At 68.7% G+C, this 51,356-nt stretch carries 55 protein-coding genes and 3 pseudogenes; 31 read left to right on the top strand and 27 right to left on the bottom strand.

What is annotated here, in order from left to right; all coding sequences use genetic code 11:
* The 3 genes and pseudogenes from DI276_RS21200 to DI276_RS21190 all read right to left on the bottom strand — a co-directional run.
* Positions 1–611 (bottom strand): annotated as a pseudogene (locus DI276_RS21200) (xanthine dehydrogenase family protein molybdopterin-binding subunit); the annotation flags it as partial.
* Positions 608–1,585, bottom strand: a complete 978-nt coding sequence (locus DI276_RS21195; RefSeq protein WP_112265867.1) for an FAD binding domain-containing protein — start codon at positions 1,583–1,585, stop codon at positions 608–610. The gene DI276_RS21195 and the pseudogene DI276_RS21200, both read right to left, overlap by 4 nt.
* Positions 1,585–2,163 carry a (2Fe-2S)-binding protein gene (locus DI276_RS21190; RefSeq protein ID WP_112265869.1) on the bottom strand — a complete coding sequence of 193 codons (579 nt, stop codon included), beginning with the start codon at positions 2,161–2,163 and terminating at the stop codon, positions 1,585–1,587. The genes DI276_RS21195 and DI276_RS21190 overlap by 1 nt, the downstream gene beginning before the upstream one ends.
* Positions 2,164–2,368: 205 nt before the next feature.
* Here DI276_RS21190 and DI276_RS21185 point away from each other — a divergent pair, with 205 nt between their 5' ends.
* Both DI276_RS21185 and DI276_RS21180 read left to right on the top strand, forming a co-directional pair.
* Complete coding sequence (locus DI276_RS21185) at positions 2,369–3,970, top strand: helix-turn-helix transcriptional regulator (RefSeq protein ID WP_198680787.1); 1,602 nt, start codon at positions 2,369–2,371, stop codon at positions 3,968–3,970.
* Positions 3,971–4,089: 119 nt separating this feature from the next.
* Entirely contained in the window at positions 4,090–4,386 is a 297-nt protein-coding gene (locus DI276_RS21180; protein WP_112265873.1) for a hypothetical protein, read from the top strand.
* A 2-nt stretch (positions 4,387–4,388) separates the two neighbouring features.
* Here the strand turns inward: DI276_RS21180 and DI276_RS21175 are convergent, their stop codons facing one another.
* Positions 4,389–4,793 carry a hypothetical protein gene (locus DI276_RS21175; protein WP_112265875.1) on the bottom strand — a complete coding sequence of 135 codons (405 nt, stop codon included), beginning with the start codon at positions 4,791–4,793 and terminating at the stop codon, positions 4,389–4,391.
* 76 nt (positions 4,794–4,869) lie between these two features.
* Positions 4,870–5,445, bottom strand: coding sequence for a cholesterol catabolism transcriptional regulator KstR (gene kstR / locus DI276_RS21170; protein ID WP_232836801.1), 576 nt, complete (start codon positions 5,443–5,445; stop codon positions 4,870–4,872).
* Between the two features lie 159 nt (positions 5,446–5,604).
* Between kstR and DI276_RS21165 the strand changes: the two genes are divergently transcribed.
* From DI276_RS21165 to DI276_RS21135, 7 genes are all read left to right on the top strand, one after another.
* Positions 5,605–7,506, top strand: coding sequence for an acyl-CoA dehydrogenase family protein (locus tag DI276_RS21165; RefSeq protein ID WP_112265879.1), 1,902 nt, complete (start codon positions 5,605–5,607; stop codon positions 7,504–7,506).
* A complete protein-coding gene (locus DI276_RS21160; protein ID WP_112265881.1) occupies positions 7,506–8,462 on the top strand; it encodes an acyl-CoA dehydrogenase family protein in 957 nt (318 codons plus the stop codon). The genes DI276_RS21165 and DI276_RS21160 overlap by 1 nt, the downstream gene beginning before the upstream one ends.
* On the top strand, positions 8,452–9,579 hold the full coding sequence (locus tag DI276_RS21155) for an acyl-CoA dehydrogenase family protein (protein WP_112265883.1): 1,128 nt from the start codon (positions 8,452–8,454) through the stop codon (positions 9,577–9,579). The genes DI276_RS21160 and DI276_RS21155 overlap by 11 nt, the downstream gene beginning before the upstream one ends.
* Complete coding sequence (locus tag DI276_RS21150; RefSeq protein WP_112265977.1) at positions 9,579–10,463, top strand: bifunctional MaoC family dehydratase N-terminal/OB-fold nucleic acid binding domain-containing protein; 885 nt, start codon at positions 9,579–9,581, stop codon at positions 10,461–10,463. Before DI276_RS21155 ends, DI276_RS21150 begins: the two co-directional genes overlap by 1 nt.
* A complete protein-coding gene (locus DI276_RS21145; protein ID WP_112265885.1) occupies positions 10,450–10,833 on the top strand; it encodes a MaoC family dehydratase in 384 nt (127 codons plus the stop codon). The genes DI276_RS21150 and DI276_RS21145 overlap by 14 nt, the downstream gene beginning before the upstream one ends.
* On the top strand, positions 10,830–11,990 hold the full coding sequence (locus DI276_RS21140) for a lipid-transfer protein (RefSeq protein ID WP_112265887.1): 1,161 nt from the start codon (positions 10,830–10,832) through the stop codon (positions 11,988–11,990). Before DI276_RS21145 ends, DI276_RS21140 begins: the two co-directional genes overlap by 4 nt.
* 138 nt (positions 11,991–12,128) lie before the next feature.
* Positions 12,129–13,574, top strand: a complete 1,446-nt coding sequence (locus DI276_RS21135) for an arabinofuranosidase catalytic domain-containing protein (protein WP_112265889.1) — start codon at positions 12,129–12,131, stop codon at positions 13,572–13,574.
* A gap of 99 nt (positions 13,575–13,673) precedes the next feature.
* Here the strand turns inward: DI276_RS21135 and DI276_RS52210 are convergent.
* Both DI276_RS52210 and DI276_RS52205 read right to left on the bottom strand, forming a co-directional pair.
* Positions 13,674–14,096, bottom strand: a pseudogene (locus tag DI276_RS52210) (Clp protease N-terminal domain-containing protein); the annotation flags it as partial.
* Positions 14,097–14,204: 108 nt separating this feature from the next.
* Positions 14,205–14,624: pseudogene (locus DI276_RS52205) on the bottom strand (Clp protease N-terminal domain-containing protein); the annotation flags it as partial.
* Positions 14,625–14,690: 66 nt separating this feature from the next.
* On the opposite strand from DI276_RS52205, the gene DI276_RS21125 reads away from it, so the two are divergent.
* Both DI276_RS21125 and DI276_RS21120 read left to right on the top strand, forming a co-directional pair.
* The gene (locus DI276_RS21125) at positions 14,691–15,056 is read left to right on the top strand and encodes an excisionase (protein WP_112265893.1); all 366 of its coding nucleotides are present in this window, start codon (positions 14,691–14,693) and stop codon (positions 15,054–15,056) included.
* Positions 15,053–16,024 carry a DUF1835 domain-containing protein gene (locus tag DI276_RS21120; protein WP_112265895.1) on the top strand — a complete coding sequence of 324 codons (972 nt, stop codon included), beginning with the start codon at positions 15,053–15,055 and terminating at the stop codon, positions 16,022–16,024. The genes DI276_RS21125 and DI276_RS21120 overlap by 4 nt, the downstream gene beginning before the upstream one ends.
* Here DI276_RS21120 and DI276_RS21115 read toward each other — a convergent pair.
* Complete coding sequence (locus DI276_RS21115) at positions 16,003–16,425, bottom strand: ester cyclase (RefSeq protein ID WP_157984848.1); 423 nt, start codon at positions 16,423–16,425, stop codon at positions 16,003–16,005. The genes DI276_RS21120 and DI276_RS21115 overlap by 22 nt on opposite strands.
* Positions 16,426–16,561: 136 nt before the next feature.
* Here DI276_RS21115 and DI276_RS21110 point away from each other — a divergent pair, with 136 nt between their 5' ends.
* Positions 16,562–17,686, top strand: coding sequence for a helix-turn-helix transcriptional regulator (locus DI276_RS21110; RefSeq protein WP_112265899.1), 1,125 nt, complete (start codon positions 16,562–16,564; stop codon positions 17,684–17,686).
* Here the strand turns inward: DI276_RS21110 and DI276_RS21105 are convergent.
* Genes DI276_RS21105 through DI276_RS21085 form a run of 5 tightly spaced genes read right to left on the bottom strand, consistent with a single transcriptional unit; the run spans position 17,669 to position 22,415 of the window.
* Complete coding sequence (locus DI276_RS21105) at positions 17,669–18,499, bottom strand: MaoC/PaaZ C-terminal domain-containing protein (protein ID WP_112265901.1); 831 nt, start codon at positions 18,497–18,499, stop codon at positions 17,669–17,671. The two genes, DI276_RS21110 and DI276_RS21105, sit on opposite strands and share 18 nt — an antisense overlap.
* A gap of 11 nt (positions 18,500–18,510) precedes the next feature.
* Positions 18,511–19,476: a 2Fe-2S iron-sulfur cluster-binding protein gene (locus tag DI276_RS21100; RefSeq protein ID WP_112265903.1), complete on the bottom strand. Its 966-nt coding sequence runs from the start codon at positions 19,474–19,476 to the stop codon at positions 18,511–18,513.
* On the bottom strand, positions 19,469–19,708 hold the full coding sequence (locus DI276_RS21095) for a hypothetical protein (RefSeq protein ID WP_456298521.1): 240 nt from the start codon (positions 19,706–19,708) through the stop codon (positions 19,469–19,471). Before DI276_RS21095 ends, DI276_RS21100 begins: the two co-directional genes overlap by 8 nt.
* Complete coding sequence (locus DI276_RS21090) at positions 19,705–20,847, bottom strand: Rieske 2Fe-2S domain-containing protein (protein ID WP_112265905.1); 1,143 nt, start codon at positions 20,845–20,847, stop codon at positions 19,705–19,707. Before DI276_RS21090 ends, DI276_RS21095 begins: the two co-directional genes overlap by 4 nt.
* A complete protein-coding gene (locus DI276_RS21085; protein ID WP_112265907.1) occupies positions 20,844–22,415 on the bottom strand; it encodes an FAD-dependent oxidoreductase in 1,572 nt (523 codons plus the stop codon). Before DI276_RS21085 ends, DI276_RS21090 begins: the two co-directional genes overlap by 4 nt.
* A gap of 117 nt (positions 22,416–22,532) precedes the next feature.
* Between DI276_RS21085 and DI276_RS21080 the strand changes: the two genes are divergently transcribed.
* From DI276_RS21080 to hsaB, 8 genes are read left to right on the top strand one after another with little or no spacing between them, the layout of a single operon-like run.
* Positions 22,533–23,993, top strand: a complete 1,461-nt coding sequence (locus DI276_RS21080) for an FAD-binding protein (RefSeq protein ID WP_112265909.1) — start codon at positions 22,533–22,535, stop codon at positions 23,991–23,993.
* Complete coding sequence (locus tag DI276_RS21075; RefSeq protein ID WP_112265911.1) at positions 23,987–24,757, top strand: 2-keto-4-pentenoate hydratase; 771 nt, start codon at positions 23,987–23,989, stop codon at positions 24,755–24,757. The genes DI276_RS21080 and DI276_RS21075 overlap by 7 nt, the downstream gene beginning before the upstream one ends.
* Positions 24,758–24,767: 10 nt before the next feature.
* Positions 24,768–25,646, top strand: a complete 879-nt coding sequence (locus DI276_RS21070) for an acetaldehyde dehydrogenase (acetylating) (RefSeq protein WP_112265913.1) — start codon at positions 24,768–24,770, stop codon at positions 25,644–25,646.
* Positions 25,612–26,622: a 4-hydroxy-2-oxovalerate aldolase gene (gene dmpG / locus DI276_RS21065; protein ID WP_112265915.1), complete on the top strand. Its 1,011-nt coding sequence runs from the start codon at positions 25,612–25,614 to the stop codon at positions 26,620–26,622. The genes DI276_RS21070 and dmpG overlap by 35 nt, the downstream gene beginning before the upstream one ends.
* Entirely contained in the window at positions 26,619–27,785 is a 1,167-nt protein-coding gene (gene hsaA / locus DI276_RS21060) for a 3-hydroxy-9,10-secoandrosta-1,3,5(10)-triene-9,17-dione monooxygenase oxygenase subunit (RefSeq protein WP_112265917.1), read from the top strand. The genes dmpG and hsaA overlap by 4 nt, the downstream gene beginning before the upstream one ends.
* Before the next feature lie 11 nt (positions 27,786–27,796).
* A complete protein-coding gene (hsaD, locus tag DI276_RS21055) occupies positions 27,797–28,603 on the top strand; it encodes a 4,5:9,10-diseco-3-hydroxy-5,9,17-trioxoandrosta-1(10),2-diene-4-oate hydrolase (RefSeq protein ID WP_112265919.1) in 807 nt (268 codons plus the stop codon).
* Complete coding sequence (gene hsaC, locus DI276_RS21050) at positions 28,603–29,505, top strand: iron-dependent extradiol dioxygenase HsaC (RefSeq protein ID WP_112265921.1); 903 nt, start codon at positions 28,603–28,605, stop codon at positions 29,503–29,505. The genes hsaD and hsaC overlap by 1 nt, the downstream gene beginning before the upstream one ends.
* Entirely contained in the window at positions 29,469–30,038 is a 570-nt protein-coding gene (gene hsaB, locus DI276_RS21045; protein WP_232836797.1) for a 3-hydroxy-9,10-secoandrosta-1,3,5(10)-triene-9,17-dione monooxygenase reductase subunit, read from the top strand. The genes hsaC and hsaB overlap by 37 nt, the downstream gene beginning before the upstream one ends.
* Here the strand turns inward: hsaB and DI276_RS21040 are convergent.
* The gene (locus DI276_RS21040) at positions 30,024–30,845 is read right to left on the bottom strand and encodes a class I SAM-dependent methyltransferase (protein ID WP_112265923.1); all 822 of its coding nucleotides are present in this window, start codon (positions 30,843–30,845) and stop codon (positions 30,024–30,026) included. The genes hsaB and DI276_RS21040 overlap by 15 nt on opposite strands.
* Before the next feature lie 42 nt (positions 30,846–30,887).
* Here DI276_RS21040 and DI276_RS21035 point away from each other — a divergent pair, with 42 nt between their 5' ends.
* Positions 30,888–31,277, top strand: coding sequence for a helix-turn-helix domain-containing protein (locus DI276_RS21035; RefSeq protein ID WP_112265925.1), 390 nt, complete (start codon positions 30,888–30,890; stop codon positions 31,275–31,277).
* On the opposite strand, the gene DI276_RS50115 is transcribed toward DI276_RS21035, so the two are convergent.
* The 6 genes from DI276_RS50115 to DI276_RS21010 form a co-directional block, all read right to left on the bottom strand.
* Positions 31,274–31,447: a hypothetical protein gene (locus DI276_RS50115; protein ID WP_157984849.1), complete on the bottom strand. Its 174-nt coding sequence runs from the start codon at positions 31,445–31,447 to the stop codon at positions 31,274–31,276. The two genes, DI276_RS21035 and DI276_RS50115, sit on opposite strands and share 4 nt — an antisense overlap.
* A 77-nt stretch (positions 31,448–31,524) precedes the next feature.
* Complete coding sequence (locus DI276_RS21030; protein ID WP_112265927.1) at positions 31,525–32,547, bottom strand: acyl-CoA dehydrogenase family protein; 1,023 nt, start codon at positions 32,545–32,547, stop codon at positions 31,525–31,527.
* Positions 32,544–33,347, bottom strand: a complete 804-nt coding sequence (locus tag DI276_RS21025) for an acyl-CoA dehydrogenase family protein (RefSeq protein WP_112265929.1) — start codon at positions 33,345–33,347, stop codon at positions 32,544–32,546. The genes DI276_RS21030 and DI276_RS21025 overlap by 4 nt, the downstream gene beginning before the upstream one ends.
* A complete protein-coding gene (locus DI276_RS21020; protein WP_112265931.1) occupies positions 33,344–34,435 on the bottom strand; it encodes an acyl-CoA dehydrogenase family protein in 1,092 nt (363 codons plus the stop codon). Before DI276_RS21020 ends, DI276_RS21025 begins: the two co-directional genes overlap by 4 nt.
* A complete protein-coding gene (locus DI276_RS21015) occupies positions 34,435–35,265 on the bottom strand; it encodes an enoyl-CoA hydratase (protein WP_112265933.1) in 831 nt (276 codons plus the stop codon). The genes DI276_RS21020 and DI276_RS21015 overlap by 1 nt, the downstream gene beginning before the upstream one ends.
* Positions 35,262–36,737, bottom strand: a complete 1,476-nt coding sequence (locus tag DI276_RS21010; RefSeq protein WP_112265935.1) for a FadD3 family acyl-CoA ligase — start codon at positions 36,735–36,737, stop codon at positions 35,262–35,264. The genes DI276_RS21015 and DI276_RS21010 overlap by 4 nt, the downstream gene beginning before the upstream one ends.
* A gap of 43 nt (positions 36,738–36,780) precedes the next feature.
* Here DI276_RS21010 and DI276_RS21005 point away from each other — a divergent pair, with 43 nt between their 5' ends.
* The 4 genes from DI276_RS21005 to DI276_RS20990 are packed head-to-tail and all read left to right on the top strand — an operon-like array spanning position 36,781 to position 40,356.
* On the top strand, positions 36,781–37,860 hold the full coding sequence (locus DI276_RS21005) for an acyl-CoA dehydrogenase family protein (RefSeq protein ID WP_112265937.1): 1,080 nt from the start codon (positions 36,781–36,783) through the stop codon (positions 37,858–37,860).
* Positions 37,857–38,600 carry an SDR family oxidoreductase gene (locus DI276_RS21000; protein ID WP_112265939.1) on the top strand — a complete coding sequence of 248 codons (744 nt, stop codon included), beginning with the start codon at positions 37,857–37,859 and terminating at the stop codon, positions 38,598–38,600. The genes DI276_RS21005 and DI276_RS21000 overlap by 4 nt, the downstream gene beginning before the upstream one ends.
* A 14-nt stretch (positions 38,601–38,614) precedes the next feature.
* On the top strand, positions 38,615–39,211 hold the full coding sequence (locus tag DI276_RS20995) for a TetR/AcrR family transcriptional regulator (RefSeq protein ID WP_112265941.1): 597 nt from the start codon (positions 38,615–38,617) through the stop codon (positions 39,209–39,211).
* 14 nt (positions 39,212–39,225) lie between these two features.
* A complete protein-coding gene (locus DI276_RS20990) occupies positions 39,226–40,356 on the top strand; it encodes an acetyl-CoA C-acetyltransferase (RefSeq protein WP_112265943.1) in 1,131 nt (376 codons plus the stop codon).
* Here the strand turns inward: DI276_RS20990 and DI276_RS20985 are convergent.
* The 4 genes from DI276_RS20985 to DI276_RS20970 are packed head-to-tail and all read right to left on the bottom strand — an operon-like array spanning position 40,340 to position 43,635.
* Entirely contained in the window at positions 40,340–41,389 is a 1,050-nt protein-coding gene (locus DI276_RS20985) for an NAD(P)H-dependent flavin oxidoreductase (RefSeq protein WP_112265946.1), read from the bottom strand. The genes DI276_RS20990 and DI276_RS20985 overlap by 17 nt on opposite strands.
* Positions 41,386–42,099, bottom strand: a complete 714-nt coding sequence (locus tag DI276_RS20980) for a CoA-transferase subunit beta (protein WP_112265948.1) — start codon at positions 42,097–42,099, stop codon at positions 41,386–41,388. The genes DI276_RS20985 and DI276_RS20980 overlap by 4 nt, the downstream gene beginning before the upstream one ends.
* A complete protein-coding gene (locus tag DI276_RS20975) occupies positions 42,096–42,893 on the bottom strand; it encodes a CoA transferase subunit A (protein ID WP_112265951.1) in 798 nt (265 codons plus the stop codon). The genes DI276_RS20980 and DI276_RS20975 overlap by 4 nt, the downstream gene beginning before the upstream one ends.
* Positions 42,868–43,635, bottom strand: a complete 768-nt coding sequence (locus DI276_RS20970; RefSeq protein ID WP_112265953.1) for an enoyl-CoA hydratase family protein — start codon at positions 43,633–43,635, stop codon at positions 42,868–42,870. The genes DI276_RS20975 and DI276_RS20970 overlap by 26 nt, the downstream gene beginning before the upstream one ends.
* Before the next feature lie 70 nt (positions 43,636–43,705).
* On the opposite strand from DI276_RS20970, the gene DI276_RS20965 reads away from it, so the two are divergent.
* From DI276_RS20965 to DI276_RS20950, 4 genes are all read left to right on the top strand, one after another.
* Positions 43,706–44,461 carry an SDR family oxidoreductase gene (locus DI276_RS20965; RefSeq protein ID WP_112265955.1) on the top strand — a complete coding sequence of 252 codons (756 nt, stop codon included), beginning with the start codon at positions 43,706–43,708 and terminating at the stop codon, positions 44,459–44,461.
* Positions 44,458–45,321: an SDR family oxidoreductase gene (locus DI276_RS20960; RefSeq protein WP_112265957.1), complete on the top strand. Its 864-nt coding sequence runs from the start codon at positions 44,458–44,460 to the stop codon at positions 45,319–45,321. The genes DI276_RS20965 and DI276_RS20960 overlap by 4 nt, the downstream gene beginning before the upstream one ends.
* Positions 45,322–45,488: 167 nt before the next feature.
* Positions 45,489–45,893 (top strand): nuclear transport factor 2 family protein, encoded by a 405-nt coding sequence (locus tag DI276_RS20955; RefSeq protein ID WP_198680788.1) that lies wholly within the window; start codon positions 45,489–45,491, stop codon positions 45,891–45,893.
* Between the two features lie 450 nt (positions 45,894–46,343).
* Positions 46,344–46,826, top strand: coding sequence for an RICIN domain-containing protein (locus DI276_RS20950; RefSeq protein WP_232836798.1), 483 nt, complete (start codon positions 46,344–46,346; stop codon positions 46,824–46,826).
* Between the two features lie 198 nt (positions 46,827–47,024).
* On the opposite strand, the gene DI276_RS20945 is transcribed toward DI276_RS20950, so the two are convergent.
* Positions 47,025–48,152 carry a steroid 3-ketoacyl-CoA thiolase gene (locus tag DI276_RS20945; protein WP_112265961.1) on the bottom strand — a complete coding sequence of 376 codons (1,128 nt, stop codon included), beginning with the start codon at positions 48,150–48,152 and terminating at the stop codon, positions 47,025–47,027.
* A gap of 123 nt (positions 48,153–48,275) precedes the next feature.
* Between DI276_RS20945 and DI276_RS20940 the strand changes: the two genes are divergently transcribed.
* Together DI276_RS20940 and DI276_RS20935 are read left to right on the top strand one after the other, a co-directional pair.
* On the top strand, positions 48,276–49,502 hold the full coding sequence (locus DI276_RS20940; RefSeq protein WP_112265963.1) for a cytochrome P450: 1,227 nt from the start codon (positions 48,276–48,278) through the stop codon (positions 49,500–49,502).
* A 70-nt stretch (positions 49,503–49,572) separates the two neighbouring features.
* Positions 49,573–49,926, top strand: a complete 354-nt coding sequence (locus DI276_RS20935; RefSeq protein WP_112265965.1) for a hypothetical protein — start codon at positions 49,573–49,575, stop codon at positions 49,924–49,926.
* Positions 49,927–49,967: 41 nt separating this feature from the next.
* Here the strand turns inward: DI276_RS20935 and DI276_RS20930 are convergent, their stop codons facing one another.
* Positions 49,968–50,408, bottom strand: a complete 441-nt coding sequence (locus tag DI276_RS20930) for a nuclear transport factor 2 family protein (RefSeq protein ID WP_112265967.1) — start codon at positions 50,406–50,408, stop codon at positions 49,968–49,970.
* The gene (locus DI276_RS20925; RefSeq protein WP_112265969.1) at positions 50,405–51,265 is read right to left on the bottom strand and encodes a TIGR03619 family F420-dependent LLM class oxidoreductase; all 861 of its coding nucleotides are present in this window, start codon (positions 51,263–51,265) and stop codon (positions 50,405–50,407) included. The genes DI276_RS20930 and DI276_RS20925 overlap by 4 nt, the downstream gene beginning before the upstream one ends.
* Between the last annotated feature and the right edge of the window lie 91 nt (positions 51,266–51,356).

Below are 51,356 nucleotides of genomic sequence, written 5' to 3'. Positions count from 1 at the left end.
TGAGCACGTGGATCTTCGCCGGATCCAGGCCCAACGTCTCGGACAGCCTGCGCTGCACCAGAAGCGCGCCCTGCGACACCGTTAAAAAACACCGTCGCGTGCGGTTCCATGGCGCAGTGGTGCTGGAACGGAGTCGTGTAGGTCGCCGTGAACGTGATGTCGCCCAACGTCTGGGCGCCGACGACTTCTTCGACCTCCTCGAATTTCTGGACGGTCCGGCCGGGAAACTCGGTGACCGGCGGCTGGTGCTGGTAGGTCGCGGTGACCAGCCCGGCGGCGTCGCGGGCCTGTTCGAAGGTCTCCGCGACGACGAACCCGATGGCCTGCCCGAAGAACCGCACCTCCTTGTCCTGCAACGGCGGGAAGCGCTCGTCGCTCTGCTCCTGGACGTACGCGAACAGCTTGAGCGGGTTGAACGGCGTGTACACAGCCAGCACGCCGGGGGAAGCCATTGCCGCTGCGGTGTCCATCGCGGTGACCTGGCCGCGGCCGATGGTGCTCGTGACCAGGTAGCCGTAGGCGACACCGGGAATCTTGGTGTCGGCGGCGTACGGTGCCGCGCCGGTGACCTTGATGCGGCCGTCGACCCGGTCGACCGAGCGCCCGATCATCGCACACCTGCCGCGTCGAGCAGGGCGCGGACGATCGTGCGCTTCAACAGACTGGTCTTGAACGCGTTGTGCGGCAACGTCCGTACTCCGTCCACAGCGGACTCGGCGGCGTCGGCGAAGGTTCGTTCGACGGCCACGTTGCCCTGCAACGCTTCCTCGACCGCCCGTAACCTCCACGGTTTCGTGCCGACACCGCCCGCGGCGAGCCGGACGTCCTGGACCACACCGCGTTTGAGGTTGACCGCGGCCGCGACGGACGTGAGCGCGAACTCGTAGGACTGCCGGTCGCGGATCTTGAGGTAGGTCGAGTGCCTGGCCCAGGGCAGCACGGGCACGACGACCTCGGCGATCAGCTCACCGGGCCCGAGCACGTTCTCGCGTTCCGGTGTGCTGCCGGGCAGGCGGTAGAAGTCCTCGAGCGGCACGGTCCGGTCGCCGTCCTTGCCGCGCAGCACCACCTGGGCCTCCAGCGCGACGAACGCGACCGCGACGTCGCTGGCGTGGGTCGCGACGCAGGAGTCGCTCGTGCCGAGGATGGCGTGGCCGCGGTTGATCCCGGTCAGTGCGGGACAGCCGCTGCCGGGCAGTCGCTTGTTGCAGGCCGACGTGACGTCGCGGAAGTAGTCGCATCGGGTGCGCTGCATCAGGTTGCCGCCGATGCTCGCCATGTTCCGCAGCTGGCCGGACGCGCTGAGCAGCAGTGCTTTCGAGATCATCGGGTGGGTGGCGGTGACGACGGGATGCGCGGCCACGTCGCTCATCCGCTCCAGCGCCCCGATCCGCAACGCGCCGGCGTGCAGCCGAATGCCCTTGAGCGGCAGGCCGTTGACGTCGATCACCCGGTCCGGCGTCAGGACGTCGAGCTTCATCAGGTCGACCAGCGTCGTGCCGCCGGCCAGGAACGCGGACCCCGGCCTGGCGAGCTTCAACGCGTCGGTGACGGACGACGGGGTGGCGTAGTCGAACGCGCGCATCAGCGTTCACCGCCCTTGGCCTGCTTGATCGCGTCGAGGATGTTCGGGTAGGCGCCGCAGCGGCAGATGTTGCCGGACATGGCTTCCCGGATCTGGTCGTCGGTGCGCACCTCGCGTTCCTCGACCACCTTGACCGCCGACATGATCTGCCCGGACGTGCAGAACCCGCACTGGAAGCCGTCGTGGTCGATGAACGCCCGCTGCACCGGGTGCAGGTCGTCGCCGTCGGCGATGCCCTCGATCGTGGTGACTTCCTTGCCCTGCAACGTCGCCGCCAGCGTGAGGCACGACAGCACGCGCCGGTCGTCGACGTGGACCGTGCACGCGCCGCACTGTCCGCGGTCGCAGCCCTTCTTCGTGCCGGTGAGCTGGAGGCGTTCCCTGAGCGCGTCGAGCAGCGTGACCCGAGGATCGATGCTGAGCTTCTGCCGCTCGCCGTTGACCCTGAACGCCACCTCGACAACACCGGGAGCCGGTGCGTCGACCGCCGCGATCGCCTCCACGGCCGGCGACGTCAACGCGACTCCGGCCGAGACCGCGGCCGCCTGACCGAAGAACTGCCGTCTGCTGGTCGTCATGTGACCCCCTGTGCTCGGGGCCACACAAGCAGTACTGCTCCGATGGGTCAATGCGCCAACATGCCGAATCTGGGGCCGTTGACGTGAGTTGCAGTACCAGAGATCCGATGTATCGGGGCGTTTTGTCTGGTTCGCCCTGCCGTGTCGTTTCACCCGGCTGAAAGGCGTGACCTGTGCCAGGATGACGCGGCGGTCGGAGGTGGTCGTGGAACCTGACCTCGAGCTCGGACGCCGGTGCTTCGCCGAGGCGAACTGGCGGGACGCCTACGCCGCGTTCACCGGAGGACCCCTGGACGCGGCGGACCTGGAGCTGTTCGCCCAGACCGCCTACATGCTCGGCCGCGACGACGAGTACGTGAACGCGCTGGAACAGGCACATCAGGCCCACCTGCGGGCCGGTGCGCCGATGCGGGCGCTGCGGTGCGCGTTCTGGATCGGCCACAGCCTGCTGTTCCACGGGCAGCTGGCGCCCGCACTGGGCTGGTTCGGCCGGGCACGGCGCCTGCTCGAACGAGAGCAGCGCGACGTGGCCGAACGCGGCTACGTGCTGATCACGGACATGCTGAACCACCTGATCAACGGCGAGGCCGCAGCGGCGGGCGCGGTGGCCGCCGAGATCATCGAGGTGGGGGAGCGCTTCGGTGACGACGACCTGGTCGCGCTGGGCATGATGGAACAGGGGCATTCGCTCGTCCGGGCCGGGCGCGCACCGGACGGCCTGCGGTTGATCGACGAGACGATGGTCGCCGTCACCACGGGCGAACTCTCGCCGATCGTCGCCGGCATCGTCTACTGCAACACGATCTCCTTCTGCCGCGAGGTCTACCAGCTGCGCCGGGTCAGGGAATGGACGGCCGCGCTCACCCGGTGGTGCGCGCGGCAGCCGAACATGGTGGCGCACAAGGGTGTCTGTCTGGTGCACCGCGCCGAGGTCATGACGGTGTGCGGAGCGTGGGACGAGGCGCTCGTGGAGCTCGGCCGGGTGGGCGAGGAGCTGACTCGGGGTGCCCTGAACGAGCGGGCGCGAGGTGACGCGGCTTATCGCGAAGGTGAGGTGCACCGCCTGCGCGGGGAGTTCGGCGCGGCCGAGGAGTCGTACCGCCGGGCCAGTTCCCTGGGCAGGGAACCGCAACCCGGGCACGCGCTCTTGCGGCTGGCGCAGGGGAAACCCGACGTCGCGGCCGCGATGGTCCGCAGGGCCGTGGCGGAGACGACCCGCGGGCTGCCGCGCGTCGCACTCCTGCCGGCTTACGTCGAGATCATGCTGGCCGCAGGCGACCTCGACGCGGCTGCCGGTGCGTGCCGCGACCTCCGCGAGATCGCTCAGCAGCAGGAGAACGAGGCCATCAACGCGATGTTCTGGCACGCCCGCGCGGCGTTGGCGTTGGCGACGGGCGACTTCGAGGCCGCGCTGACCGAGGCACGCCGGGCGTGGCAGACCTGGCACCAGATCGAGGCGCCGCACGACGCTGCCCGCAGCCGGGTGCTGATCGCACGGGCGTGCGCCTCGCTGGGCGACCCCGAGTCCTGCGCCCTGGAACTGCAAGCGGCACTGGAGACGTTCACGGCACTCGGCGCACGACCGGAGCTCGCCGCGCTCGCGCCGGACGACCGGCACGGCCTCAGCGACCGCGAGGTCGAGGTGCTCCGCCTGGTGGCGACCGGCCGCAGCAACCGCCAGATCGCCGCGACGCTGTTCCTGAGCGAGCACACCGTCGCCCGGCACCTGCAGAACATCTTCGGCAAGCTCGGAGTCTCGTCGCGGACGGCCGCGAGCGCGTTCGCCCACGAGCACCACCTCGCGTGAGGCTCGTGGTCAATCCTGGTGACCGGCCTCGAACCGGGATTGGTCAGTCCGAGCGAGGCGGGCCCTGGTCCGTCCTGCCTAGCGTCGTGCCCATCGGTTCCAGCACGAGGAGGCACGTCATGTACGTCATCGTCCACCACCACATCAAGAACCCCGAGAACGCCTTGCAGCGCGGGCAGCGGCTCATCTCCGGCGACGGCGCTCCCACGAGCGTCAAGGTGCTCCAGTTCTACCCTGCCCAGGACCTGAGCCTCGTGACCTGCCTGTGGGAGGCGGACACTCTCGCGTCGGTCCAGGGCTGGGTCGACTCGGTCCTGGGCGACGCGAGCGAGAACCGCTGCTACGCCGTGGATGCGGAGCGGGCGTTCGCCGAACGTCCACTCGGCCTCGCGGCCGCACCGATGCTGCCCGCGTGAGCTCAGCTCGCGGTCACCGTCTCGCAGGTAACCTTCTCGCCGGGTTTGGCCGTCGCGCTCGTGAGCACCTTCACGCCGTCGAGCAGGATGCGGCACGTCAGCACCTGGTTGCCGGCAGGAGTCGCGCTGACTTCTGCCTTCTCACCGGCGTTGATGACCGCCTCGTACTGGAACGGGACGGTGGTGGCCTTCGAGATGACGTGCGGCGATTCCTTCCGGTAGCGGTCGGGGTTCTCCAGGTACTCGATCCGCATGGGCAGGTCGGCGGCCGGTTCGGTCGTCACCTCGTAGGTGACGGCCCAGGCCTTGCCGACCAGCGTGTTCCAGCCACCGAACTGCTGCACCAGGAAAACCGTGCCACCGGCGATCACGGCCAGCAGGCCGAGTACCACCACGAGCGTCTTCATAGGACAGACGGTAGGGCGCACGGCGTGCACCGGCATCGTTCGGGGGTGTGACTCCGGGGTCATCCCGCAGGACGACCTACTTCAGCAGCAGGCGCACCGTGAGCTCGAGGCGGTTCGCGACGTCGGTGGCCGTGGCGCGACGGGTGACCCAGGCGACCAGGTTCGACAGCCACACGTCGCCGATCACGCGCGCGATGGCCTTCTGCTCGTCGGTCGGCTCCTCGTCGCTCATCGCGCGGGTGAACATGCTCTCCATCAGCCACGCCACGCGGTCGACCTCGGCGCCCGCGGAGGCGTCGGCGAAGGTGAACGCGCGCGTCATCGCCTCGGTGAGGTGCGGGTTGCGCTGCAGGCCGCGGGTGATGCGGCCGAGCACGAACAGCACGCGCTCGTAGGGGCTGTCGCCGGGGACGGTGGCGCGGTCCATCTTCTCCTGGGCGCGCTCCAGTTCCACGCCGAGGCTGGACACGAGCAGGTGGACCTTCGACGGGAAGTAGCGGTACAACGTGCCCAGGGCGACGTCCGCCCGGTCGGCCACGGCGCGCATCTGGACGGCGTCGAACCCGCCCTTGGACGCCAGCGCGATGGTCGCGTCGACGATCCGCTTGCGGCGCTCGCGCTGGGCCGCGGAGCTGAGCTCCTCGCCCGCCATGAGCGCGTCCGTGCGCGACTTCGAAGGTGACACGGAGATGATCCTCCTGAAACGTGTTGCAGCTGCCTCCGCATCATACTCGATCGGTATCCCGGCCATGATCTGTTGCTAGAATTAGAACACGTTCTATAAACTCCTTCACGTATTGGAGGAGGCTGCATGCCGATCGCCACGACCGGGGAACAACGCGCGTTGCGCGACAGCGTGGACGCGGCCAAGGGCGAGTGGGCCGACCTCGTCCGGGTCGGGTTCTTCGAGGTGACGCGGGAGGGCGGCACGGTCGCCGATCTCGCGGTGATGCTGGAGCGGGCGGCCGAGAACCTGGTGCCGGGGCCGTTGCTGCCCACGGCGCTGGTGTCGGTGCTGCAGCCCGGTTTCGAGGGAGTCGCCGGGTTCGGATTTTCGTCTCAACACGTGATCGGTGCGGCCGAGGCGACGCATCTGCTGGTGCGGACGGACTCCTGGATGCTCGTGCCGGCTGCTGACGTGACCGTGACGCCGCTGGACGCGGTGGACCTCTCGCGGTCGCTGGGGTCGGTGGTGGTGAACTCGCCGGGGGTTGCGGTCGCTGATCCGACGGACCTCGCGGTGACGTTGATGGCGACCGAGGCGAGCGGCGTCGCGGCGTGGTGCCTGAACACCGCGGTCTCGTATGCCAAGCAGCGTCAGCAGTTCGGGCGTGCGATCGGGTCGTTCCAGGCCGTGAAGCACCTGTGCGTGGAGATGCTGTGCCGGGCCGAGCAGGCTTCGTCGGTCGCGTGGGACGCGGCTTCGTCGGTCGGTGAGGACGAACATCCGCTGGCTGCCGCGGTTGCGGCGGCCGTCGCCCTGGACGCGGCGGTCCGGAATGCCAAGGACTGCATCCAGGTCCTGGGTGGAATCGGTTTCACCTGGGAGCACGACGCGCACCGCTATCTGCGCCGGGCGTTGGCCTTGCAGCAGTTGGCGGGCGGTGTCGCGCGGTGGCGGCGGCGCGTCGCGGAACTGGCGTTGCAGGGGATGCGGCGGTCGCACGCGGTCGAGTTCTCGGGTGATCCCGAGGTGCGGGCGTTCGCAGCGGAGCTCGCTCAGTTGGACGTGGCGGAGCAGCGGGAACGGCTGGCGGACAGCGGTTATCTCGTGCCGCACTGGCCGCGGCCGTACGGGCTGGACGCCGACCCGGCCCGGCAGTTGGTGATCGACGACGAGTTCGCTCGCGCCGGGGTGCGCCGGCCGGACCTGGTGATCGGCGGCTGGGCAGGGCCGACGATCCTCCGGCACGGAACGCCTGAGCAGCAGGAACGGTTCGTGCGGCCGACCCTGCGCGGCTCGCTCACCTGGTGTCAGCTGTTCAGCGAGCCGGAGGCCGGGTCGGACCTGGCGTCGTTGCGCACCAAGGCCGTCCGGGTGGACGGCGGCTGGCGGATCACCGGGCAGAAGGTGTGGACGTCACTCGCGCACGAGGCCGACTGGGCGATCTGCCTGGCCCGCACGGACTCGTCGGTGCCGAAGCACAAGGGCATCACGTACTTCCTGGTGGACATGCGGTCGTCCGGCGTCGAGATCCGGCCGTTGCGGGAGATCACCGGCGACGCCCGGTTCAACGAGGTCTTCCTGGACGACGTGTTCGTGCCCGACTCGTGCGTGGTCGGTTCCGTGAACGACGGGTGGCGGCTGGCGCGCACGACCCTCGCGAACGAACGGGTCGCGATGGGGTCGTCCCTGGGCGAGTCGCTCGAACGGGTTTTGCAGTCGGACGTTGCCGCTGACCACGCGGAACGGCTGGGAGAGCTGGTGGCGCAAGGGCTCGCGGTCGCGACGCTGGACCAGCGCGCGAGTCTGCGGGTGCTGAGCGGACAGGAGCCGGGCGCGGAGTCCAGCGTGCGGAAGCTGGTCGGGGTGCGGCAACGGCAGGACGTCGCGGAGTTCGCGGTCGAGCTGCTCGGGCCGGACGGTGCGGTGAACGGTCAGGAGATCTACGAGTTCCTGCTCACGCGGTGTCTGAGCATCGCGGGCGGGACCACGCAGGTGCTGATGAACCTGGCGGGAGAGCGAATTCTCGGTCTGCCGAGGGAGCCTTGATGGACTTCAGTCTTGATGAAACCCAACTGGAGATCGCGCGGTTGGCGGCCGACGTGCTGGGCAGGGAGAGCGACACCCCCTGGAAAGCCTTGGGAGAGGCGGGATTGCTGTCCCTGGCCGTACCGGAACGACTGGGTGGCGATGGGCTCGGCGTGCTGGAAACCGCCGTGCTGCTCACCGAGGTCGGGCGGCGGGCAGTGGACGTGCCGGCGCTGGCGACGCTCGCGTTGGGCGTGCTGCCGATCGTCGCACACGGCACTCCCGAGCAGCAGGACGAGTTGCTGCCGCTGGTGAGCGAGCAGCACGGCGTGCTGACGGCCGCATTGAGCGAGCCGTCGGCACCGCTACCGGCCCGGCCGAGCACGACGGCGGGACCGGACGGCATTTCCGGTGTGAAGATCAACGTGCCGCACGCAGCCGAGGCGCGACGGATTCTCGTCAGCACCGACGCCGGGGTCTTCGTCGTGGATCCGGCGCAGTCAGGTGTGTCCATTTCGGACGGAACGGTGCGCCTCGACGGTGCCCGCGGGGACGAGTTGCACGGCGCGGATTTGCGCCGGTTCGCCCTGGCCGGGGCGTGTGCGGTGGCGGACGGTGTGCTTGCCGGAGCGCTTGATCTGACCGTGCAGCACGTTGGCACCCGCCACCAGTTCGGCAAGCCGCTGTCGACGTTCCAAGCAGCTGCGTGCCAGGTCGCGGACGTCTACATCGCGTCCCGCACCCTGCACCTGGCGACGTTGACTGCGTGCTGGAGCCTCGACGAGGGCGATCTTGATGTTGCGGCGTACTGGTTGGCGGCGGAAGCGCTGCCCGCCGTTCACACCTGCCACCACCTGCACGGCGGACTCGGTCTCGACATCACCTACCCGATGCACCGCTACTACGGCATGGCCAAGGAGCTGACGCGGTTCGTCGGCGGAGTGGAGCACCGCTTGGGGGCCATCGATGTTCATTGATCTCACCGCCGCACAACGGAAACTGCGCGACGAGCTGCGCGAGTACTTCGCCGGCGTCATGTCGCCGCTGGAACGCGAGGCGATGCTGACCGAACGGCACGGCGCGACCTACCGCGAGCTGGTGCGCAGGCTCGGACGCGACGGCAGGCTCGGCGTCGGGTGGCCGGTCGAGTACGGGGGCCTCGGCTTCGGGCCGGTCGAGCAGCAGATCTTCGTCAACGAGGCGGCGCGCGCGGACGTCCCGCTGCCGTACGTGACGCTGCAGACGGTCGGGCCGACGTTGCAGGCGTTCGGCACGCAGGAGCAGAAGGACTTCTTCCTGCCGCGCATCCTCAGCGGCGACCTCCACTTCGCCATCGGCTACACCGAACCGGAGGCGGGCACCGACCTGGCCGCGTTGCGCACCAAGGCGGTTCGCGATGGTGATCACTACGTCGTCAACGGGCAGAAGACGTTCACGACGGGCGGGCACGACGCCGACTACGTGTGGCTGGCCTGCCGCACCGGTGCGCCGGACTCGCGGCACAAGGGCATCACGATCCTGATCGTCGACACCCAGGACCCCGGCTACTCGTGGACGCCGATCATCACGTGCGACGGCGCACATCACGTCAACGCGACCTACTACAACGACGTGCGAGTGCCTTTGAACAGGCGAGTGGGCGAGGAGGACAAGGGCTGGCGGCTGATCACCACCCAGCTCAACCACGAGCGCGTGATGCTCGGGCCGTCCGGCAGGCTCGGCGCGCTGCTCGAGCGGGTCCACAGCTGGGCCGCCGAACGCGAGTTGCTCGATCTGCCGGACGTGCGCCGGGCGTTGGCGGAGGCGCGGGCCGTGCACCGGGTGAACGAGCTGCTCAACTGGCAGGTCGCGAGCGGCGAGGTGTCGGTTGCGGACGCTTCGGCGACCAAGGTGTTCGCCGCGGACCGCACCCAGCGCGTCGGCAGGCTGCTGGACGAGCTGGTCGGACGGCACGGCGCCGACGCGGAACTGGTGCGGTGGCTGGACGTGCAGGCGCGCCGCAACCTCGTGCTCACGTTCGGCGGGGGCGTGAACGAGATCCAGCGCGAGCTGATCGCGAACATCGGGCTCGGCCTACCACGGGTGGTGCGATGATCGACATCGAGAAAGAAGCGGCGCGCATCGCCGAACAGGGCGAGTCGGCGCCACGGCTGGCGCGGGATCCGGTCAACCTGCCGATGATCAACAACTGGCTGGAGGCGCTCGGCGACCGGCATCCCGGCTACACCGAGGTCGCGCCGCCCGCGATGGTCCAGGTGTGGACGATGGGTGGGCTGCACGGGCAGCGCACGCTGGACGACCCGCTCGGCGCGATGATGAAGATCCTGGACGAGGCCGGGTTCACGTCGGTCGTGGCGACGAACAGCGACCAGACGTACCACCGGTATTTGCGCGTGGGTGAGCACCTGTCGGTGACGTCGACGTTGGAGGACGTGACGGGGCCGAAGAAGACGGCGCTGGGCGAGGGTTGGTTCGTCACGACGAGGAGTACCTGGTACGTCGGGGACGAGCCGGTGGCCGAGATGCGGTTCCGGGTGTTGAAGTTCCGCCCGGCCGAGAAAGCGGTGCAGCAACCAGAAGCACCAAAAGCACAGGCGATCAGGCCCTCGATCAACCGCGACACCGAGTACTTCTGGGACGGCTGCCGGGAAGGTGAGCTGCGCATCCAACGCTGCGGCGGTTGCGGCCTGCTGCGCCACCCACCCGGCCCGATGTGCCCGGAATGCGGTGCCACCAAACCGAAGTACCTCGTCTCGGACGGCCGCGGCGTGGTCTACAGCTACGTCGTGCACCACCACCCGCAGGTGCCGGGCAAGCAGACCCCGTTCGTCGTCGCCCTGGTCGAACTGGACGAGGGCGTGCGGATGCTCGGCGAGCTCGACGGCGAACCGAGCATCGGGCTACCGGTCGAGGTCGTGTTCACGAAGGTCGACGACGAACTGACGATGCCGAGCTGGAGGCCCCGTGCGGATCGGTGATTCCCTGCCGGAGTGGCACGTCGAGGCCACGCCCACGTTCGTGATCAGCACCGCGATCGCGACGCGGGACTTCCAGGACGTGCACCACGACCGCGACCTGGCGATCCAGCGCGGGTCGAAGGACATCTTCATCAACATCCTGACCACCACCGGCCTGGTGCAGCGGTACGTCACGGACTGGGCGGGCCCGGAGGCGTTGGTGCGTCAGGTGAACATCCGGCTCGGCGCGCCCTGCTACGCCTACGACACGCTGAAGTTCTTCGGCCAGGTGATAGGCAGAAGCGATCAGGACCTGACCATCGAGGTCGTCGGCAGGACCGGGCACGGTGACCACGTCACCGGAACAGTGAAGATCGAGGTGCCGGCATGACCGCCGCGATCGTGGGAATCGGCGCGACCGACTTCTCCAAGGACTCCGGGCGCAGCGAACTGCAGCTGGCCGCGGAAGCTGTCCGGGCCGCACTGCAGGACGCCGGGCTGGAACCGTCTGATGTGGACGGTCTGGTCAGCTTCACCATGGACACCAACGCCGAGATCGCGGTGGCGCGCGAGCTGGGCATCCCGGAGCTGACGTTCTTCAGCCGCGTCCACTACGGCGGCGGCGCGGCCTGCGCGACGGTGCAGCAGGCCGCGATGGCGGTCGAGACCGGTGCGGCGAAGGTCGTCGTGTGCTACCGCGCGTTCAACGAACGGTCCGGGCACCGGTTCGGCCAGGTGCAGACGGCGGCGGCGGTGAACATCGACAACAGCTGGTCGTATCCGATGGGGCTGGGCACGCCGGCCGCGATGGTCGCGATGTTCGCCCGGCGGTACATGCACGAGTACGGCGCCACGAGCGAAGACTTCGGCCGGATCGCCGTGATCGACCGCAAGCACGCCGCCACCAACCCGCACGCCTGGTTCCACAACCGGCCGATCACGCTCGACGACCACCAGGCGTCTCGGTGGATTTCGGAACCGTTGCGGTTGCTCGACTGTTGTCAGGAGACCGACGGTGGCGTGGCCATCGTCGTCACTTCACCAGAACGCGCCCGCGACCTGCCGAACAAGCCCGCGCACATCAAGGCTGCCACGCAGGGCAGCAGCGTGGACCAGTTCACGATGACCAGCTACTACCGCGACGACCTGACCAGGTTGCCCGAGATGGGCGTGGTGGCGCGAGGCCTGTGGGAGAAGTCGGGCATCGGTCCGTCCGATGTGGACGTCGCGGTGCTCTACGACCACTTCACACCGTTCGTCCTCGTTCAACTCGAAGAGCTGGGTTTCTGCGGAAGGGGCGAGGCCAAGGACTTCGTGGCGTCGGGTGCGCTGGAACTGGACGGGACGTTGCCGCTCAACCCGCACGGCGGTCAGCTCGGTGAGGCCTACCTGCACGGCATGAACGGCATCGCCGAGGGTGTCCGGCAGGTGCGCGGCACCGCGGTGAACCAGGTGGCTGAGGTGAACCACGTCCTGGTCACCGCGGGCACCGGCGTCCCGACCAGCGGCCTGGTACTGGCCGACTCCATCGAATCGGTTCGACCATAGACGTCTTCGTTCGACGGGTGCGCCTTGCCGGGTACCGTCAACTGAGGGATGTTGAGCAGTTGACGGTACTCAGCCCACTCCTCGGGTTTCGACGAACCGGTTCGATCTGGGGCATCCCAATGGAAGGCATCGACAGGTATGAAGGGTCGATCAAGCCGCTTCACCATCGCCGTTGCGGCGTCACTCGCGCTCACCGCCTCCGCCATCGCTCTTCCCGAAGAGCCGAGCGCACGGGCGGCAGCATCCGGTCCGTGCGACATCTATGCCACCGGCGGCACGCCCTGCGTGGCCGCGCACAGCACCACTAGGGCGTTGTACGGCAACTACAACGGCCCGCTCTACCAAGTCAGAAGGTCCTCGGACAACGCCACGCGGGACGTCGGTGTGCTCAGCGCGGGCGGTGTGGCCGACAGCGCCGCCCAGGACGCGTTCTGCGCCACCGCGACCTGTCTCATCGGCATCATCTACGACCAGTCGGGCCGGGGTAACCACCTCACCCAGGCACCTCCTGGCTACTGGAAGGGGCCCGAGCCCGGCGGATGGGACAAGCTCGCCGACGCGAAGGCCGCACCGATCAGCGTCGGCGGTCAGAAGGCCTATGGCGTCCGCATCTCGCCAGGCACCGGCTACCGCAACAACAGGACGAACGGCGTCGCGACCGGTGACCAGCCGGAAGGCATCTACGCGGTCGTCGACGGCCAGCACTACAACCAGTGGTGCTGCTTCGACTACGGCAACGCGCAGACGACCAACACCGCCGACAGCCCCGCCATCATGGAGACCGTCTACTTCGGATCCAGCAAGCAGTGGGGCTACGGCGACGGTCCCGGCCCGTGGATCATGGCCGACCTGGAGTGGGGGCTGTTCTCCGGTGTGAACGCCGGGTACAACAGGAACCCGACCATCAACCACCGCTTCGTGACGGCGATCGTCAAGGGCGAGCCGAACCACTGGGCGATCCGCGGCGGCAACGCGCAGTCGGGCGGCCTGTCGACGATGTTCGACGGCCCGCGTCCCAACGGCTACCACCCGATGAAGAAGCAGGGCGCGATCCTCCTCGGCATCGGCGGCGACAACAGCGTCACCGGCGCCGGCACGTTCTTCGAGGGGGTGCTCACCTCCGGCTATCCGTCGAACGCCACCGAGGACGCCGTGCAGGCCAACATCACCGCGGCCGGCTACGCACCAGCCAACTCGCGGCCGGGCGTGCAGATCGTCGGCAGCCAGTCCAACCGGTGCGTCGACGCGCCGGCCGGCACGAACGGCACCCAGACGCAACTGGCGGACTGCCAGGGCGCCGACCGGCAGCGCTGGACCCAGACGGCGGACAAGAGGTTGCAGATCTACGGCAACAAGTGCCTTGACGCCAACGGCCAGGGCACCACCAACGGCACCCAGGTGATCATCTGGGACTGCCACGGCGGTGCGAACCAGCAGTGGAACGTCAACTCGAACGGCACCATCTCCGGCGTGCAGTCAGGTCTGTGCCTGGACGCCAACGGCGGCGGCACGACCAACGGCACGAAAGTCATTCTCTGGTCGTGTCACGGCGGAACGAACCAGCGGTGGGCTCTCCGAGGCTGAGCACCGCGTTGGCGAGCACGGGACGGTCCCGCGGTGAACCAGGTGGCTGAGGTCAACCACGTCCTGGTCACCGCGGGAACCGGCGTTCCGACGAGCGGCCTAGGCGCGTCGTAGGCGGTCCCGCATCACCTTGCGCATCATGGTCAGCAGCCCCTTGGGCTCCTCCTCCTGCACCGGCTGGAGGTACCCGAGCAGCTTGTGCAGCAGCTCGTTGGTCGACGTCCACAGCGGCACGAAGTCGCCGGCGACCGGGCCGGTGCCGCGGATCGGGCCGCCGGTCACCTCGGTGATGCGCCGGACCAGGTCTAGGGTCTGTTCGTCGCGGAACACGAGCTGCACCTCGTCCTCGGTCAGCCGCACCTCCATCTTGCGCGCCGCGGCCTCTTCCGGCGTGGCGTCCGTGGTGCCTTCGGGATCGAGCTCGTCGATCTTCGCGGCGATGGCTTCCGGGTCGACACCGAGGTCGGCGAGCACGCGAGCCGCCATGCTGCCCTCGGAGCGGACCAGCGCCTCCAGCAGGTGGTGGCTGCCGACCGGGCCCGCACCCGCGAGCGCCGATGCGGCGGAGAACGCCTCTTCCGCCGCCGTCGTGGACTTCTGGGTGCGGGCGGACGGTTCGGCGATCTCCGCCAGCACCAGCCTGCGCACGCGGTCCAGGTCGTCGGCCTGCCGGACGAGGACCTTGGCCGCGACCCCCTCGCCCTCCCTGATCAGGCCCAGCAGGATGTGTTCCGGGCCGATGTGGTTGTGGTTGAGGGCGAGCGCCTCGCGCAACGACAGCTCGAGCACTTTCTTCGCCCGCGGCGTGAAGGGGATGTGCCCTTCTTTTCGCGGCTCGGTGCCGGCGCCGACGATCTCGATCACGTCGGCCCGCACCGACTCCTTGGTCAGCCCGGCGCGGTGGAGCACCCTGGCCGCGACTCCGGCCGGCGCGTCGAACAGGCCGAGCAGCACGTGCTCGGTCCCGATGTAGTTGTGCTGCAACCCCCGCGAGATCTCCTGTGCGTGGACGACGACCTGGCGGGCCTCCCCGGTGAATCTCTCAAACATGAAACCCAGCGTGCGCGCCTATGATTGACCATGTCAATGCTGTGTCACTGACAGGGTGGGGTGGCAATGTCAGGCGAATGGGAAGACCGGCTCTCCCGCTGGCAGGACGAACTGCGGCTGTTCGCGCAGCTGGACGAGACGCCGTGGGTGTCGCTCGCGCAGGCCGAGGCGGAGACCGGGGTGTCGCGCTCGGCCCTGCGCTCCTGGTACCGCAACGGCGAGATCGAGTCGCGCCTGGTCGACGGTCCGAACGGGCCGCAGCGCCTGGTGCCGCTCGACGCCGTCGTGGAGCGGGCCGCGAAGTCGCCCCGGATCCAGCGGCGGGCCGAGCGCGAGATCGGCCTCGAAGCCCAGGTGACCCTGTTGCGTCACCGGATCGACCAGCTAGAACTGCGGCTGGCAGCACTGGAACGGAGGTCACCACCGACATGACGTTCGACGAGGCGTTGCACGTGAGCAACGGCGACAGCACCGACGTGCCCGCGCGGCAGGTCGTCTACTGGCGCGACTCCCTGCACGAAGGACCGGTGCCTGCCGTGGGGCCGGAGGAGCTCCGCCGGATCAGGGCCGAGTTCCTCGCGCAGAACAACGCCGACGAGGGCGCGGCCATGTTCGCCGAGCGGGACCGCACCCTGGAGGCGGCCAGGGACGGCGAGTACGTGCTGTGGTTCGAGGCGGACCTCTACGACCAGCTGCAGATCATCCAGATCCTCGACCGGCTGGCGGATCTCGGTGTGCCGGCCGAACGCATCACGCTGATCTGCATCGGTGAGTATCCGGGCATCGCCCGTTTTGGCGGTCTCGGCGAGCTGACCGCGGACCAGTTGCGCGAGCTGCCCGCCACGAAAGCATGCGCACGGCTGACACCGCCCGCGCTGGAACTCGCGGCACGGGCGTGGGCCGCATTCCGCGCACCGGCCCCGAAAGGCCTGGCCGCCATCGCCGCCACCCGCTCGGGCGAGCTCCGGTTCCTCGGCGAGGCGTTCGACCGCCTGGGCCGCGAGTATCCGTCCACTCGCGACGGTCTGGCGCTGACCGAACGGCGCGTGCTGGCCGCCGTCGCCGGTGGTGCGTCCGACGCCGGCACCGCGTTCGTTCGCGCCGCTGCCAGGGAGACGCGTCCCTACCTGGGCGACACGTGGTGCTTCGCGATCATGGAACGGCTGGCGCGCGCGACCGTCCCGCTGCTCGACGCCGCGTCCGGCCCGATCGACCGGCACACGACCCTCAAGCTCACGCCCGCCGGAGCGGAAGTGCTTGCCGGGCGGGCGGATCACGTGGCGCTGAACGGCGTCGACCGGTGGATCGGGGGAGTGCACCTGCGGGGACAGCACCGCTGGGACGAGGGGATCGAGGCCGTCGTCAGCGCAGGGAGCGGTCAGCCGGACAGTCCGACCTGAGCCATCATTCCGGAACCGTCGAAGTACGCGCGTTCCTCGGCGATCAGGTCGTCGGGCCCGAGCGTCCAGAAGATGCCCATGTCCACGGCGAACCCCTTGCCGGTCGGTGGAATCTCACCGCCGGGGCCGGGCATCGGGCCGAGCATGGTTCCCGTCGCGTGCGCCTCCCACGCGAGTCCGTCGTGCGCGACCACCGGCTCCCAGGTGAGCGTCCACACCATGTCCGGGAAGGCCTGTCTGAACGTGGCGGCCGTGGCGACCACGGCGTCGCGGCCCTTGGTCGGCTGCGGCGAGAGCGGGTCGGTGAGCAGCACGTCCTCGGCGTACAACGGACCGAGGGCGGAGAGGTCACCAGCGTTGAAGGCGTCGACGTACCTGCGCACCAGGTCTGCTCCGGCCATGTCACGTCTCCTCGGTCTCGAACGGAACAGGACCCCTCGAATGTCGCCCTGACCAGGGCCTCGGTCCATTCCAGAAATCTGGCAGAGCCGGCCCGTCCGGCTTACCGTGAAGTCGTCCCGGCGACTGGGAGACCGCATGGCACGGCTGTCGAAGGAGCAGGCCGGCGAACGCGTTCGCCGGCTGGCCGGCGCGGGACTCGACACGCACGCCTTCTTCGAGGCGGCGGGCGTGACGGTGGCCCGCGCTGTCCCGATCGGTGGCGCGCCGCCGTTCTGGAACACCGTCGACCCGGCGTCGCACCTCATCACCAGCGTCCACTTCGAAGGCGACTGCTTCTTCGACGCCGGTGAGCAAACGCGCTGGGAGTACGTCGCGGATGACGTGAACAAGACCGCGGACGTGATCGAGAACCCGAGTGGCGTCCAGACGCTGCACGAGGTGACCGGTGGGCAGCCGGAACGCAGCACGGTCTTCCGCGAGTACCTGCGCCCGAGGGGCATCGAGCAGGAGGCCGCGGTGGCGCTGCGCGACCCGACCGGCCAGAACTGGGGCACCCTGCGGCTCAACCGGGCACCGGGCCAGCCGGAGTTCGACGCCGCCGAGCTCGCCTTCCTGCGCTGCATCGCACCGCACCTGGCCGGCGGGGTGCGGCGTGGACTGCTGATCGGCGAGGCAGCCGAGCCCGACTGGCCGGACGGACCCGGGCTGGTGGTCGTGGGCGACGGGCTGGCGCTCGAGTCGGCGTCTCCCAACGCGATCCGCTGGCTCGACGAGCTGAACACCCGCGATGGCGGCGTTCCGGCCGCCGTCCTGTCGGTCGCGGCTCGCGCACACACAGATGAGGAACGAGCCGTGGCGCGGGTGCGTGCCGGCTCGGGCAGGTGGTTCCTGCTCCACGGCACCCGCATGGCGCTGCCGGAGGGCACCCGAGCGGCCGTGATCATCGAACCCGTCGCGCGTGCTCGGATCGCGACGGTCCTGATGGCGGCCTACGGGCTCACGCCTCGTGAGCGCGAGATCACGAGGCTCGTGCTGCAGGGACTGGCCACCGCGAAGATCGCCGAAGCACTGGTCATCTCCCCGGTCACGGTCCAGCAGCACCTCAAGAGCATCTTCGCGAAGACCGGCGTCCACAGTCGACGGGACCTCGTGTGCACGGTCTTCCACGACCACTACGAGCCTCGGGTGCGGGACAACGAGGATCGACGGGTCGCCGCGCTGCCGGCTCGCGGGGGCCCGGTGTCACCCCGTCAGGGTTAGCACGGCGTCGGTGAGCACGGGCCGGTCTGCCGCGGAAGTCGTCAGCACCAGCTGCGAGCCGTTCCGCCACACCCGAGTCGTCAGCGTCTCGCCGGGGAACACCACGCCCGCGAACTTCGCCCCGAACGACAGCACCTGCTCCGGTCCGTCCAGCAGCGCGTCGATCACCGCCTTGCACACCACCCCGTACGTGCAGAGCCCGTGCAGGATCGGCTGGTCGAAGCCAGCCCGGGCAGCGAACTCCGGATCGGCGTGCAACGGGTTCCGGTCCCCGCACAGCCGATACAGGTAAGCCTGCTGCGGCAGCGTCGCGGTCTCGATCACGTCATCCGGCTCGCGGTCCGGCAGCTCGACCTTGCCGGACGGCCCGCGTTCACCGCCGAACCCGCCCTCGCCACGCGCGAAGATGCTGGACCGCGTGGTGTACAAGGCGGTGCCGTCCGGCGTCACGGCCGTCGACTCCTGCACGATCACTGCCGCCTTGCCCTTGTCCCAGACGTCCGCGATCCGCGTTCGCAGCACCGCCTCGCCCTCGGCCGGGAGGGCCGCGTGCACGGTGATCTCCTGCGTGCCGTGGAGTACCCGAGCGAGGTCGATGTCGACGCCGGGGAACGACACGACCGGCGGCGCGGTCTCGTGGAACCGGGGCGCGACGACGCCGAACGTCGGCAGCACCCGCAAGCCCTCTTCATACACGTAGCGGAGTTCCGTCGCGCCCAAAGCCAGGTGGTAGAGCAGCACGTCCGAGTGCGTCCAGGAGAACTTGATCTCGGGAAGTTCCGCCCCGATCGCGACGTCCGGGTCGATCGGCATGAAGCAACCCCTCACTCGTAGGTGATCTTCACCGTGTCGGTGACCGGAACCGACTGGCACGCCAGCACGATGCCGTCGGCGATGTCCTCGGAGTCGAGCACGTCGTTGTTGAGCATCTTGACCTCGCCCTCGACCAGCCGGCACGCACACGCGCTGCACGCACCCTCCCGGCACGAGTACGGCGCGTCGAGTCCCTTCTCCAGCAACAGGTCGAGCAGCTTTTGCCGCGCGGGCCACGGAAATCGGTGCTCGGCGCCGTCCAGCGAGACCTCGACCACGGCGTCCGGCCGGTCGTCGGCCACGGGTTCGACGTCCGAGAACGGATCGCTGGACAACGACACGAACTTCTCGACGTGCACGACCGGAACGTCGTGCAGAGCTTTCCGGGCAGCCTCCATGAACGGCCCGGGCCCGCACACGAACGCCTCGTCGCACTCCCGCACGAACGCCCGCAGCGCACCGAGATGAGGCAACCCCTGGACCGACTCCAGCCAGTGCACCACGGTCAGCCGATCCGGGTGCTCGCGGCACAACGAGTCGAGCTCGCGGGCGAAGATCACCGAGCTCTCGTCCCGGTTGGCGTAGAACAGGAACACGCGGCCAGAAGCCCCGAGCACGGCCCTGATGATCGACATGACCGGCGTGATCCCGCTGCCGGCCGCGAACGCGAGCAGCGACCCGTCCAAAGACGCGGGAGTGAAGACTCCGGCGGGTGCGAGCACGTCCAGCTCGCACCCCTCGCTGAGCTGGTCGCACATCCAGTGCGACCCGTAGCCGTCCGGTGTGCGCTTGACCGTGATCTTCAACGGCTCACCCGGCGCGCTGGACAGGGAGTAGCAGCGCGCCACGTCACCCGCCCGCACGGTCAGGAACTGGCCCGGCCGCACCGCGAAGTCCACGCCCGACAGCACGAACGAGCGCGCGTCGGCGGTCTCCTCGATCACGGCGTCGACCCGCAGCCGGTGCACCTCAGCCATCGGCGACCTCCAGCGTCCCATCGCGCACGGCCTTCTCGATGCTGTCCCGCAGCCGCAGGCACGTCGGCACGAACGCCGAGCGCGGCCCGCACAGCTCAGGACACGAGCTGGTGTCGGACAACCACTGCACGCTCGTGTGCTGCGGGCTGTTCTTCTTCACCAGCACCCGGTTCCCGCAGTCGCACCGCACGGGAACCATGCCACCGACGAGAAACTCGTCGCGCTCGCTCACGTGGCCGTCTCCTGAGGTGCTGGTTCCCTCCTGGCGAGGTTCTCGGCGACCTCCTTCTCCCACACCTCGACCGCGCGGCTGGTGTCGACCTCGAACTCGAAGCGCCGCACCATGTCGTCGGTGACGTCCTCCACGTCCACGTAGAACTGCTCGTACCAGCGCCGCAGCTGGTAGACCGGCCCGTCCTCCTCGCACAGCAACGGGTTGTCGATCCGCGTCTTGTTCTGCCAGATCTCCACGTCCTGCATGAACCCGACGCCGATGCCCCGCGCGAACTTCGCGGCGATCTTGTCGGCGTGCTCGTCGGACACACCGGGCAGCTTCTTCACGATCGCGCCCCACTGCAACCGGAACGACGTCGGCGAGATCGGGTAGTGGCAGTTGATCAGCACCGTCTCGATCTCGAGGCCCTTGTAGTCGTTCCACAGGTAGTCGATCATGTACGACGGCCCGTAGTACGAGGCCTCCGAACGGACTTCCACATCACCGGTGTAGTTCGAGCCCATCGCGACGTCCGGCCGTCCGCGCGTGGTGAGGTACTGCGACGCGACGTGGCCCTCCATCACGTTCTTGAAGTACGTCGGGAACGCGAAGTGGATGTAGAAGAAGTGGGCCATGTCGACGACGTTGTCGATGATCTCGCGGCAGTTGGCGTTGTCGATCACCACCGAGTCCCACGTCCAGTTGCTCCACTCGTCGCTGAACGCGGCGTCGATGCGCGGGATCGTCACGTGCTCCGGCGGCGGGTTGCCCTGCGGGTCGTTCCACACGAAGAGCTGCTTGTTCTCCTCCATCGTGATCCACGAGCGGGTGCGTGCCCGCAGCGGAACCCGTTTGGCGTAAGGAATCTCGACGCACTTGCCGTTGCCCGCCCAGCGCCAGTCGTGGAACGGGCAGGCCACCGCGTTGCCCTTGACCGTGCCCTGGGTGAGGTCGCCGCCCATGTGCCGGCAGTAGCCGTCGAGGACGTTGATCTTGCCGTCCTCGGTCGCGAAGACGACGAGCTTCGTGCCGAACGCCTCGACCGCGTGCGGTTTGCCGTCGCGGAAGTGGGAGGCCAGGCCGAGGCAGTGCCAGCCGCGCGCGAACCGCGCTGGAGGCGCGCCGGTGTCGATCGTGCGTACGGCGTCCTGCGTCATCGCGTTCCTCCAGAGATGTCGAGGCCGGCGAGGTATCCGAACGTCATCGCCGGTCCGAGGGTGGCGCCGGCGCCCGCGTAGGTGTGGCCCATCACGGAAGCCATGGTGTTGCCCGCCGCGTACAGGCCCTCGATCACCGAACCGTCCTCGCGCAGCACTCTCGCGTTGGCGTCGGTGCGCAGGCCGCCCTTGGTGCCGAGATCGCCGGGCACGATCTTGACCGCGTAGAACGGTCCGGTCGTCAACGGCGCGAGGTTGGGATTCGGGTGGTTGCGCGGATCGCCGTAGTAGCGGTCGTACGCGCTTTCGCCGCGGTGGAAGTCGGTGTCCTTGCCGTCCACGGTGAGGGTGTTGAACCGGCGGATGGTCTCGGTGAGCTCGGGGAGGTCGGCTTCCTGAGCCAGTTCTTCCAGACTGGGAGCGGTGAGCACGGAGTCCTTCCAGCGGCGTGGCAAAGGCCTGCGTGGCGGGACGCCGCAGAACGGGTAGCGGCTGCGGTAGGCGTGGTCGAACACCAGCCAGGTCTTGCCGTTCATCGCCTTCACCACGTCGATGTACGGCGCGGCCTCGTTGACGAACCGGCGACCGGTGCTGTCGACCAGCACGCATCCGGGCAGTGAACGTTCGGCCAGCAGGAAGAACGGGCCGCGCGGCAACGGAACCGATGGCCCCCACCAGGCTTCGTCCATCAGCCCGACGGCCGCGCCCGCGCGCACGCCGGCCTCGATGCCGTCACCCGTGTTGGCCTTGGCGCCGACTGTCCATTCAGTACCGATGTCCTGGTGCTGCTTGCGCATCTGCTCGTTGTTCTCGAACCCGCCGGACGCCAGCACGACGTGCTTCGCCAGGATCAGCTTCTCGCAGACGAGAACTCCGGCGATCCGGCCGTTCTCGTAGTGCAGGTCGGTCATGGCGGTGTTGAGGCGCACCTCGACGTTCAGCGCTTTGAGACCCGCGCGGAGTCCCGCCGCCAGCGCCTGGCCCATCGTGAGCCGGTTGCCCGGAAGGAACCGGCGGGCGAAGACCTTCATGGCGGTGAGCAGGCCGCGAGGGTGTCGGCCGATCAGCGTCAACCACTTGTAGTCGCTCTGGGTGATGATGATGCCCGCCGGGGTCGGCACGTACGGCGGCTCCAGGTTTTTGATGTCGTCACCCAGCAGCTTCGGGTTGAACGGCAAGGGCTCGACCGAGCGTCCGCGGGGTTGCCCGCCGGGGGCCTCGGGGTAGTAGTCGGCGTAGTCGCGGACCCAGCGGAACTTCAACGGGGTGTGCGCGGCGACGAACGCCAGCATCGCCGGTCCGGCGTCCAGGAACGCCGCGCGCAGGTCGGCCGGCACGTCCCCGGCGATGTGCTCCAGATAGGCGTTGGCCTGCTCGGGCGAGTCCGCCGGGCCGGCCGCGGTGAGGACGTGGTTGTTCGGCACCCAGACGCCGCCGCCGGACCGCGCGGTCGAGCCGCCGAAGTGCTGGGCCTTCTCGATGACGAGGGTGCGCAGGCCGTGCTGAGCGGTGCAGAGCGCGGCTGTCATGCCTGCCGCGCCGCTGCCGACGACGATCACGTCGTACATCGCACCTCCCCGGTGACTCAGACTAGAACAGGTTATAGTTCTGAGCGGGTTTGGCGCTATGGTGTAGGAGTTCCAGGCAAGTCGACTCACCGAGAACACGTTTCGGGAGGGTTAAGCGTGGAGGTCTCCGCGGACGTGGTCGTCATCGGTTTCGGTGCTGCCGGCGCGTGCGCCGCCATCGAGGCTGCGGCGGCCGGTGCGTCCGTGGTGGTCCTGGACCGGTTCGCGGGTGGCGGCGCGACGGCGTTGTCCGGCGGCGTCGTCTACGCGGGCGGTGGGACGCGGCAGCAGGTCGAGGCCGGGGTGACCGACACGCCCGACGCGATGTTCGAGTACCTGAAGCACGAGGTCGGGGACGCGGTGTCCGCGGCGACGTTGCGCCGGTTCTGCGAGGACAGCGCCAAGATGCTGGCCTGGCTGGAGGACCAGGGCGTGCCGTTCTCCGCGAGCGTCTGCCCGTTCAAGACCTCATATCCGACGGACGACTACTACCTGTACCAGTCCGGCAGCGAGGACGCCTACCCGGACCCTGCGCCGCGCGGGCACCGGACCAGGGCGAAAGGCACGTCCGGCAAGGTCTTCTTCGCCCGCTTGGCCGAGGCGACCCGGCGGGCAGGCGTGCGGATCATGCCGCAGAGCCGCGCCACCGAGTTGATCACTGCTGACGGCCGGGTCACCGGCGTCCGGTGCCGGACTCTCTCCGGCCTGCCGCGAGCCCTCCACGGGATGTTGTCCAGTGCGGGAGCCAAGCCCTGGCTCTACTACCCGCCGCTCGGCAGGAGGCTGTTCGCGCTGGCGGCGTGGCTGGAACGGCGTTTTGCGCGGTCTCTGGTGGTCACCGCGCGGCAAGGCGTCGTCATCTCGGCCGGTGGGTTCATCGCGAACCGGCCGATGGTGCACGAGAACGCTCCTGCGCATCGCGGTGGCCTCGCGCTCGGCACGCCTGGCGACGACGGTGCCGGGATCAGGCTCGGGGTCGCTGCCGGCGGCAAGACCGCGCGGATGGACAAGGTCTCGGTGTGGCGGTTCATCACGCCGCCCAGCGCGTTGCAACGCGGTGTGCTCGTGGATTCCGCTGGTCAGAGCTTTGGTGATCCGACCAGGTACGGCGCGGCCATCGGCAGCGAGATCGTGCGGCGCGACGGCAAGGCGTGGCTGCTGATCGACGACGACATCCTGCGCGTGGCACGTGCTCAAGTCCGCACCCAGACAGCGCGGTTCCAGCGGTGGCAGGTCCGCTACTTCCTGAACCGCGGGCTGGTCAGCGCGCCGACGATCGAGGAAGCGGCGGCCAAGGCAGGGATCGGCACGCCTGAACCGTTCGGAACGCCGCCCTACTCGCTGATCAACGTGTCGGTGCGGGCCGGGTTCGGTTACCCCTGCCCGATGCTGACGCTCGGCGGACTCGTCGTCGACGAGGAAACCGGGCAGGTGCCCGGAGTTCCCGGCCTGTACGCGGCGGGCCGGTCGGCCGTCGGGGTGTGCTCGGAGTCCTACGTCAGCGGGCTCGCGCTCGCCGACTGCGTCTTCTCCGGCCGCCGCGCGGGGATGCACGTCGTGAAGGAGGCCAGGTGCTGACGATCCAGAAGAGGGAGGCCGCCGCCGAGCTGCTGCGCGTGGCGGAACGGGACCGCGTGCCGATCAAGCCGCTGGTCGAGCTGTACCCGGAGATCGACGTGGTGGACGCGTACGAGATCCAGCTGCTCAACGTCCGGCACCGCAACCGCGACGTGATCGGCCACAAGGTCGGCCTGTCGTCGTTGGCGATGCAGCAGATGATGGGCGTCGACGAACCGGACTACGGCCACCTGCTCGACGACATGCAACTGGCCGGAACGGCGGACGCCTCGGCGTACCTGTACCCGCGGGTCGAGGTGGAGATCGCGTTCCTGCTGGCCCAGGACCTGCCTGGGGAGGGCTGCACGGTCGAGGACGTGCTGGCGGCCACCGAGTTCGTCGCACCGGCGATCGAGCTGATCGACAGCCGGATCATCGACTGGAAGATCGGCTTGCAGGACACGATCGCGGACAACGCGTCGTCGGCCGGGTTCATGCTGGGCACCGAGCGCGTTCGTCCGTCCGATCTGGACATCGGCGCGGTCGCGGCCACCTTGCGGCGCAACGGTGAAGTGGTTGCCGAAGGACGTGGTGACGCGGTGCTGGGCGATCCGGCGATCGCGGTGGCGTGGCTCGCGGAGAAGGTCGCCTCGTTCGGCGTCCGGCTGCTGGCCGGCGACATCGTGCTGCCGGGTTCGTGCACGCGGGCGATCGACGCGCGGCCGGGCGACGAGTTCCACGCCGAGTTCGCCGGACTTGGTTCTGTCGACCTGAAATTCGAATAGGGGTGACTGTGTGAAGGCGGCCATCGTCGGCTCCGGCAACATCGGCACCGACCTGCTCTACAAGCTCCTGCGCTCGCCGGCGTTGGAACCGCGTTGGATGGTGGGCATCGACCCGGCCAGCGAGGGCCTCAAACGCGCGGCGTCGCTGGGCCTGGAGGTGTCGGTCGACGGCGCGGAGTGGTTGCTGCGTCAGGACGAGCTGCCGGACATCGTGTTCGAGGCGACGTCCGCGGCGGTGCACCGGGCCAACGCGCCGCGCTACGCGGAGGCGGGCATCCGGGCGATCGACCTGACGCCGGCGGCGGTCGGGCCGTACGTGGTGCCGCCGGTCAACCTCGGCGCGCACCAGGACGCGCCCAACATCAACCTGATCACGTGTGGTGGCCAGGCCACGATTCCGATGGTGCATTCGGTGTCCCGGGTGGTGCCGGTGTCGTACGCGGAGATCGTGGCGAGTGTGGCGTCGGTGTCGGCGGGACCCGGGACGCGGGCCAACATCGACGAGTTCACCCGCACGACCAGTCGTGGCATCGAGGAGATCGGGGGAGCCGAGCGCGGCAAGGCGATCATCGTGCTGAACCCGGCGGACCCGCCGATGATCATGCGCGACACGATCTTCTGCGCGATCCCCGAGGACGCCGATCCGGACCTGATCACGGACTCGATCGCGAGGATGGAAACCGCCATCCGTTCGTACGTGCCGGGTTTCCGGTTGTTGAGGGAACCGCAGTTCGACGCCGGGCGAGTGGCGATCTTCGTGGAGATCGAGGGTGCCGGTGACTTCCTGCCGACGTACGCCGGGAACCTCGACATCATGACGGCCGCCGCGACCAAGGTGGGGGAGGAGATCGCCAATGCAGCTGCGGCTGACCGACACGTCACTGCGTGACGGCTCGCACCACAAGCGGCACCAGTTCACGGTCGAGGACGTGCGGTCGATCGTCGCGGCACTCGACGGCGCCGGGGTGCCGGTGATCGAGGTGACGCACGGCGACGGGCTCGGCGGGTCGTCGTTCAACTACGGCTTCAGCCACACGCCCGAACAAGAGCTGATCAAGGTCGCGGTCGAGACGGCCCAGCAGGCCAAGATCGCCGTGCTGATGCTGCCGGGCGTGGGCGTCAAGGACGACATTCTTGTTTCGCAGGACAACGGCGCGTCGATCGTCCGGATCGCCACGCACTGCACCGAAGCCGACGTCTCCGTGCAGCACTTCGCATTGGCTCGCGAGCGGGGCCTGGAGACCGTCGGGTTCCTGATGATGGCGCACTCGCAACCGCCGGAAGCGTTGGCGAAGCAGGCAAGGATCATGGCCGACGCCGGATGCCAGTGCGTGTACGTGGTCGACTCGGCCGGAGCGCTTGTGCTGGAACAGGTTTCGGATCGGGTCGAAGCGCTGGTCGCCGAACTGGGTGAGGACGCGCAGGTCGGGTTCCACGGGCACGAGAACCTCGGGCTGAGCGTCGCGAACTCGGTCGCCGCGGCACGGGCCGGCGCGAAGCAGATCGACGGCAGCGTGCGCGGATTCGGTGCGGGCGCGGGAAACACGCCGTTGGAGGCGTTCGTCGGGGTGTGCGACAAGCTCGGTTTCGAGACGGGCGTCGACTTCTTCAAGATCGTGGACGCGGCCGAGGACGTCGTCCGGCCCGTCATGCCGGAGGAGTGCCTGCTCGACCGGATGGCGCTGATGATGGGTTACGCGGGCGTCTACTCGAGCTTCCTCAAACACGCGTACACGCAGGCGAACCGCTATGGCGTGTCGGGCGCGCAGATCCTCGTCCGGGCGGGGGAGCGCAAGCTCGTCGGCGGGCAAGAGGACCAGCTGATCGATATCGCACTGGAGCTGAGCAGGGAGAACGTCCGATGAGCGAGGAAATCCTCGGCAAGGTGCGGGAGCTGCTTCCTGCGTTGCGGGACCGCGCGGCGGAGGCGGAAGAGCTGCGCAAGGTGCCGCCGGAGTCGGTGAAGGCGTTGCAGGAGACCGGGTTCTTCCGGATGCTGCAGCCGGTGCGGCACGGCGGGTTCGAGACGCATCCGCTGGCGTTCTACGAGGCGGTCAAGCTGATCGCGAGCGCGTGCGGGTCGACGGGCTGGGTCGCGTCCGTGCTGGGCGTGCACCCGTGGCACGTCGGGCTGTTCGACGCGCAGGCGCAGGACGAGGTGTTCGGTGAGGACCAGGACACGCGCATCTCCTCGTCGTACGCGCCGACGGGCCGCGCGACGCCGGTCGACGGCGGCTTCCGGTTCAGCGGCAAGTGGAGCTTCTCGTCCGGCTGCGACCACGCCACCTGGGTGCTGCTCGGCGGCCTGGTGATGAACGACGAGGGCAAGCCGGTCGACTTCCGCACGTTCCTGCTGCCGATCGCCGACTACACGATCAACGACGTCTGGGACACGGTCGGCCTGCGCGGCACGGGCAGCAACGACATCGTGGTGTCGGACGTGTTCGTGCCGGAACACCGCACGTTGAGCATGATGCACACCGCGCGGTGCATCTGCCCCGGCCAGGACGTCAATCCCGGCCCGTTGTTCCGCATGCCGTACGGGACGATCCACCCGTACGCGATCACCGCGCCGATGATCGGCATGGCGGCCGGCGCCTACGACGTGCACGTCAGCGCGACCCGTGAGCGCGTCCGGGCCGCTTACCTGGGCGAGAAGTCGGTCGACGACCCGTTCGCGCAGGTGCGGATCGCCACGGCGGCCAGCGACATCGACACCGCGTGGTGGCAGCTGGAGAAGGACATCAACGACGAGTGGGAACACGCCGTCGCCGGCACCAAGATCCCGATCGAGATGCGGCTGCGGGCGCGCCGGGACCAGGTGCTGGGCAGCGCGCGGGCGATCTCCGCGATCGACCGGCTCTTCGAGAGCGCCGGCGGCAAGGCGATCAACGCCGGTCTGCCGCTGCCGCGGTTCTGGCGTGACGCGCACGCCGCGCGGGTGCACGCGGCGAACGACCCGGAGCGCGTGCTCGTGCTGTACGGCAAGAACGAGCTCGGTATCCAGGTCCGCGACGGGCTGTTCTGAGGGGACTTTCGATGACGAGGTTGCACTACCACGAAGCGGGGACCGACCACGCGGAGACGCTGGTCCTGCTGCACGGCGGCGGGCCCGGTGCGTCGGCGATGAGCAACTTCGGTCGCAACATCCCGGTGTTCGCGAAGTCGTTCCGCGTGCTGGCCGTCGACCTGCCCGGCTACGGCCAGTCCGACAAACCCGCGGAGCACGACCAGTACTTCACCTTCGCGGCAAGGGCCTTGAAGGACCTGCTCGACGAGCTGGGCGTCGAGCGGGCACACATCCTGGGCAACTCGCTCGGCGGCGGTACCGCGGTCCGGTTCGCCCTGGACCACGGCAAACGAGCGGGCAGGCTCGTGCTGATGGGGCCGGGCGGGTTGTCCCTCAACGTGTTCTCGCCGGACCCGACCGAGGGCGTGCGGAAGCTCAGCGCGTTCGCCCGGACGCCCACGCGGGAGAAGATCGAGGAGTTCCTGCGGATCATGGTGTTCGACCAGTCGCTGATCACCGACGAGCTGATCGACGAACGGTTCGAGGCGGCTCGTCAGCCGGAGTCGTTGCGCGCCATGGCTGCTTTGGGCAAGTCGTTCGCCGGGCCCGACTTCGAGCAGGGGATGCTCTGGCGGGAGGCTTACAAGTTGCGCCAACGGGTGCTGCTCGTCTGGGGCCGGGAAGACCGGGTGAACCCGCTGGACGGCGCGTTGCTGGCGTTGAAGCTGATCCCGCGGGCGCAGCTGCACGTGTTCGGTGGATGCGGGCACTGGGCGCAGCTGGAGAAGTTCGACGAGTTCAACCGCCTGGCCACCGACTTCCTGACGGAGGCGTGATGGGTATCCGTTCCCTGGGGTATCTCCGGATCGAGGCCACCGACATGGACCGGTGGCGTGAGTTCGGACTGAAGGTCCTCGGCATGGTCGAGGGCAAGGGTTCTACGCCGGGTGCGCTGTACCTGCGGATGGACGACTTCCCGGCGCGGCTGGTGATCGTGCCGGGGGAGAGCGACCGGTTGCAGGCCTCCGGGTGGGAGGCCGCCACCGAGGCCGAGCTGGAAGAGGTGGCGAAACGCCTGGCCTCGGCGGGTGTCTCCTACGTCGAGGGATCCGCCGACGAGCTGGCGGAACGGCGGGTGAACGGGCTGATCCGGTTCGAGGACCCGTCCGGCAACGTGCTGGAGGTGTTCCACGGCGCGGCTTTGGAACATCGGCGGGTGGTGTCGCCGTACGGGCACCGGTTCGTGACCGAGGAGCAGGGCCTCGGGCACGTCGTGCTGTCCACTTCGGACGACGAGGCGGCGTTGCACTTCTACCGGGACGTGCTCGGCTTCCGGTTGCGCGACTCGATGCGGCTGCCTCCGCAGTTCGTCGGCCGACCCGCTGACGGGCCGCCGGCGTGGCTGCGGTTCTTCGGCTGCAACCCGCGCCACCACAGCCTCGCGTTCCTGCCGATGCCGACGCCTTCCGGCATCGTCCACCTGATGGTCGAGGTGGAGAACACCGACGACGTGGGCCTGACGCTGGACCGGGCGATGCGGCGCAAGGTACCGATGTCGGCGACGCTCGGCCGGCACGTCAACGACCTGATGCTGTCGTTCTACATGAAGACACCTGGCGGGTTCGACGTCGAGTTCGGCTGCGAGGGACGGCAGGTGTCCGATGAGGACTGGATCGCACGCGAGAGCACGGCGGTGAGCCTGTGGGGACACGACTTCAGCGTGGGCTACCAGAAGTAGCCCGCTATCGTTCGGTGCTCGGTCACTTCTGCACCGGGGTGACCGTGGTGACTGGCATGTCGTCCGAAGGTCCGGTCGGGTTCGCCTGCCAGGCCTTCGCGGCGCTGTCCCTGGACCCGCCGCTGGTGCTGTTCTGTCCACAACGGACTTCGGGCAGCTGGGCGGCCATGTCGGAAAGCGGTGCGTTCTGCGTGAACGTCCTGGCCGAGGACCAGCGCGACGTGTCGACGGTGTTCGGCAAGGCAGGCGCGGACAAGTTCGCGGGCATCTCGTGGACGCCGTCGGCCACCGGTGCCCCGGTGCTCGACGGCGCCCTCACGTGGGTGGACTGCCAGGTCGCCGCGGTGCACGACGGCGGTGATCACCACATGGTCGTCGGCTCGGTGGTGGAGCTCGGCCCGGTGCGCGACGCGCAGCCGCTGCTTTTCTACCGCGGCCGCTACGCCGTGCACGCCGAGCTGGACACCCGTGGCTGGTCCGGCGAAGTCCTCGACAACCTGATGACCTGGCAACGCCAATCAGAGTGGAGCTGAACCCCTGATCTCCCACGAGGCCGTCGGGAAGCGGACTTCCCCGTCCCGCACGAACGGGTCGAACTCCCGGAGCACGGTCCGCAGGATCTCTTCGCGCTCCTGCTCCGCCATGGTCTGGAGGGCCCGCCCCACCGGGCCGAGCATCGTCAGGTACGTCGGCAGCACGTCCTCGGGCATCGTGCAGTCCAGTTCGACCTCGCGGAGGTCGATCGCGGTCCAGCCGCTGTCGCCGAGCACCTGCCGCACCCGGTCGGGATCCGCGAGCGAATGCGGTCCCGGTCCGTCGGGATCGAACGCCGGCAGGTCCGGGATCAGCGTCGTGACGGCACGTTCGGCGGTCGTCATGAACGGGTTTTCGTCCTTGCTGCGCCACACGACAGCGCGCAGCTCGCCACCGGGTTTCGCGGCCGTCCTGAGGTTGCCGAACGCCGCCACCGGGTCGTCGAAGAACATGACCCCGAACCGCGAGACGATCAGGTCGAACTCCGGCTCGAACGCGTGCACCTGCGCGTCCGCCTGGAAGAACCGCGTGTTCTCGGTCTCCTGCGCCACCGCGATCTGCGGGCCGGAGATGTCGACGCCGACGCACGGCACGTCACCGAGCGCCGCCGCGATCGCCCTGATCACGCCGCCGGTCCCGCACCCGACGTCGAGCACGCCGGTGCGCGGGCGTTCCTTCGCCGCGGCGACGAGCAGGTCTTCGTACGGCTGGAGAACCACGTCGACCATGTCCCGTGCCGCGGCCCAGCCGTGGCCACCGGGGCCGTTCCACAGTGCCGCCTGTTCGCTGTTGACCTCTGGTGTCATGCTCGTACCGTCCTACTTCAAGTCGGCTTGAGGTCAAGTGTGATGGGTGAACTCGGAATCGGCGAGGTGGTCCGGCGGTCCGGCGTGCCCGCCTCCACCCTGCGCTACTACGAGGAGCGCGGCCTGATCGGCTCGGTCGGGCGGCGCGGCCTCACGCGGGTGTTCGACCAGGCCGTTTTCCAGCGGCTGGCGCTGATCTCCGTCGGCCGCGCGGCCGGGTTCACCCTCGACGAGATCGCGGTGATGTTCGCCCCGGACGGCAGCCCGCGCCTGGATCGTGCGCTGCTCACGGCCAAGGCGGACGAACTGGACGCGACGATCCGCCGGTTGACCGTCATGCGGGACGGGCTGCGGCACGCCGCGTCCTGCCCGGCACCGTCCCACATGGAGTGCCCGAAGTTCCGGCGCCTGCTGGAGCGACTGACCGGTTAGACGCTCCAGATCTGCGGCGCCACCGTCACCGCGGCGGCCGGCAGCAGCGTCGCCTCGGCCTGCGCGGGCTCGCCGCCGAAGTAGTCCTCGCGCACCGAACGCAGCGTGTCGTCCTCCAACCGGCCCGCGAGCCGCGCACACAGGTCGGTGACCGTCGCGCAGGTCTTCACTCGGCCAGCCAATCACGCGCGCCGTCCGGATCCAGGATTCGTTCGTCCACGACGCCGGAGCGCAGGTAGCGGAACGACTACCGGTGGGCGAAACGGGAGAGGCGGCCGATGTGATCTTGAGGACTGCCGAACAACTGGGCGCTGCCGTGCGCGCGCTTGAAGTACAGGTGCGCGTCGTGTTCCCAGGTGATCGCGATGCCGCCGTGCAGCTGGACCATCTCGGCCGCGACCTTGAAGAACGCCTCCGAGCAGTACACCTTCGCGACCGCCGCCGACACCTCGTCGGTGGCGGCCAGCGCGGCTGACCGCGCGGTCTCCACCAGGACGTGCAGGTCGGCCATGCGGTGCTTCAACGCCTGGAACGACGCCAGCGGTCGGCCGAACTGAACCCTGGTCTTGGTGTGGTCGACGGTGAGCTCCAGGGCTTTGGTCGCCGCGCCGACCTGTTCCGCGCTGAGTGCGGCCAGGGCGACGTCACGGACCTGGTGTTTCCACGGGCCGAGACGCGTGGCGGCGGCATTGCTCAGGCGGATGGTGGCGAGGCGGCGGGTCGGATCCATCGTCGGCGTGTGCTCGCGGGTGACGCCGGATTGGCCGGCTTCGAACACCGAGACGCCGTCCGTCACCAGCAGGACTTCGGCTTCGTCGCCGTCCAGGACGTAGCGGGCGGTGCCGTCGAGGACGTGTGCCGCGGTGGCGGTGGTGATCTCGGGGTGGTCGAGGACCGGGGTTGCCGTGATCTCGGTGGTGCCCCAGGGCCAGACGAGTGCGGCGACCGCCCCGTCCGCGATCCGCGGCAGCAGTCGGCCGCACGCCTCCTCGTCGCCGGTCGCCACCAGAGCCTGTGCGGCGATCGTCGACGAGAGCAACGGTGCCGGCGTCAGGGTGCGGCCGAGTTCCTCCAGTGCGATGCAGGTTTCCGCGAGGCCGGCGCCGGACCCGCCGTATTCCTCGGGGATCGGCAGCACCCCGATGTCGCACAACCGGGCCCACAGGTCCTTGTCGTAGCCGTGCGGCGTCTCGATGGCCGCGCGGACGTCGGAGTGCTTCTCGAGCAGGCTGCGGACGGCGTCGCGGAGTGCTTCCTGTTCCGGTGTCACAACGCCTCCAGCACGCGCGCTCGGTGCATCGACGGGCTGCCCCACGCGGTGCGCAGGGCTCGGGTCTGCAGCAGGAACCGGCTGAGCGGGTGCTCGGCGGTGTAGCCGATCGCGCCGTGCACCTGCAGGGCGGTGCGGGCGGCCTGCCAGGCTGCGTCGGAGGTGGCGACCTTGGCGGCGGAGACGTCGCGGGTCGTCCTGGTCACCGCGGCGCCGAAGACCAGTGGCCTGGCGAGTTCCAGTCCGATGAGGACGTTGGCCAGGTGGTGTTTGACCGCCTGGAACTGGCCGATGGGCTTGCCGAACTGGGTGCGGGCCTGGACGTGGGCGGTGGTCATCTCCAGCATTGCCCGGCCCAGCCCGAGGAGTTGGGCCGAGCAGGTGAGGACGCCGAGGTCGAAGGCGCGGGCGGAAGGGATTCCGATGGCGATGGTCGCGCCTGCGGTCAGTTCGACGAGGCGACGGGCGGGGTCCACCGAGGACAGTTCGGCGGCGGGCGAGGCTTCATGAAGGGCGTCGCCCTCGACGAGGAAGTAGCGGTCCGCCTCCACCGCATGCGGAACATCGGGCGGGAATGCCACGGAACCAGGACCAACGCCCAGGAAAGGCAGGACGGCCAGCGACTCGATCAGCGGCCCGGCCACCGCGTGGTGCCCCAGTTCCTCGAACACCACGACCAGGTCCACCGGGTCGGTGACCTCGTCGACCCCGAGCGAGGCCAGATCGGTCTTCCCCGCCCCGAGAAACCCGTGCAGCACCGACGCGAAGTCCGTCTGTTCCGGCGACAGCGTGAACATCATCGCGGCAACCCCAGGATCCGTTCGGCGATCACGTTGCGCTGGATCTCGTTGGTACCGGCGTAGATCGGCCCCGCCAGCGAGAAGAGCCAGCCGTCCAGCCACCCACCGGGAACCTCGCCCAGCAGGTCCAGCGCGGTCTCGTGCAACGCCACGTCCAGCTCCGACCAGAACACCTTCGTGACGCTGGCCGCCGGCCCGGTAGGCGGGTTCCCCAAGGCGCCGAACGTGTGCAGCCGGTAGGCCTGCGCCCCGATCCACGCGTCGACGACCCGGTCGCGCAAGGCCGGATCCGGGTTCTTGCGGTACAACTCGACCAGACGTCCGGCGGCCGCGACGAACCGGCCAGGACTGCGCAGGGAGAGCCCGCGCTCGTTGCCGGCCGTGCTCATCGCCACCCGCCAGCCGTCGCCGACGGCGCCGATCACGTCGTGGTCCGGCACGAACACGTCGTCCAGGAAGATCTCGGCGAAGCCCGGTTCGCCGTCGAGTTGGGCGATGGGCCGGACGGAAACACCGTCAGCGCGCAGGTCGAACATCAGATAGGTCAGGCCGCGGTGCCGTCCCTCCGCAGACGTCCGGAAGAGGCCGAACGCCCGGTCCGCGAACGCCGCCCGTGAGCTCCAGGTCTTCTGACCGCGCAACAGCCAGCCGCCGTCCACACGTGCCGCCGTGCTGCGCAACGACGCCAGGTCTGATCCGGCCTCGGGCTCCGACCAGGCCTGCGCCCACACCTCGTCGCCACGGGCCATCGGCGGCAAGATCCGGGCCTGCTGCTCCGGAGTCCCGTGCGAGAACAACGTCGGTGCCAGGAGAAAGATGCCGTTCTGCGAGACACGGCCGGGAGCGCCCGCAGCGTGGTACTCCTCTTCGAAGATCAGCCACTGCAGCAAGCCGAGATCGCGCCCGCCGAACGACGAAGGCCACGACACCACCGACAACCGAGCGTCGGCGAGCTCCCGCTCCCACGCGCGATGTTCTTCGAAGCCAGCCGAGGTGTCCATTGAGGACAGCGGCCGGACGTGAGCAGCCAGCCACGACCGCACTTCGGCCTGGAACTCCAGGGTCGCGGCGTCCAGATCGAGATCCATCAGCCGGAGGCCTTCTTCATGGACCGGGCATCCATGCCGGCCAGCGCGTCGGGGCTGACCTCGGCGTTGTGCGCGTGCGCGAGGTGGTGCAGGCCGAACACGGAGTCCATCCCGGCTCGCATCCCCATCAGGTCCTCGGACTGGTTGACCGCCTTCTTGGCCAGCGCCAGCCCGAACTGCGGCATCGCGGAAATCCGCCCGGCCAGCTCGAAGACGGACGACTCCAACGACGAGCGCGGCACGACGCGCGAGACCATGCCCCACTCGTAGGCGCGCTGGGCCGAGAACCGGTCGCCGGTGAAGAGCACCTCCTTCGCGGCGCGCGGGCCGAGCACCCACGGGTGGGCGAAGTACTCGACGCCCGGAATTCCCATGCGCACCACGGGATCGGCGAAGAACGCGTCCTCGGCGGCCACGATCAGGTCGCACACCCACGCCAGCATCAGGCCGCCCGCCACGCAGGCGCCCTGCACCATCGCGATCATCGGCTTCGGGATCTCCCGCCACCGCCGGCACATGCCGAGGTAGACCTCCATCTCACGGGCGAACCGGAGATCTCCGCCCTCACGACCCACGTGGTCCCACCACAGCACGGCTTTGCGCTCGAACGACACGTCGACGTCGCGGCCGGGCGAGCCGATGTCGTGGCCCGCCGAGAAGTGGTCGCCCGCACCGGCGAGGACGATCACCTTCACCGACGAGTCGTTGACGGCACGGGTGAAAGCCTCGTCCAACGCGTAGGTCATCGCCGAGTTCTGCGCGTTGCGGTACTCCGGCCGGTTCATGGTCACGACGGCGACCGCGTCCCGCCGTTCATACGAGACTGTCACGCGTTCTCCTTGCGCAGTAGGTGTTTGAGGACCTTGCCGCCGGCGTTGCGGGGGAGCACGGGGTGGAACTCGACGGCGCGAGGCACCTTGTAGTTCGCCAGTCGCGAGCGGCAGAACTCGATCACGTCGTCCGAGGTCAAGGAGAAGCCGGGCGACGTCACGACGTGCGCGACGCCGACCTCGCCGAGCCGCGCGTCCGCCATTCCCACCACGGCCGATTCGGCGACCCCCGGCAGCCGGGCCAGCGCCTGCTCGATCTCGGCCGGGTACACGTTGAACCCGCCGCAGATGTACATGTCCTTGAGCCGGTCCGTGATCGACAAATATCCCCGTTCGTCGATCCGGCCGACATCGCCGGTGTGCAGCCAGCCCTCGGAGTCAACTGCCGCCGAAGTCGCCTCCGGGTCGTCGAGGTAGCCGAGCATCACGTTCGGCCCTCGCAGCAACACCTCGTCCTGCTCGCCCAGCCGGAGCTCGAAGTCCGCCATCGGCCGCCCGCACGTGTGCGCGACGACCGACGGCGGATCGTCGGGACGGCACATGGTCGCCACCACGGCCTCGGTGAGCCCGTACGCGGTGAGCACGGTCGAGAACGACAGCTCCGACTGCATCCGCTCCACCAGAGCCACCGGCACGACTGCCGCCCCGGTCACCGCGAGTCGCAGGCTGGACAGGTCGAAAGACGAACGATCCGGGTGGTCGAGCAGAGTCTGGTAGATCGTCGGCGGGCCGGGCAGCACGGTGATGCGTTCCCGTTCGATCAGCCGCATCGTCTCGGCGACGTCGAACACCGGCTGCGGCACCATCGTCGCGCCGCGCAGCAGACAGGCGAGGATCCCCGCCTTGTAGCCGAACGTGTGGAAGAACGGGTTGACGATCAGATACCGGTCCGCCGACGACAGCTCGCCGCACGACGCCCACGCCTCCGCCACGCCGAGCGACTGCCGGTGCGCGCTCATCGCACCCTTGCTGCGCCCCGTCGTGCCGGACGTGAACATGACGTCGCACAGCTGGTCCGGATCGAGCGACGGCAGGTTCGTGGCCCAGTCGAGCCACTCGACGGGTAGTCGGACGATGATCTCGGGCAGCGACTGGCCCTGCAGTTCGGCGAGCCGGTCGCGGCCCAGGAACGAGCCCTCCACCAGGAACGCACGGGCCTTGCTGCGCTGCAGCACGTCGAGCGTCTCGGTCGCGGTGAACCTGGTGTTGATCGGCACGAGCGCGGCACCGGCGTGCAACGCCCCGAGCGCCGCGACGACCCAATGCCGCGAGTTCGGCGCGCACAGGGCGACCCGATCGCCCGGCTGCACACCCATCCCGATGAGTGCGCGCGCCGCGGTGTGCACCTGTGCCCGCAGCGCGGTGTAGGTGAGGCGAACCTCGCCGTCCACCAACGCCTCCGCGTCGCCGAAGAGCGCAGCGGCGCGGTCGAGCACGGCTGAAACCGTTTGCCTGCTTGGATCACCGGCCATGAGCCCCTCCAAAGCAAGTGCTTGGTAGGTTAGAGTATGGCGCATGGAGTCCTTCCGGCGCGAGGTGCGGGAATGGTTGTCCGCCAACCTCGTCGGTGAGTTCGCCGAGCTGCGCGGTCTCGGCGGGCCAGGCCGCGAGCACGAGGCGTTCGAGGGACGGCTGCGGTGGCACCGGCACCTGGCGGCTCACGGGTGGACCTGCCTCGGCTGGCCCGGCGAGCGCAGCGTCGAGGAGCAGGTCGTCTTCCACGAGGAGTACGCGGAGGCCGACGCACCGGCCAAGGTCGACATCGTGGGCGAGGGGCTGCTCGGCCCGACGCTCATCGCGTTCGGCACGAAAGAGCAGAAGGAACGCTTCCTGCCGAAGATCCGCAGCCTCGACGAGCTGTGGTGCCAGGGTTACTCCGAGCCCGGCGCGGGCTCGGACCTCGCAAGCGTGCAAACCAGGGCGAGGCTCGAAGGCGACCAGTGGGTGATCGACGGCCAGAAGATCTGGACGTCGAACGCGCACTACTCCGACTGGATCTTCGTCCTGTGCCGGACCGAGCCCGGATCGCAACGCCACCAGGGCCTCTCGTACCTGCTGGTGCCCATGAACCAGGCCGGCATCGAAGTCCGGCCGATCCGCCAGCTCACCGGCACGTCCGAGTTCAACGAGGTGTTCTTCGACGGCGCGGTCACGGCACGCGACAACATCGTCGGGCAGCCGGGCGAGGGCTGGAAGATCGCCATGGCCACGCTCGGCTTCGAACGCGGCACCGCGATGCTCGGCCACCAGGTGAGCTTCCGCCGCCAACTCGACGCGATCATGGCGCAGGCACCGGACGAGATGCGGGAGAAGCTGACGAGAGCGTGGCTGGAACTGCACGTGATGCGCTCGCACACCCTCAGAACCCTCAACGACGAACCAGGCCCGGAGGCGTCCGTGCTGAAGCTGTTCTGGGGCGGCTGGCACCGCAGGCTCGGTGAGCTCGCGATGGAGTCGCTCGGTCCCGCGTCGATGCTCGACGACAGCGAGTGGCAGCGCATGTTCCTGTTCAGCCGCGCGGAGACGATCTACGGCGGCTCGGACGAGATCCAGCGCGAGATCATCGCCCACCGAATCCTGGGGTTGCCGCGATGAACGGTCATGACCTGCTCAAGGACAAAGTTGTCGTCGTGACGGCCGCTGCCGGCACTGGAATCGGCTCGGCCACCGCGAGACGGTGCCTCGAAGAGGGCGCGACGGTGATCATCAGCGACTGGCACGAGCGTCGCCTCAAGGAAACCCACGAGGCGCTCGGCACCGCGCACGCGATCCCGTGCGACGTCACGAACGAGCAGCAGGTGCAGACGCTCGTTGACGAAACAGTCGAGCGCTACGGCCGCATCGACGTGATGGTCAACAACGCGGGCCTCGGCGGTGAGAAGTCGGTGCTGGACATGACCGACGACGAGTGGTCACGAGTGCTCGACGTGACGTTGAACGGCACCTTCCGCTGCACCAGGGCCGCACTACGCCAAATGGTCGCCCAGCGAAGCGGTGTCGTTGTTAACAACTCCAGTGTGATCGGCTGGCGGGCCCAGCAGGGTCAAGCCCATTACGCGGCGGCGAAAGCGGGCGTCATGGCGTTGACGCGGTGCGCCGCGATGGACGTGGCCGAGCACGGCATCCGGGTGAACGCGGTCGCCCCCAGCTTGGCTGCGCACCCGTTCCTCGCCAAGGTCACCAGTGAGGAGTTGCTGACGGAGCTGGCGTCCCGCGAGGCTTTCGGGCGCGCCGCCGAGCCGTGGGAGGTCGCGAATGTGATCGTGTTCCTCGCCAGCGACTACTCGTCGTACCTGACGGGCGAGGTCGTCTCGGTGAGCAGTCAGCACCCGTGAGGAAGGAACGACCGATGAGTGGCCGCAGGCAGGAGCTGCTCGCGTTGGCGGCGCAGATGTTCGCCGAACGCGGGTACGGGCAGACGACCGTGCGCGACATCGCGGACGCGGCGGGCATCCTGTCCGGCAGCCTCTACCACCACTTCGACTCCAAGGAGTCGATGGTCGACGAGATCCTGCGGACCTTCCTCGACGAGCTGTTCGAGCGGTACCGGGAGATCGTCGACGCCGGCCTCGAGCCCAAGCAGACGCTGAAGGCGCTGGTCGTGGCGTCGTTCGAGGCGATCGACGCCCGGCACGCCGAGGTCGCGATCTACCAGAACGAGTCCAAGCACCTGATGCCGCTGGAGCGGTTCGCGTATCTCCACGACCGCAACGTGGAGTTCCGCAAGCTCTGGACGGTGCTGCTGGAGGACGGCATGGGCGCGGGCGTGTTCCGCGCCGATCTCGACGTGGATCTCGCCTACCGGTTCATCCGCGACACGGTGTGGGTGGCCGTGCGCTGGTACCGGCCGGACGGCGGCCTGTCCGCGGACGCCGTCGCCGACCAATATCTCGCGATCCTGCTCGACGGCATCGCGACGGGTCGCCGAAAGAACTCGAAGACGTAAGAAGGAGGGCCCTCGTGGCCGAGGCGTACATCATCGAGGCTGTGCGGACCCCGGCGGGCAGGCGTGGCGGCGAGCTCAGTCACGTCCACCCAGCCGATCTCGGCGCGCACGTGATCACCGCGCTGCTCAACCGGGTCGACGTCGACCCGACCGACGTGGACGACGTGATCTTCGGCTGCGTGGACACCGTCGGCCCGCAGGCCGGCGACATCGCGCGCACAGCGTGGCTGGCGGCGGGGTTCCCGGAGCAGGTGCCGGGCGTGACGGTCGACCGGCAGTGCGGGTCGAGCCAGCAGGCGCTGCACTTCGCGGCGCAGGCGGTCATGAGCGGTACGGCCGACGTGATCGTCGCGGGTGGCGTGCAGAACATGTCGCAGGTGCCGATCTCCTCCGCCATGACGGTGAGCCCGTTCGAGGGCTGCGAGGGCTGGCAGCACCGGTACGGCGACGAGGAGGTCAACCAGTTCCGCGCCGCCGACCTGATCGCGGTGCGGTGGGACCTGTCGCGGCGCGAGATGGAGGAGTTCGCGCTGCAGAGCCATCTGCGGGCGATCACCGCGATCAAGGAGGGCCGGTTCGACCGGGAGATCGCGCCGGTCGACGGGGTCGTGCACGACGAGTGCCCGCGGCCGGACACGAGTGCCGAGAAGATGGCGGCGCTGCAACCGTTGCGGCCGGGTGGCCGGACGACCGCCGCGCTGTCGTCGCAGATCTCCGACGGTGCCTCGGCGGTGCTGGTCGTGTCGGAACGGGCGGTGCGCGAGCACCGGTTGACGCCGCGGGCACGGGTGCACCACATCTCGGCCCGCGGATCCGACCCGATCTACATGCTGACCGCGCCGATCCGTGCCACCAAGTACGCGTTGGAACGGGCCGGCATGTCCATTTCGGACATCGACCTGTTCGAGATCAACGAGGCGTTCGCGTCCGTGCCGCTGGCCTGGGCGAAGGAGCTCAAGGTCGATCTCGGGCGGGTCAACGTCAACGGGGGAGCGCTGGCACTCGGGCACCCGATCGGCGCGACCGGCACGAAGCTGTTCACGACGTTGCTGCACGAGCTGGAACGGACCGGCGGCCGGTACGGGTTGCAGACGATGTGCGAGGGCGGCGGTCAGGCGAACGTGACCATCATCGAACGTCTCTGAGCTGGTCGATGATCTTCTCGGCGTCGGCGACGATGGTGGTGATCAGCTGTTCGCAGGTGGGCAGGTCGTCGAGCAGACCGGCGACCTGACCGGAGGCGAGCACGCCCGCGTCGGTCCTGCCCTCGACGAGTCCGGCGCGCAGCAGCATCGGCGTGTTCGCGGCCATGATCACCTGGGCCCAGGTGAGGTCCTTGCCGTGCTTCATGGCCAGGCCCTCGCGGATCATCGCGCGCCACGACAGTCCGGTGAGCTGCCGGAACCTGGCGGCGTTGGTGATCGCTCTGGTGAGGCTGCTGATCTTGCCGGACTGCTCGAGGTGGTTGACGAGGTCGGTGCGCAGGACCCGGTGCGGCAGGCCGTCGACGCGGGTGGTCACGACTGTGCCGTTGAGGTCTCGTTGCAGGTAGGCGGCTTTGACCGCTTGTGGCACCGTGCTCTCCTGGGTGAGCAGGAACCTCGTGCCCATCGCGATTCCCGCCGCGCCGTACGCGAGTGCGGCCGCGAGACCTCGGCCGTCGAAGAAGCCGCCCGCCGCGATCACCGGGATGTCCACGGCGTCCAGCACGCTCGGGAGCAGCAGAGTCGTTGCCACACCACCGGTGTGGCCGCCGCCCTCGCCGCCCTGGACGATCACCGCGTGAGCGCCCCACTTGGCGACCTTCTCCGCGTGCCTGGCCGCGCCGATCGACGGGATCACGACCACGCCGGCGTCGGTCAGCTTGGCGATCATGTCGGGTTTCGGGGCCAGTGCGAAGGAAGCGACCTTGACCTGTTCGCGGATGAGCAGGTCGACGCGTTCCTGGGCGTCCTGCGCGTCGGCGCGGAGGTTCACGCCGAACGGTTGGGACGTGCGGGAACGGGTCTCCTTGATGGCGGCTTCGAGTTCGGCGTAGGTCATCGTGGCCGAGGCCAGAATGCCGAGCCCGCCTGCTTCGGCGGTCGCGGAGACCAGACGTGGCCCGGCGACCCAGCCCATGCCGGTCTGCACCACCGGATGCTTGACACCGACCAGTTCGGTCAGGGCGGTTCTCATGACGGGACTTCCTTGTCCCGCTTGGCATCCGGGTCGAGCTTCGTTCTGATGAGCTCGAGTTCTTCGTCGGTCGGGAGCCGCGTTTCCACGACGTCCGTTGCGGTGAGCGGGAACGACGTCTGCTTCTGGACCTCGTCGACGGACACGCCGGGATGCGTGGAGACCAGCCGCATCGAGTGGTCCGGGGTGTTGAAGTCGAGCACGGCTAGGTTCGTGACGACGCGGTGGATGTCGTGGAACGGGCCGACAGCGCGGTCGTAGCCGACGCCGGAGACCACGTCGACCGCCTCGACCAGCACGCGCGGACTGTGCCGCGGCACCCAGTAGCTGGTGCGGTGGTTGATCGTGTTGCCGGGCGCGCCGCGGAACCCGAGCAGCTGCCGGGTGGGCTTGGCGTGGTCGCCGATCGCGGAGATGTTCTGGTTGCCGAACCGGTCGACCTGGTTCGCGCCCATCACGACGTGCCGTCGGCCGTGCGCGACGACGTCGAACACCTGCCGGTACGGCAGCCACCCCTCCACAGTGGACTCGGGCGTGAGCAGGAAGGCCTCGCCGTCGGAGAGCAGCAGATCGGGCTCGGTGGTGAGGCGGGCCAGCTTCGCGCCGAGGGACGGGATGAGGCCCATCGGGCTGGCGAGCGTCTCACCGGCTCCGGCGAACAGGTCGGCGCAGGCGGTCACGCAGATCTCGGCCCTGGTGATGTCGCTCATGCCAGCAGCCTCTTCTCGAAGTCGGCCCATTTCTCCAGGTCTGCCGCTGCTTCGGCGTATTCGCGCTGCCGGGCTTCGTCGCGCGGGTAGTCGGGCACGCAGCTCGTGAACCCCGCGCCACCCGGTGCTTCCACGACGCCGTCGACCATCATCCGGTTGAGCAGCAAGGTTTGCGGCGGCCCGTCGAACGTTTCGACGATCTGCTCGCATGAGACGTAACGGCGATCTGCGGCCAGGCAGAACAGGTCGTCGAAGTACGGGTCCGGGCCGAGGTACTGGGCGTTGCCGTGCCGGTCCGCGCGGTTGAGGTGGACCAGCGCGACGTCGAGTTTCAACGCAGGCATGGCGACCAGCTCTTCGCCGTCGTCGTAGGGTGAGCGGACGGTCTTGAGCTCCGGGGCGTACTTGAGCACGTCCGAGCCCAGCCCAGCCCTGATCGGCAGGAACGGCAGCCGGTGTGCGGCGGCTTTGAGGCCGGTCTGGAACATGCCCTCGTCCAGCTCCAGCACCTCGATCGCACCGGTCTCCCTGGCCCGTTTGAACCACGGGTCGTACGGGATCGTGTCGAGCGAGACGAACCCGTAAACCAGCTTGCGGACCTTGCCGGCCGCGCACAGCAGCCCGACGTCCGGGCCGCCGTACGTGACGACGGTGAGGTCCTTGGCGTTGCTCTTGAGAATTGCTTTGACCAGGGCCATCGGCTTGCGCCGCGAGCCCCAGCCGCCGATGCCGACGGTCATGCCGTCCTTGATCTCGCTGCCGACCTCGTCAGCTGTCATTCGCTTGTCGCGCATGGTTTCCGTCCAGGAAGGCCTGCCGGGCGTGGTCCGACACACCGGTGAGGTTCAGCTCGAAGGTGAAGCCCTGCTCGAAGCGGTAGCTCTGGTGCACGCGCTGGGTGTCGATGCCGTTGATCGCCTCCTTGGCCGCGCGGATCACCGTCGGGTCCTTCTTGGCGATGTCCCTGGCGATCTCGCGGGCCGCGTCGTCGAGCTGCGCGCGCGGGGCTATCTCGAAGACGCTGCCGTGGTGGTGCAGGGTTTGCGCGCTGACGTTCCTGGCCGTGTAGTACAGCGTCCGCATGAGGTGCTGCGGGACGAGCCTGGCCAGGTGGGTCGCGGCTCCCAGGGCGCCCCGGTCGACCTCGGGCAGGCCGAACGTGGCGTCGTCCGAGGCGACGATGACGTCCGCGTTGCCGACCAGTCCGACGCCGCCGCCGAGGCAGAAGCCGTTGACCGCGACGATGACCGGCACCTCGCAGTCGTACACGGCCGCGAACGCCTTGGCGCAGCCCCGGTTCGCCGCGAGGAGAGCCGCGTGGCCGGGCGTGCGTTGCATCTCCTTGAGATCGACGCCCGCGCAGAAGCCGCGGTTCTCGGCGCGCAGGATGACGACCCGCGCCTCCGGGTCCTCGCCCGCCCCCGTGATCGTCTTCGCCAGCTCGAACCAGCCGGCCGAGGGGATGGCGTTGACCGGGGGATAGTCGATCGTGACCTCGATGATGCCGTTTTCGGTGTGGCTGCTGGAGATTCCCATCGCGCCGCCTTCCGAACCAAGCGATTGCTTGGTAATTTAGCAGCGCCGGAGCGACCGGGGTAGGTGCATCGTGGAACTGTCCCTCGACGGAAGCGTTGTCCTGGTGACGGGCGGCGTGCGAGGTGTCGGTCTCGGGATCACTCGCGCGTTCCTGTCCGCTGGGGCTGTGGTGGTGACCTGTGCTCGCCGTCCTGCTGACGTGCCTGGTGCGGTGTTCATGCCGTGCGACGTGCGGGATTTTGAGCAGGTTTCGTCGCTGGTGTCCTCCGTGGTTGATCGTTTCGGGCGGCTCGACGTCGTGGTGAACAACGCGGGCGGGGCGCCGTACGCGTTGGCGGACAAGGCTTCGCCGCGGTTCCACCAGAAGATCGTCGAGCTGAACCTGCTGGCGCCGTTGCTGGTGTCGCAGGCCGCTTACGGGGTGATGAAGGACTCCGGCGGTTCGATCGTGATGGTCAGCAGTGTTTCTGGCCGTCGCCCGTCACCTGGAACTGCTGCTTATGGCGCCGCGAAGGCCGGGTTGGACAACCTGACCGCGTCGCTGGCCGTCGAGTGGGCGCCGCGGGTGCGGGTCAACGCTTTGGCGGTCGGGATGGTGCGGACCGAGCAGTCTCACCTGCATTACGGGTCTGCGGAGGGCATCGCGGCTGTTGAGCGGACTGTGCCGCTGGGGCGGCTGGCGACGCCCGACGAAATCGGCGCGTGCGCGGTGTTCCTCGCTTCGCCGCTGGCTTCGTACGTGACCGGCTCGACCTTGGTTGTGCACGGCGGGGGCGAGGTACCCCCGTTCCTGGCAGCGGCCGACACCGATGGGGGTTCGTCATGAGCTTGTGCGAGGACCGGGTCGTCATCGTGACCGGTGCCGGTCGCGGCATCGGGCGAGCGCACGCGCTGGCGTTCGCCGCGGCTGGGGCACGGGTGGTGGTGAACGACCTGTCTGCGGCGGTGGCGGGCGAGGTGGCCTCGTTGATCGGTCCGCGCGCGGTCGTGAACACCGACGACGTGGGCACCTGGGCCGGCGCCGCGCGGGTGGTCGATGCTGCGTTGGAAGCCTTCGGCGGGCTCGACGTGCTGGTGAACAACGCCGGGATCGTGCGCGACCGGATGATCGTGAGCTGCGGCGAGGACGAGTGGGACGAGGTAGTGCGCGTGCACCTCAAGGGCCACTTCGCGCCGCTGCACCACGCCGCGGCGTACTGGCGGGGCGTGGTGAAGGCCGGCGGCAGCGTGTCGGGCCGGGTGATCAACACGTCGTCCGGGGCCGGGTTGTTCGGGAGCGTGGGGCAGGCGAACTACTCGGCGGCCAAGGCGGGGATCGCCGCGATGACGCTCGTGGCCGCCGCAGAGCTGGCGCGGTACGGCGTGACGGTCAACGCGATCGCTCCGGCCGCGCGGACGCGGATGACGGAGGCGACGTTCGCGGACACGATGGCTGCGCCGGACGACGGGTTTGACGCGATGGCGCCGGAGAACGTGTCGCCGCTGGTGGTGTGGCTGGGTTCTGCGGAGGCAGGGGACGTGACCGGGCGGATGTTCGAGGTCGACGGCGGGCGGATCTGCGTCGCTCACGGGTGGCGGCGAGGGCCGGAGATCGACAAGGGGGCGCGGTGGTCGCCGGAGGAGCTGGGCGGGGTGGTGCACCAGCTGGTCGCGGACGATCACCCGGTACCGGTGTACGGCGCCTGAGCAGGAGCTGCCAGGAGCGGCCCATGTCGGTCTTCTGCCGTGTGTGGCTTGCAGGCCGTGCGGCGTCGCGAGATCGAGTGAATGCCTGCGGCAACGGGTAACGCAGCGCCACCGGTACCCGACCGCCAGATGTGACTCGATTGGCGTCCTTAGTGACGGTCTTGGGCGTGCTCGCGGCCCTCGCAGGCTGCGGGAGCAAAGAACAGCCGACGGCAACAAACACGCGCGACGAAACAGGTGCGACAACAGTGGCGCCGACAGTGACAAGGGGTTCGTCAGCAGAGCTGGAAGCAGCGGTGCGTGCGTACTCAGCAGCGTTCCTCTCCGGGAGAAGCGAGGCGTATGAGCTGCTTTCACAGCGCTGCAAGGAACGTATGCCACGCGCCGGATTTCTTCAGGTGCTCGCGGCGGCGAGCCAATTGTACGGACCGCAGGAAATCGTGTCGCTCAAGGTCGACCAGATTTCCGGCGACCTGGGGCGGGTGACCTCCACCTACGCGAATTCCGAATTGAATCAGCGGAGCGAGCCATGGGTTCGGGAGAACGGTGTCTGGCGGATTGACGACTGCTGACTCCATTTCACGATCGAATGAAGTCCGATCTGTTCGCACGCGGTTGCACCCTCGAAATGGCGCGCCGTCACCAGCGCGACCATGTCAATGAACCGGACGCAGCCAACGACGAGCTGGGGTTGAGGCGCGCGGCCGCCGTTCGGCCGGCTGGTGTGACACAGCGCGCAACCAACCAATACTCGAAAGGATAAAAAACCTTAGCCGTGCGGGGCGTGGCACGTGGTGTGCTGCGCCCTGCGGCAACGGATGCGGGAGAATCACTTGTTAAACTGACACCTTCCGGTGCAACCAGGCCGCCTTGCTTGTCCGCACGAGGCCCCGCCGACATCCTTTTGGTCGAGCCGAACAACGCTCGAATTTCGCCAGGAGAAAGGTGTCGTGCCAATGCAGCCCGTTACCGCAATTATGTCGGTACGTAGTCGACGGCCCTCGAGAGCAAGAATTGTCGGCGTGAGCGCTGTTCTTTGCGTGTTCGCGGCGATGATGCTCACGGGGACCGGCTCGGCGAGCGCCGCGTCGCAGTTCCGGCCGGTCGTCGCCGCCCACAGCGACAAGTGCCTGGACGTGAGCGGTGTGAGCCAGCAGAACGGCGCCGCGGTGATCCAGTGGTCCTGCCACGGCGGCGGCAACCAGCAGTGGGTGATCGTGCCCGCCGGTGGCCAGCACGTGCAGCTGATCGTTCAACACAGCGGCATGTGCCTGGACGTGAGCGGTGTGAGCCAGCAGAAGGGTGCTGCGGTGATCCAGTGGCCCTGCCACGGTGGCGGCAACCAGCGTTGGCGAAAGGTCGACGTAGGCGGCGGCTACTTCCGCCTGGTGGCGTCCCACAGCGGCAAGTGCCTGGACGTGAGCGGTGCGAGCCAGCAGAACGGCGCCGCGGTGATCCAGTGGACCTGTCACGCCGGCCTCAACCAGCGCTGGCGCAAGGGCTGAGCTAACCCTTCGCTTCATGCTGCTGGTTGCCGATCGCGGCGAAGGTGCTCTGAATTGTGAGGACACGACTTTGTCGATGGTCATGTCCGAACCAGTTCAGAGCACCTTTCCGGCGGGTGGCGCCACCGGGTCGAGCACGCCCTGCACGTTCCGCCGGAACACCTGATCACCGCGTCACGCAACCCACGTCCCACGCCACTAGATCCGTTCGATGATCGTGCCGCTGGCCATCGCCCCGCCGGCGCACATCGTGATCAGCGCAGTCGTCGCATCTCTGCGCTCCAACTCGTGCAACGCCGTAGTGATGAGCCGCGTGCCCGTGCTGCCCACCGGGTGACCGAGAGCGATCGCCCCACCGTTGACGTTGACCCGGTCCAGGTTCGGCCGGTGCACGGAGGCCCACGACAAGACGACCGACGCGAACGCCTCGTTGACCTCGAACAGGTCGATGTCCGCCATCTTCATCCCACTGCGCTGCAGCAACCGCGCCGTGGCGTCGATCGGCCCGTCCAACAGGTAGTACGGGTCCGCGCCGACGAGGCACTGCGACACGATCCGGGCCCGAGGCTTCAGGCCGTGCGCCCGCGCGAAGTCCTCGTCCACGACCATCACGGCCGAGGCGCCGTCCGAGATCTGTGACGACGTGCCCGCCGTGTGGACCCCGTCCGGCATGACCGGCTTCAACGCGGCCAGCGCCTCGAGCGAGGTTTCGCGCAGGCCCTGGTCGGTCTCCACCAGTTCCTCGCCGACCTTCACCGGGACGACCTCGGCGGTGAACCGTCCTTCGGCCCAGGCGCGCTGGGCTCGGGTCTGCGACTGGACACCGAACCGGTCCACCTCCTCGCGGCCGATGCCGCGCCGGGCCGCGATGCGTTCCGCGCCGACGAACTGGTTGGGCTGGTCGATGCTCCACGACTCGGGGCGGGGTGAGCCGGCGTCACCGATGTTGCTGCGCAGAGGGACGCGGCTCATGGCTTCGACTCCGCACGCGATGCCGCAGGAGATCGCGCCCACAGCGATCAGGCCGGCGATCAGGTGGGTGGACTGCTGCGCCGAGCCGCACTGGGCGTCGATGGTGGTGCCGCCGGTGGTTTGCGGCAGGCCTGCGTGCAACCAGGAGGTGCGGGCGATGTTGTTGGACTGCTCGCCCGCCTGGGTCACGGTGCCGCCGATCACTTGTTCGACAGTGGACGGATCAACACCGGTTCGGTCAAGAAGACCTTGTTGTGCCGCACCGAGGAGCTCGGCGGCGTGCAGGCCGGACAACCAGCCGTTGCGCCTGCCGATGGGCGTGCGCACCGCTCCCACGATCACCGGACTGCCCACGCGAGCCTCCTCTGGAAACTAGAACACGTTCCTGTAGGGCTCCAGATTGGCGGCCTGGGGGCTTCAACACAAGGCGCAAGCGTGTTTGAATCAGATAGAACGCGTTCCACCTAGGAGGTGCCTGTGGGCAAGCCGCGCATCCCGGAAGGCTTCGACTTCACCGACCCCGACATGTACGCGAGTCGCCTGCCGGTCGACGAGCTCGCCGAACTGCGCCGGACCGCGCCGATCTGGTGGAACTCCAAACCGCACGGCCAGGGCGGTTTCCCCGACGAGGGCTACTGGGTGGTGACCAAGCACCACGACGTCAAGGAGGTCTCGCGCAACAGCGAGGTGTTCTCCAGCCGCGAGAACACCGCGATCATCCGGTTCAAGGACGACATGCCGCGCGACAACATCGAGATGCAGCGGCTGCTCCTGCTCAACATGGATCCGCCGACGCACACCAAGCAGCGCGGCATCGTCTCCCGCGGCTTCACCCCCAAGGCGGTCAACGCCTTGCGTGAAGCCCTCACCGCGCGTGCCGAGCGGATCGTGGCGGAGGCGGTGGTCAAGGGAAGCGGTGACTTCGTCACGGACGTGGCGTGCGAACTCCCGCTGCAGGCGATCGCGGAGCTCATCGGCATCCCGCAGGACGACCGCCGCAAGATCTTCGACTGGTCCAACCAGATGATCGCCTACGACGACCCCGAGTTCGAGATCGAACCGCTCACCGCGGCCACCGAGCTGCTGGGCTACTCGTGGACGATGGCGGAGGACCGGCGCAAGTGCCCGCGCTCGGACATCGTCACCAAGCTCGTCCAGGCTGACGCGGACGGTGCGTTCCTCGCGTCGGAAGAGTTCGGCTTCTTCGTGCTGCTGCTTGCCGTGGCCGGCAACGAGACCACGCGCAACGCGATCACGCACGGCATGAAGGCGTTCTTCGACCATCCCGATCAGTGGGAGCTGTTCAAGGCGCAACGGCCCGCGACGGCCTGCGACGAGATCGTCCGGTGGGCCACGCCGGTGATGTCGTTCCAGCGCACCGCAATGGTGGACACCGTGCTGAGCGGCGTGGAGATCAAGCAAGGACAGCGGGTCGGGATGTTCTACTCGTCCGCGAACTTCGACGAAGAGGTGTTCAGCGAGCCGCAGAAGTTCGACATCACCCGCGACCCCAACCCGCACCTCGGCTTCGGCGGCAGTGGCGCGCACTTCTGCATCGGCGCGAACCTGGCGCGGCTGGAGATCGACCTGATCTTCAACGCGATCGCCGACGCGATGCCGAACATCCGGCAGCTCGAGGAACCTCGGCGGCTGCGGTCGGGCTGGCTGAACGGCATCAAAGAGTTCCAAGTCCAGTACGCGTAGGCGGAGATCGGAGCAGACTGAGAGCTCGCCGGGACGAATACGGCGAATCACATCCGAGGGGGAATTCGGAATGCTCTCAGTGCTCAAGAAGGCGGGCTTGGTCGTGGTGCTCGCCGCTGCGGCGGCGAGCACGGCCACGCCGGCGTCGGCCGCCAGCTCGCGCTGCGTGGTCGGTTCGAGCGGCAACTGCACCACCGCCGCGATCCCGGCCGAGCAGTTCATCGACTACTTCGTCGACAACCGCCTGCGCCCGACGGCGTGCTCGTACCAACTGCGCGAGGTGAGCTCCGGGGTGCTCGTGGGCAGGGGCACGGCCGACCCCGGCGTCGCCGCCCGCGGGCGGGTGACCGGTCTGTCCGGCCGTTACCAGCTGGAACTGCGGCGCTGCAGCGCCGGGGCGGTCGGCGTGATCGACAACGAGTGAAAGCCGGGGACTGGCACGTCTGGAGGTCGTGCCAGTCCCTTTCAGCCGTCCTGGCGCAGGGTGCCCATCGCGCGTTCCGTCTCCCAGAACGCTCGCACCGACCGGATCAGCCCGTCCTCGCCGACGCGGTAGACGAACACGCCCTCGGTGTCGACCCGCATGCCACCCGGCAGAAACGCGGAAATGGTGCCGACGTTGGCGCACTCGGACCCGGCCGCGAACGAGTCGTGCATCGCGAACTCGAACCGTTCGACGCCTGCGATCGCGAGGTCCCAGAACGCGGCGATCGCTGCCTTGCCGTGGTGCCCCTTGCCCTCGGCGTCGAACATCGACGGGCCGACCGGGTCCTCGACCACGGCGTCCTCGGCGAACAACGCCAGCCACTCGTCCTTCGCGCCCCGCGTCACGGCGTCCATCGAGCGCCACGAGGCGACCCGCGCGGGAGTCTCGGTGTTGGAGGCCTTCCAGGTCACCGCGGTCATGCGAACTCTCCGATCACCTCGTCGGCGAAGCGCCGAAGTCCGTCCTTCTTGGCCTGCAGGCTGCCGTCGAAACCGACGCCGTAGAACAGCCACGGCACCACGATCACGTCCGTCACGCCGATCTCGTCGAGCTGCCGGTAGCCGTCCAGCCCGAACCGGTCGACGCACACGGCCTGGATCTCGAACGGCCGCTCGAACGCGCCGAGGTCCGTCAGTTGTGCGATGACCGACTTGAGGTCGGCGAACTTGATCATCGCGGAAGTCCAGCCGTCACCGACGCGGGCCGCGCGCTTCAGGGCGGCGGGGGAGTGGCCGCCGACGTAGAACGGGACGGGCGAGGTGGGCGCCGGCGACATCTGCAGGCGGTCGAAGTCGAAGTACTTGCCGTGGTACTCGACCATGCCGCCGCCCAGCACCAGCTTCAGGACGTCGATCATCTCGTCCACCCGCGGGCCGCGGTTCTTGAACGGCGCCCCGCACCACTCGAACTCCTCCGGCGACCAACCCAACCCCACGCCCAAACCGAACCGGTTGCCGGTCATGTGCGCGACCGAGCCGATCTGCCGCGCGAGCAGCAACGGGTTGCGGGAGCCCAGTTTCAGGACCTGCGTGTAGAAGTGGATCCGGGACGTCACCGCGCCCATCGCGGCCGCGGCGACGAACGGGTCGACCCACGGGGTATCGGCGTTCCACATGCGGGAGCCGTCTGGCGTGTAGGGATAGTCGGCGGAGACCTTCTCGGAGAAGAAGAGGGAGTCCGGCAGGGCGATCGAGGCGTAGCCGCACTCTTCGGCGCACTGGGCGAGTTCGGTCAGCTGGTCGAGCGGGCTCATGGCGATGCCGACGGTGAACTTCATGGCTTCTCCATAAGATTGTTGATGTCCAGGACGGGGTGTTCTGGATGCCCGGGACGGCGGGGTGTGGCTGATGGCTTCTTGCCGTTGGGTG

Source organism: Lentzea terrae (assembly GCF_003265345.1).
GTDB classification, from domain to species: Bacteria; Actinomycetota; Actinomycetes; order Mycobacteriales; family Pseudonocardiaceae; genus Lentzea; species Lentzea terrae.
This window is presented reverse-complemented; position numbering and strand designations above follow the sequence as displayed.

Excerpts from the sequence above, each read along its gene's own strand:
- DI276_RS21025 (WP_112265929.1), bottom strand. The coding sequence starts at position 33,347 with ATGATGTTCACGCTGTCGCCGGAACAGACGGACTTCGCGTCGGTGCTG.
- DI276_RS21195 (WP_112265867.1), bottom strand. The coding sequence starts at position 1,585 with ATGCGCGCGTTCGACTACGCCACCCCGTCGTCCGTCACCGACGCGTTG.
- DI276_RS21005 (WP_112265937.1), top strand. The coding sequence starts at position 36,781 with ATGGAGTCCTTCCGGCGCGAGGTGCGGGAATGGTTGTCCGCCAACCTC.
- DI276_RS20960 (WP_112265957.1), top strand. The coding sequence starts at position 44,458 with ATGAGCTTGTGCGAGGACCGGGTCGTCATCGTGACCGGTGCCGGTCGC.
- DI276_RS21100 (WP_112265903.1), bottom strand. The coding sequence starts at position 19,476 with ATGGCTGAGGTGCACCGGCTGCGGGTCGACGCCGTGATCGAGGAGACC.
- DI276_RS21165 (WP_112265879.1), top strand. The coding sequence starts at position 5,605 with ATGCCGATCGCCACGACCGGGGAACAACGCGCGTTGCGCGACAGCGTG.
- kstR (WP_232836801.1), bottom strand. The coding sequence starts at position 5,445 with ATGGCGGGCGAGGAGCTCAGCTCCGCGGCCCAGCGCGAGCGCCGCAAG.
- DI276_RS21120 (WP_112265895.1), top strand. The coding sequence starts at position 15,053 with ATGACGTTCGACGAGGCGTTGCACGTGAGCAACGGCGACAGCACCGAC.
- DI276_RS21160 (WP_112265881.1), top strand. The coding sequence starts at position 7,506 with ATGGACTTCAGTCTTGATGAAACCCAACTGGAGATCGCGCGGTTGGCG.
- DI276_RS21040 (WP_112265923.1), bottom strand. The coding sequence starts at position 30,845 with ATGACACCAGAGGTCAACAGCGAACAGGCGGCACTGTGGAACGGCCCC.
- DI276_RS20995 (WP_112265941.1), top strand. The coding sequence starts at position 38,615 with ATGAGTGGCCGCAGGCAGGAGCTGCTCGCGTTGGCGGCGCAGATGTTC.
- DI276_RS21090 (WP_112265905.1), bottom strand. The coding sequence starts at position 20,847 with ATGACGCAGGACGCCGTACGCACGATCGACACCGGCGCGCCTCCAGCG.
- DI276_RS21115 (WP_157984848.1), bottom strand. The coding sequence starts at position 16,425 with ATGGCCGGAGCAGACCTGGTGCGCAGGTACGTCGACGCCTTCAACGCT.
- DI276_RS21135 (WP_112265889.1), top strand. The coding sequence starts at position 12,129 with ATGAAGGGTCGATCAAGCCGCTTCACCATCGCCGTTGCGGCGTCACTC.
- DI276_RS21110 (WP_112265899.1), top strand. The coding sequence starts at position 16,562 with ATGGCACGGCTGTCGAAGGAGCAGGCCGGCGAACGCGTTCGCCGGCTG.
- hsaA (WP_112265917.1), top strand. The coding sequence starts at position 26,619 with ATGAGCGAGGAAATCCTCGGCAAGGTGCGGGAGCTGCTTCCTGCGTTG.
- DI276_RS21175 (WP_112265875.1), bottom strand. The coding sequence starts at position 4,793 with ATGAAGACGCTCGTGGTGGTACTCGGCCTGCTGGCCGTGATCGCCGGT.
- DI276_RS21000 (WP_112265939.1), top strand. The coding sequence starts at position 37,857 with ATGAACGGTCATGACCTGCTCAAGGACAAAGTTGTCGTCGTGACGGCC.
- DI276_RS20935 (WP_112265965.1), top strand. The coding sequence starts at position 49,573 with ATGCTCTCAGTGCTCAAGAAGGCGGGCTTGGTCGTGGTGCTCGCCGCT.
- DI276_RS20985 (WP_112265946.1), bottom strand. The coding sequence starts at position 41,389 with ATGAGAACCGCCCTGACCGAACTGGTCGGTGTCAAGCATCCGGTGGTG.
- DI276_RS21020 (WP_112265931.1), bottom strand. The coding sequence starts at position 34,435 with ATGGATCTCGATCTGGACGCCGCGACCCTGGAGTTCCAGGCCGAAGTG.
- DI276_RS21085 (WP_112265907.1), bottom strand. The coding sequence starts at position 22,415 with ATGTACGACGTGATCGTCGTCGGCAGCGGCGCGGCAGGCATGACAGCC.
- DI276_RS20925 (WP_112265969.1), bottom strand. The coding sequence starts at position 51,265 with ATGAAGTTCACCGTCGGCATCGCCATGAGCCCGCTCGACCAGCTGACC.
- hsaC (WP_112265921.1), top strand. The coding sequence starts at position 28,603 with ATGGGTATCCGTTCCCTGGGGTATCTCCGGATCGAGGCCACCGACATG.
- DI276_RS20980 (WP_112265948.1), bottom strand. The coding sequence starts at position 42,099 with ATGAGCGACATCACCAGGGCCGAGATCTGCGTGACCGCCTGCGCCGAC.
- DI276_RS21140 (WP_112265887.1), top strand. The coding sequence starts at position 10,830 with ATGACCGCCGCGATCGTGGGAATCGGCGCGACCGACTTCTCCAAGGAC.
- dmpG (WP_112265915.1), top strand. The coding sequence starts at position 25,612 with ATGCAGCTGCGGCTGACCGACACGTCACTGCGTGACGGCTCGCACCAC.
- DI276_RS21180 (WP_112265873.1), top strand. The coding sequence starts at position 4,090 with ATGTACGTCATCGTCCACCACCACATCAAGAACCCCGAGAACGCCTTG.
- DI276_RS21190 (WP_112265869.1), bottom strand. The coding sequence starts at position 2,163 with ATGACGACCAGCAGACGGCAGTTCTTCGGTCAGGCGGCCGCGGTCTCG.
- DI276_RS20970 (WP_112265953.1), bottom strand. The coding sequence starts at position 43,635 with ATGGGAATCTCCAGCAGCCACACCGAAAACGGCATCATCGAGGTCACG.
- DI276_RS20930 (WP_112265967.1), bottom strand. The coding sequence starts at position 50,408 with ATGACCGCGGTGACCTGGAAGGCCTCCAACACCGAGACTCCCGCGCGG.
- DI276_RS21035 (WP_112265925.1), top strand. The coding sequence starts at position 30,888 with ATGGGTGAACTCGGAATCGGCGAGGTGGTCCGGCGGTCCGGCGTGCCC.
- DI276_RS21010 (WP_112265935.1), bottom strand. The coding sequence starts at position 36,737 with ATGGCCGGTGATCCAAGCAGGCAAACGGTTTCAGCCGTGCTCGACCGC.
- DI276_RS20975 (WP_112265951.1), bottom strand. The coding sequence starts at position 42,893 with ATGCGCGACAAGCGAATGACAGCTGACGAGGTCGGCAGCGAGATCAAG.
- DI276_RS21155 (WP_112265883.1), top strand. The coding sequence starts at position 8,452 with ATGTTCATTGATCTCACCGCCGCACAACGGAAACTGCGCGACGAGCTG.
- hsaD (WP_112265919.1), top strand. The coding sequence starts at position 27,797 with ATGACGAGGTTGCACTACCACGAAGCGGGGACCGACCACGCGGAGACG.
- DI276_RS21105 (WP_112265901.1), bottom strand. The coding sequence starts at position 18,499 with ATGCCGATCGACCCGGACGTCGCGATCGGGGCGGAACTTCCCGAGATC.
- DI276_RS21125 (WP_112265893.1), top strand. The coding sequence starts at position 14,691 with ATGTCAGGCGAATGGGAAGACCGGCTCTCCCGCTGGCAGGACGAACTG.